The 53488-nt window shown below is 64.3% G+C and carries 63 protein-coding genes (1 of these 63 running past the window's edge); 32 read left to right on the forward strand and 31 right to left on the reverse strand.

Annotation, left to right across the window (positions count from 1 at the left end):
* Nucleotides 1-1138, forward strand: partial view of a DnaB-like helicase C-terminal domain-containing protein gene (locus AC1D02_RS15810; RefSeq protein WP_477318514.1) — the 3' portion only. It extends 284 nt beyond the left edge of the window; the window shows 1138 of its 1422 coding nt (coding positions 285-1422); the start codon falls outside the window, past its left edge; the stop codon is at nt 1136-1138.
* A gap of 533 nt (nt 1139-1671) precedes the next feature.
* Here AC1D02_RS15810 and AC1D02_RS15815 read toward each other — a convergent pair.
* Nucleotides 1672-2436, reverse strand: a complete 765-nt coding sequence (locus tag AC1D02_RS15815) for an MGMT family protein (protein WP_477318516.1) — start codon at nt 2434-2436, stop codon at nt 1672-1674.
* Between the two features lie 238 nt (nt 2437-2674).
* Here AC1D02_RS15815 and AC1D02_RS15820 point away from each other — a divergent pair, with 238 nt between their 5' ends.
* Nucleotides 2675-4510 (forward strand): hypothetical protein, encoded by a 1836-nt coding sequence (locus AC1D02_RS15820; RefSeq protein WP_477318518.1) that lies wholly within the window; start codon nt 2675-2677, stop codon nt 4508-4510.
* A 160-nt stretch (nt 4511-4670) separates the two neighbouring features.
* Nucleotides 4671-5309 (forward strand): hypothetical protein, encoded by a 639-nt coding sequence (locus AC1D02_RS15825; RefSeq protein ID WP_477318520.1) that lies wholly within the window; start codon nt 4671-4673, stop codon nt 5307-5309.
* Between the two features lie 20 nt (nt 5310-5329).
* Here AC1D02_RS15825 and AC1D02_RS15830 read toward each other — a convergent pair whose 3' ends face one another.
* Nucleotides 5330-5719: a hypothetical protein gene (locus AC1D02_RS15830; RefSeq protein ID WP_477318522.1), complete on the reverse strand. Its 390-nt coding sequence runs from the start codon at nt 5717-5719 to the stop codon at nt 5330-5332.
* Between the two features lie 513 nt (nt 5720-6232).
* On the opposite strand from AC1D02_RS15830, the gene AC1D02_RS15835 reads away from it, so the two are divergent.
* From AC1D02_RS15835 to AC1D02_RS15850, 4 genes are all read left to right on the forward strand, one after another.
* Nucleotides 6233-7312: a nidogen-like domain-containing protein gene (locus AC1D02_RS15835; protein ID WP_477318524.1), complete on the forward strand. Its 1080-nt coding sequence runs from the start codon at nt 6233-6235 to the stop codon at nt 7310-7312.
* Nucleotides 7313-7323: 11 nt separating this feature from the next.
* Nucleotides 7324-7911: an invasion associated locus B family protein gene (locus tag AC1D02_RS15840; protein WP_477318526.1), complete on the forward strand. Its 588-nt coding sequence runs from the start codon at nt 7324-7326 to the stop codon at nt 7909-7911.
* Between the two features lie 303 nt (nt 7912-8214).
* Complete coding sequence (locus AC1D02_RS15845) at nt 8215-9291, forward strand: porin (protein WP_477318528.1); 1077 nt, start codon at nt 8215-8217, stop codon at nt 9289-9291.
* A gap of 86 nt (nt 9292-9377) precedes the next feature.
* On the forward strand, nt 9378-9815 hold the full coding sequence (locus tag AC1D02_RS15850) for a hypothetical protein (RefSeq protein ID WP_477318530.1): 438 nt from the start codon (nt 9378-9380) through the stop codon (nt 9813-9815).
* Between the two features lie 71 nt (nt 9816-9886).
* Here the strand turns inward: AC1D02_RS15850 and AC1D02_RS15855 are convergent, their stop codons facing one another.
* Nucleotides 9887-10777, reverse strand: a complete 891-nt coding sequence (locus tag AC1D02_RS15855; protein ID WP_477318532.1) for a dienelactone hydrolase family protein — start codon at nt 10775-10777, stop codon at nt 9887-9889.
* Nucleotides 10778-10914: 137 nt separating this feature from the next.
* On the opposite strand from AC1D02_RS15855, the gene AC1D02_RS15860 reads away from it, so the two are divergent.
* Nucleotides 10915-11466, forward strand: a complete 552-nt coding sequence (locus AC1D02_RS15860; protein ID WP_477318534.1) for a hypothetical protein — start codon at nt 10915-10917, stop codon at nt 11464-11466.
* 70 nt (nt 11467-11536) lie between these two features.
* Here the strand turns inward: AC1D02_RS15860 and AC1D02_RS15865 are convergent, their stop codons facing one another.
* Together AC1D02_RS15865 and AC1D02_RS15870 are read right to left on the reverse strand one after the other, a co-directional pair.
* Nucleotides 11537-12544 carry a sulfate ABC transporter substrate-binding protein gene (locus AC1D02_RS15865; RefSeq protein WP_477318536.1) on the reverse strand — a complete coding sequence of 336 codons (1008 nt, stop codon included), beginning with the start codon at nt 12542-12544 and terminating at the stop codon, nt 11537-11539.
* 114 nt (nt 12545-12658) lie between these two features.
* Entirely contained in the window at nt 12659-12871 is a 213-nt protein-coding gene (locus AC1D02_RS15870; RefSeq protein ID WP_477318538.1) for a hypothetical protein, read from the reverse strand.
* A 127-nt stretch (nt 12872-12998) separates the two neighbouring features.
* Between AC1D02_RS15870 and AC1D02_RS15875 the strand changes: the two genes are divergently transcribed.
* Genes AC1D02_RS15875 through AC1D02_RS15885 form a run of 3 tightly spaced genes read left to right on the forward strand, consistent with a single transcriptional unit; the run spans nt 12999 to nt 15472 of the window.
* Complete coding sequence (locus AC1D02_RS15875) at nt 12999-13733, forward strand: phosphatase PAP2 family protein (RefSeq protein WP_477318540.1); 735 nt, start codon at nt 12999-13001, stop codon at nt 13731-13733.
* Complete coding sequence (locus AC1D02_RS15880) at nt 13730-14620, forward strand: diacylglycerol/lipid kinase family protein (protein ID WP_477318936.1); 891 nt, start codon at nt 13730-13732, stop codon at nt 14618-14620. Before AC1D02_RS15875 ends, AC1D02_RS15880 begins: the two co-directional genes overlap by 4 nt.
* A 15-nt stretch (nt 14621-14635) precedes the next feature.
* Nucleotides 14636-15472: a metallophosphoesterase family protein gene (locus AC1D02_RS15885; protein WP_477318542.1), complete on the forward strand. Its 837-nt coding sequence runs from the start codon at nt 14636-14638 to the stop codon at nt 15470-15472.
* Nucleotides 15473-15554: 82 nt separating this feature from the next.
* Here the strand turns inward: AC1D02_RS15885 and cls are convergent, their stop codons facing one another.
* The 3 genes from cls to AC1D02_RS15900 form a co-directional block, all read right to left on the reverse strand.
* A complete protein-coding gene (gene cls, locus AC1D02_RS15890) occupies nt 15555-16943 on the reverse strand; it encodes a cardiolipin synthase (protein WP_477318544.1) in 1389 nt (462 codons plus the stop codon).
* Entirely contained in the window at nt 16940-19030 is a 2091-nt protein-coding gene (locus tag AC1D02_RS15895) for a site-specific recombinase (protein ID WP_477318546.1), read from the reverse strand. Before AC1D02_RS15895 ends, cls begins: the two co-directional genes overlap by 4 nt.
* 177 nt (nt 19031-19207) lie before the next feature.
* The gene (locus AC1D02_RS15900) at nt 19208-19741 is read right to left on the reverse strand and encodes a DUF3617 domain-containing protein (protein ID WP_477318548.1); all 534 of its coding nucleotides are present in this window, start codon (nt 19739-19741) and stop codon (nt 19208-19210) included.
* Nucleotides 19742-19891: 150 nt separating this feature from the next.
* Here AC1D02_RS15900 and AC1D02_RS15905 point away from each other — a divergent pair, with 150 nt between their 5' ends.
* Both AC1D02_RS15905 and AC1D02_RS15910 read left to right on the forward strand, forming a co-directional pair.
* Complete coding sequence (locus AC1D02_RS15905) at nt 19892-21007, forward strand: sensor histidine kinase (protein ID WP_477318550.1); 1116 nt, start codon at nt 19892-19894, stop codon at nt 21005-21007.
* Entirely contained in the window at nt 21004-21609 is a 606-nt protein-coding gene (locus AC1D02_RS15910; protein WP_477318552.1) for a response regulator transcription factor, read from the forward strand. The genes AC1D02_RS15905 and AC1D02_RS15910 overlap by 4 nt, the downstream gene beginning before the upstream one ends.
* Before the next feature lie 37 nt (nt 21610-21646).
* Here the strand turns inward: AC1D02_RS15910 and AC1D02_RS15915 are convergent, their stop codons facing one another.
* From AC1D02_RS15915 to AC1D02_RS15930, 4 genes are all read right to left on the reverse strand, one after another.
* A complete protein-coding gene (locus tag AC1D02_RS15915; protein WP_477318554.1) occupies nt 21647-22315 on the reverse strand; it encodes a YiaD family glycine zipper/OmpA-like lipoprotein in 669 nt (222 codons plus the stop codon).
* A gap of 121 nt (nt 22316-22436) precedes the next feature.
* Nucleotides 22437-22583, reverse strand: coding sequence for a lmo0937 family membrane protein (locus AC1D02_RS15920; protein ID WP_305509619.1), 147 nt, complete (start codon nt 22581-22583; stop codon nt 22437-22439).
* Nucleotides 22584-22672: 89 nt separating this feature from the next.
* Nucleotides 22673-22888: a hypothetical protein gene (locus AC1D02_RS15925; RefSeq protein WP_477318556.1), complete on the reverse strand. Its 216-nt coding sequence runs from the start codon at nt 22886-22888 to the stop codon at nt 22673-22675.
* Between the two features lie 171 nt (nt 22889-23059).
* The gene (locus AC1D02_RS15930) at nt 23060-23806 is read right to left on the reverse strand and encodes a glycine zipper 2TM domain-containing protein (protein ID WP_477318558.1); all 747 of its coding nucleotides are present in this window, start codon (nt 23804-23806) and stop codon (nt 23060-23062) included.
* 227 nt (nt 23807-24033) lie between these two features.
* Between AC1D02_RS15930 and AC1D02_RS15935 the strand changes: the two genes are divergently transcribed.
* On the forward strand, nt 24034-24765 hold the full coding sequence (locus AC1D02_RS15935; protein WP_477318560.1) for a Crp/Fnr family transcriptional regulator: 732 nt from the start codon (nt 24034-24036) through the stop codon (nt 24763-24765).
* 204 nt (nt 24766-24969) lie between these two features.
* On the opposite strand, the gene AC1D02_RS15940 is transcribed toward AC1D02_RS15935, so the two are convergent.
* The 4 genes from AC1D02_RS15940 to AC1D02_RS15955 form a co-directional block, all read right to left on the reverse strand.
* Nucleotides 24970-25191 carry a glycine zipper 2TM domain-containing protein gene (locus tag AC1D02_RS15940; RefSeq protein WP_477318562.1) on the reverse strand — a complete coding sequence of 74 codons (222 nt, stop codon included), beginning with the start codon at nt 25189-25191 and terminating at the stop codon, nt 24970-24972.
* A 184-nt stretch (nt 25192-25375) separates the two neighbouring features.
* The gene (locus AC1D02_RS15945) at nt 25376-25597 is read right to left on the reverse strand and encodes a glycine zipper 2TM domain-containing protein (RefSeq protein WP_477318564.1); all 222 of its coding nucleotides are present in this window, start codon (nt 25595-25597) and stop codon (nt 25376-25378) included.
* A gap of 25 nt (nt 25598-25622) precedes the next feature.
* Nucleotides 25623-25940, reverse strand: a complete 318-nt coding sequence (locus AC1D02_RS15950; RefSeq protein ID WP_477318566.1) for a BON domain-containing protein — start codon at nt 25938-25940, stop codon at nt 25623-25625.
* A gap of 159 nt (nt 25941-26099) precedes the next feature.
* Entirely contained in the window at nt 26100-28175 is a 2076-nt protein-coding gene (locus AC1D02_RS15955; RefSeq protein ID WP_477318568.1) for an AsmA family protein, read from the reverse strand.
* 184 nt (nt 28176-28359) lie between these two features.
* Here AC1D02_RS15955 and AC1D02_RS15960 point away from each other — a divergent pair, with 184 nt between their 5' ends.
* From AC1D02_RS15960 to AC1D02_RS15990, 7 genes are all read left to right on the forward strand, one after another.
* Nucleotides 28360-28746 (forward strand): DUF4398 domain-containing protein, encoded by a 387-nt coding sequence (locus AC1D02_RS15960; protein WP_477318570.1) that lies wholly within the window; start codon nt 28360-28362, stop codon nt 28744-28746.
* An 88-nt stretch (nt 28747-28834) separates the two neighbouring features.
* The gene (locus AC1D02_RS15965; protein ID WP_477318572.1) at nt 28835-29749 is read left to right on the forward strand and encodes an OmpA family protein; all 915 of its coding nucleotides are present in this window, start codon (nt 28835-28837) and stop codon (nt 29747-29749) included.
* Nucleotides 29750-29775: 26 nt separating this feature from the next.
* Nucleotides 29776-30315, forward strand: a complete 540-nt coding sequence (locus AC1D02_RS15970) for a ferritin-like domain-containing protein (protein WP_477318574.1) — start codon at nt 29776-29778, stop codon at nt 30313-30315.
* A 51-nt stretch (nt 30316-30366) separates the two neighbouring features.
* Nucleotides 30367-30711, forward strand: a complete 345-nt coding sequence (locus AC1D02_RS15975; RefSeq protein ID WP_477318938.1) for an ElaB/YgaM/YqjD family protein — start codon at nt 30367-30369, stop codon at nt 30709-30711.
* Nucleotides 30712-30729: 18 nt separating this feature from the next.
* Nucleotides 30730-31116, forward strand: coding sequence for a phage holin family protein (locus AC1D02_RS15980; RefSeq protein WP_477318576.1), 387 nt, complete (start codon nt 30730-30732; stop codon nt 31114-31116).
* A gap of 24 nt (nt 31117-31140) precedes the next feature.
* Nucleotides 31141-31524, forward strand: coding sequence for a hypothetical protein (locus tag AC1D02_RS15985; protein WP_477318578.1), 384 nt, complete (start codon nt 31141-31143; stop codon nt 31522-31524).
* Between the two features lie 117 nt (nt 31525-31641).
* The gene (locus tag AC1D02_RS15990; protein WP_477318580.1) at nt 31642-32790 is read left to right on the forward strand and encodes a patatin-like phospholipase family protein; all 1149 of its coding nucleotides are present in this window, start codon (nt 31642-31644) and stop codon (nt 32788-32790) included.
* Between the two features lie 74 nt (nt 32791-32864).
* Here the strand turns inward: AC1D02_RS15990 and AC1D02_RS15995 are convergent, their stop codons facing one another.
* The 3 genes from AC1D02_RS15995 to AC1D02_RS16005 form a co-directional block, all read right to left on the reverse strand.
* Nucleotides 32865-33242: a hypothetical protein gene (locus tag AC1D02_RS15995; protein ID WP_477318582.1), complete on the reverse strand. Its 378-nt coding sequence runs from the start codon at nt 33240-33242 to the stop codon at nt 32865-32867.
* A gap of 70 nt (nt 33243-33312) precedes the next feature.
* Entirely contained in the window at nt 33313-33465 is a 153-nt protein-coding gene (locus AC1D02_RS16000; RefSeq protein ID WP_477318584.1) for a DUF3309 family protein, read from the reverse strand.
* Nucleotides 33466-33548: 83 nt separating this feature from the next.
* Complete coding sequence (locus AC1D02_RS16005) at nt 33549-34022, reverse strand: outer membrane lipoprotein (protein WP_477318586.1); 474 nt, start codon at nt 34020-34022, stop codon at nt 33549-33551.
* A 227-nt stretch (nt 34023-34249) separates the two neighbouring features.
* Here AC1D02_RS16005 and AC1D02_RS16010 point away from each other — a divergent pair, with 227 nt between their 5' ends.
* The 7 genes from AC1D02_RS16010 to AC1D02_RS16040 all read left to right on the forward strand — a co-directional run bounded on the left by AC1D02_RS16010 (nt 34250) and on the right by AC1D02_RS16040 (nt 39467).
* Nucleotides 34250-34801: a hypothetical protein gene (locus AC1D02_RS16010; RefSeq protein ID WP_477318588.1), complete on the forward strand. Its 552-nt coding sequence runs from the start codon at nt 34250-34252 to the stop codon at nt 34799-34801.
* Nucleotides 34802-34852: 51 nt separating this feature from the next.
* Nucleotides 34853-35167 (forward strand): BON domain-containing protein, encoded by a 315-nt coding sequence (locus AC1D02_RS16015; RefSeq protein ID WP_477318590.1) that lies wholly within the window; start codon nt 34853-34855, stop codon nt 35165-35167.
* Nucleotides 35168-35239: 72 nt separating this feature from the next.
* The gene (locus tag AC1D02_RS16020; protein ID WP_477318592.1) at nt 35240-36463 is read left to right on the forward strand and encodes an AI-2E family transporter; all 1224 of its coding nucleotides are present in this window, start codon (nt 35240-35242) and stop codon (nt 36461-36463) included.
* 241 nt (nt 36464-36704) lie between these two features.
* Nucleotides 36705-37235 carry a contractile injection system protein, VgrG/Pvc8 family gene (locus AC1D02_RS16025; RefSeq protein WP_477318594.1) on the forward strand — a complete coding sequence of 177 codons (531 nt, stop codon included), beginning with the start codon at nt 36705-36707 and terminating at the stop codon, nt 37233-37235.
* The gene (locus tag AC1D02_RS16030; protein WP_477318596.1) at nt 37186-37731 is read left to right on the forward strand and encodes an effector protein Tle3 domain-containing protein; all 546 of its coding nucleotides are present in this window, start codon (nt 37186-37188) and stop codon (nt 37729-37731) included. The genes AC1D02_RS16025 and AC1D02_RS16030 overlap by 50 nt, the downstream gene beginning before the upstream one ends.
* A gap of 10 nt (nt 37732-37741) precedes the next feature.
* Nucleotides 37742-39196, forward strand: coding sequence for a type VI lipase adapter Tla3 domain-containing protein (locus AC1D02_RS16035; RefSeq protein WP_477318598.1), 1455 nt, complete (start codon nt 37742-37744; stop codon nt 39194-39196).
* Nucleotides 39197-39200: 4 nt separating this feature from the next.
* Nucleotides 39201-39467, forward strand: coding sequence for a PAAR domain-containing protein (locus tag AC1D02_RS16040; RefSeq protein ID WP_477318940.1), 267 nt, complete (start codon nt 39201-39203; stop codon nt 39465-39467).
* 67 nt (nt 39468-39534) lie between these two features.
* Here the strand turns inward: AC1D02_RS16040 and AC1D02_RS16045 are convergent, their stop codons facing one another.
* The 4 genes from AC1D02_RS16045 to AC1D02_RS16060 form a co-directional block, all read right to left on the reverse strand.
* Complete coding sequence (locus AC1D02_RS16045) at nt 39535-40485, reverse strand: YihY/virulence factor BrkB family protein (protein ID WP_477318600.1); 951 nt, start codon at nt 40483-40485, stop codon at nt 39535-39537.
* A gap of 77 nt (nt 40486-40562) precedes the next feature.
* Entirely contained in the window at nt 40563-41567 is a 1005-nt protein-coding gene (locus AC1D02_RS16050; RefSeq protein ID WP_477318602.1) for an OmpA family protein, read from the reverse strand.
* A 152-nt stretch (nt 41568-41719) separates the two neighbouring features.
* Entirely contained in the window at nt 41720-43084 is a 1365-nt protein-coding gene (locus AC1D02_RS16055; RefSeq protein WP_477318604.1) for a MipA/OmpV family protein, read from the reverse strand.
* Nucleotides 43085-43194: 110 nt separating this feature from the next.
* Nucleotides 43195-43443 (reverse strand): hypothetical protein, encoded by a 249-nt coding sequence (locus AC1D02_RS16060; protein WP_477318606.1) that lies wholly within the window; start codon nt 43441-43443, stop codon nt 43195-43197.
* Nucleotides 43444-43746: 303 nt separating this feature from the next.
* On the opposite strand from AC1D02_RS16060, the gene AC1D02_RS16065 reads away from it, so the two are divergent.
* From AC1D02_RS16065 to phbB, 4 genes are all read left to right on the forward strand, one after another.
* Complete coding sequence (locus AC1D02_RS16065) at nt 43747-44355, forward strand: ArsR family transcriptional regulator (protein WP_477318608.1); 609 nt, start codon at nt 43747-43749, stop codon at nt 44353-44355.
* A gap of 216 nt (nt 44356-44571) precedes the next feature.
* Complete coding sequence (locus AC1D02_RS16070; RefSeq protein ID WP_477318610.1) at nt 44572-45435, forward strand: M90 family metallopeptidase; 864 nt, start codon at nt 44572-44574, stop codon at nt 45433-45435.
* A 70-nt stretch (nt 45436-45505) separates the two neighbouring features.
* On the forward strand, nt 45506-46060 hold the full coding sequence (locus AC1D02_RS16075) for a hypothetical protein (protein ID WP_477318612.1): 555 nt from the start codon (nt 45506-45508) through the stop codon (nt 46058-46060).
* A 131-nt stretch (nt 46061-46191) separates the two neighbouring features.
* Nucleotides 46192-46938 (forward strand): acetoacetyl-CoA reductase, encoded by a 747-nt coding sequence (gene phbB, locus AC1D02_RS16080; protein WP_477318614.1) that lies wholly within the window; start codon nt 46192-46194, stop codon nt 46936-46938.
* On the opposite strand, the gene AC1D02_RS16085 is transcribed toward phbB, so the two are convergent.
* The 8 genes from AC1D02_RS16085 to AC1D02_RS16120 all read right to left on the reverse strand — a co-directional run bounded on the left by AC1D02_RS16085 (nt 46935) and on the right by AC1D02_RS16120 (nt 53454).
* On the reverse strand, nt 46935-47294 hold the full coding sequence (locus AC1D02_RS16085; RefSeq protein ID WP_477318616.1) for a TraR/DksA family transcriptional regulator: 360 nt from the start codon (nt 47292-47294) through the stop codon (nt 46935-46937). The two genes, phbB and AC1D02_RS16085, sit on opposite strands and share 4 nt — an antisense overlap.
* A 163-nt stretch (nt 47295-47457) precedes the next feature.
* On the reverse strand, nt 47458-47925 hold the full coding sequence (locus AC1D02_RS16090; RefSeq protein ID WP_477318618.1) for a hypothetical protein: 468 nt from the start codon (nt 47923-47925) through the stop codon (nt 47458-47460).
* Nucleotides 47926-47938: 13 nt separating this feature from the next.
* The gene (locus tag AC1D02_RS16095) at nt 47939-48796 is read right to left on the reverse strand and encodes a hypothetical protein (protein ID WP_477318620.1); all 858 of its coding nucleotides are present in this window, start codon (nt 48794-48796) and stop codon (nt 47939-47941) included.
* An 86-nt stretch (nt 48797-48882) separates the two neighbouring features.
* Entirely contained in the window at nt 48883-49248 is a 366-nt protein-coding gene (locus tag AC1D02_RS16100; protein WP_477318622.1) for a VOC family protein, read from the reverse strand.
* Entirely contained in the window at nt 49245-50549 is a 1305-nt protein-coding gene (locus tag AC1D02_RS16105) for an MFS transporter (RefSeq protein ID WP_477318624.1), read from the reverse strand. Before AC1D02_RS16105 ends, AC1D02_RS16100 begins: the two co-directional genes overlap by 4 nt.
* Nucleotides 50546-51001 (reverse strand): MarR family winged helix-turn-helix transcriptional regulator, encoded by a 456-nt coding sequence (locus AC1D02_RS16110; RefSeq protein ID WP_477318626.1) that lies wholly within the window; start codon nt 50999-51001, stop codon nt 50546-50548. Before AC1D02_RS16110 ends, AC1D02_RS16105 begins: the two co-directional genes overlap by 4 nt.
* Before the next feature lie 135 nt (nt 51002-51136).
* The gene (locus AC1D02_RS16115; RefSeq protein WP_477318628.1) at nt 51137-52519 is read right to left on the reverse strand and encodes a DEAD/DEAH box helicase; all 1383 of its coding nucleotides are present in this window, start codon (nt 52517-52519) and stop codon (nt 51137-51139) included.
* Between the two features lie 155 nt (nt 52520-52674).
* On the reverse strand, nt 52675-53454 hold the full coding sequence (locus AC1D02_RS16120; RefSeq protein ID WP_477318942.1) for an inositol monophosphatase family protein: 780 nt from the start codon (nt 53452-53454) through the stop codon (nt 52675-52677).
* Between the last annotated feature and the right edge of the window lie 34 nt (nt 53455-53488).

Raw genomic sequence — 53488 nt, forward strand, 5'->3', positions numbered from 1 at the left:
GGTGATCCCGATGCTTCACAAGGATCCCTCATTATTGCCGCGAAAGCGGACCGATGCCAACGACATCGCATGGGAAAAGTTGACTTTATTTTGCCATCGCATTAGGGAGCAACATACATGCAGTTTTTGGGAGAATGCGTCCGAACTCCGAGCTTGTTCGATGGCGGGGCTTTTAGCAGCAACTCAACGCGCGAGCAGAGGTGGATGGGTAAGGGCGAACTCGCATGCGCCCGGACAGCCGGCACTAACGGTCGAAAAATCGTCGCGTCGAAGAGCGATGTCTGTGCAAGAGGCCATGACTAGGAATGTGGAAGCAATTGATCGACTATATGGCAGAGATTTCCCCGATGGAGTGCCAAGAACAGAAGGGATTTCAACGGGACTTACCCATTTAGACCAAATGATTGGCGGTCTCCGACCTGGGGAAGTGATTGCTTTCGCCGCACGACCATCCCTCGGAAAAACCACGCTTTCACTTTCTGTATTGTCCGCAGTTTCGAAGTTGGAAATTCCAACCCTAATTTTCAGTTTGAAACATTCAACCGAGGAGATCTCGAAGCGGCTTCTTACGCCTCATGGAGGGTTGAACGCTAGCAGAGTCTTCTCTGGAAATTTGCTAGATGATGAGTGGCCAAAGCTCACGCAGTCAATACAAGTGCTGAATGACGTGAACGTAGAAATTGATGATTCACCGTTTACCTCAGTGGCGCAAATCGAAGAATGTTGTCGCGAAGCGAAGGGCCGTTTTGGTGCAATTTCATTAGTGCTGATTGATTCGCCTCACTACTTGGACCCTCGCTTGGCGGGGAGCGGATCCATCGGGGCGGCGCTCAAGCGACTTGCTCGCGAGTTAAGTGCGGTGTTTTTGGTGACTTGCAATGTGAATGCGGAGGTCGAGAGGCGTCCGAATAAGCGGCCGGTGTTGCGCGATCTCCCCACAGAATTTGGTCTTGCGGAGGAAGCCGACGTGGTGATTTTTTTGTATGACGATCGGTTTTACAATTATGACAGCCCAGATGCCGGAACCGTCGAACTAATTATTGCAAAAAACGTTTTAGGTCCTCTTGGAACTGTTCGCGTCAAACAGTTTGGCCCTTATCACAATTATGGCAATTACTCACCTTCCGAATTTTTATAATAATTTAGGGAGTTGTATTGGACTGGCGCATGCAACCGCTTCGCGAAAATATCGATTAACAAACGCTTTGGCGAGAATTAATGGAATTGATTCGTGTGAGTTTGATCTCATTTGAATTGAAACAAAGGCAGTCGCGCGAGCTGGGGAATGGGATTTCATGCTTCTATCAAACATGGGTAGGAAAATGGGTGTGCATTCCTGACCGTCGATTTTTCATAGAGAAGTATTAAGGACACCGCTGCCACCAAATAGTGCCTAGCTCAGCCTCAGTCAGCATACAGACTGCGGCTGAGTTCAGTGTCAACGGTCAGTTCGGCCGCTGCTTTTTAGTGCTTACAAAAAGTTACAGCAGCCCAACCGTCAAGTAACATTGTGCTAAGTACAAACAGGCCGAGTTTTTGCACCCGAAGATGGCTGAATCATATGTTTGGCGTCTCACAGCGAAGGAGGCGCCCTTCTGGGTCTCCATCGGCAAGCGTTAATTTCGCGGTCCTTTGCGCAATGAACGCCTATATGCCAACCGGCGCTGGAGTTCATCCTCGCCAAAGATACCTGGCAAGATCCACCGTCGCGGTCGCGATCCGGACTCCTTCGGCGGCCAGCCTTTGCGCCTGCCCTGGAATGGATGCCAGCAACTCGCCCTTGGCATTGACGATCCGGTGCACGGGCGCGCCGCCATCCAAATTTCTTCGGATGTAGCCGGGCAGCGCACGCACAAAGCTGTCGGCCACCCCCATTCCGATGGCCACATCCGAATACCGGACGACATGCCCTGCCGGGATGGTCGAAACGAAGTCCAAAAATCGTTGCACCGGTGATTCAGGAAGCGGCGCATATTTGTTCGGAAGCAGTTGAACCGTATCGCCGAGGCGGATGGCGCCCCCAGTAACAATGGTGCCCAGGATTCCGCGGCGATGGATGATCCGGCGAAGGTCGGCGATCTGCGACAGGATGCGGGCGCAAGGTTCGCAGAACATCGTCAGCCGGATCTCGACACCGCTGCTCGTCACGATCGCCGCGCCGGGGCGAAAATGTTTTCGCGATGGAAGCGAAATCACCATGTTTTCGTGCAAGGCCCCGGGCGCCAGCGCGAACTCCTCCAAATCCGAGGCGAGCGTGATCAGGATCTGCCGCGGACTCAGGCGATTGGCGTGAACATCGCCGGCAATTCCCACGTCCTGAACGCACACCAATGTCGGACAGGGCGTTGCGTTCGCATCCTCGCCGTGAGCGGCCTTGACGCGCAGGTATTCGACGGTTCCATCGATGCAGTGAGCACCCTTCGCGGTAGAGTTCATGAGGCGTCGCTAGCTGAGTGAGGAGACGAATGGCACCGCCCGTGGGAATGACCGGTACGGGTAGCCGCCTTCGCGGGCACGACGGCCATCACCGTCCGACGCCATTCTACTGGCGAAAATCGTTGTCTCCGCGCCACTATGCATTTCGCATAATTTTCTGACAAATAACTATAATGGTTCTTCGGGGCGAACTCGGCAGTCCCGATCGAACGGAGGCTCAGCGATGGCGCGGTTCCGAATGCCCTCTACGCTTTGGCGTTGGTTCATCTGCTGCGCGGCGCTGCTGTCGGCCATCCTTCTGGTCATCGATTTCAGCCATGCGGTCAGCCCGCTGTTGATCGACGGCGAACAGGGCAGCATTGGCGTCAAACTGGTCGATCAAATCGGCGGCGACAACCTCGGGCAGGGCACCTACCGATTGCGCATCGCGTCCATCGCGCCCGATTCAGCCCTTCTAGCGGCCGGCGCGGCGCCCGGCGATTACCTGCGCTTCGATCATTATGTCGATCGCTGGCGCAAGCCGGCCATCGGCGCGCCGGTCGGGCTGACACTCTACCGTGGCACGCTTGCCACCCACCTTGCGCCGACGGCGCGGCCGGAGAAAATCCCGTTCGCCGATTACGTCGATTACTTCGGCCGCTTGTTGATCGCCTTGCCCGCGCTTCTGTTCGGCCTGATGATCGGCTTCAAGCAAAGCGAAAGCCGCCCCTACCGCGCTTTGTCGCTGGCGTTTATTTTGCTCAGCTTCATGTATTTCTACAACTTCAGCTACGCGCCGGACGGCGCGGCGCTGAAACTCGGCAAGTTTCTGTGCATTACTGCCTATTGTGTCGTGTGGTACTGCTGCGCCATCTTCGCGTTGAGCTACCAGCCTTACCCGAGCCCGCTGCGCGAGGTGCTCGGGCGGCTGATGCCGCTGTATCGCGCGTTGGCGCTGACCACCGCGGCCTATGCCGTCGGCTTCGGGCTGGGGGAGGAGACGCCATGGCTATGGGCCGGCTCGCTGCTCGGCGGCATGTTCGGGCTGGCGCTGGTGCTCATCAGCCTGCTCGACGGCTGGCGCCAGAGCGTCGGCGAAATGCGCCAGCGCCATCTGTGGCTGCTGCTGGCGCTGGCGCTCGGCGCCGTGCCCGCCGTGCTGACGCGCATTCCTGCGCTCGATGCGCAGATCGCCGGCGTGCGGGTCACCTTGCTGATGTATTTTTGCGGCCAGCTGATGATGTACTGTGGCCTGGCCTACGCGGTGCTCAAGTATCGCGTGTTCAACTTCGATTTCGCGATCAGCCGCGCATTGGTGTTCAGCGTGGTCAGCGTGCTGTTGCTGTGCTCGTTCGGCATCATCGAATGGATCTACGCGTCCGTCATGCATGGCGGCGCGGCGCCGGGCTACGGCAGCGGCCATAAAAGCCTGCTGGTCGATGCCGGCCTGGCGCTGGCCGCTTACCTGGTATTCCACAAGATTCATGGCACGCTGGAACGCTGGGTCGAGCGCTTCCTGTTCGAAAAATGGCACACCAACGAACGCCGGCTACGTGCGTACGTCCGCCAGGCGGCGCATTTCACCACCGTCGACAGCTTGCTCGACTCGTTTTGCGCCGCGTTGCAGCGTTTCAGCGGCGAGGCGGGCTGCGCGATCTACCAGCGTCTGGAAAACGGCGACTATCGACGGGTGGCCGGCGACCTCGCCGGGGCGCAAAACATCTTCAGCGCAAACGACATCACGGTAGTGGGCTTGCGCACTGACCTGGCGCCGGTGCCGGTGACCCATCCCCATGCCGACCTGGCGCTGCCGATGACGCATCGCGGTGTGCTGGACGGCTTCGTGCTGATGGGACGCAAGCACCGCGGCGACAGCTACCGCCCCGACGAGATGGAGGCGCTGGGATTTGCCGCCGCCCACGTCGGCCTGGACCTGCACGCCTTGCGGGTCGATGAACTGCAGCGGGAAGTGGACGAGCTGGCGCGTAAAGCCAACCGGCAAAGCGAGGAGCTGGAGCTGATGGCGGGGCGCCGGCGCAGTCCCCGCGTCATCATGCATCCTGCGGACCTCGGCGATGGCGTGGTCAGCTGGTGAATTGCGGCGGCGACGTCGCGCCGGGTATTTTCCGCGGCAGCGGAGGATACGCCCATCAAGCGAACTGAAGATTGACGCGGTGGCGGTGCGCGACCAAAATGGATTGGAGGCGCCGCGCATTGCGATCGTGCCTTTTGCGTGTTGAGCTCAACGAAGTGTGTTGCCGTACGTCGAAAGGCCCGAACTGACCGCATGCATTGATGCGGGCAAGGCGATGCGCGGCGACGATATGGCCGAGCCACCACACGTTTGCAGAGGCAACCCCATGAGCATCCCGAGCACAGCCCGCGCCCGCATCGACCTCGCGTCGCTGACGGCGGCGGCGGAGGGCGCTGCCCCCGGTCTGGGGCAAGTCCAGGAATTCGATCCCGCGGCCGAGAGTGCGCCGCGCCTTTTCCTCACGCGTCCGGATCAGTCCGGAATACGCGTGGCGATCGAATGCAGTTATGAAGGGCGCAAAGCGGTCATCGGCGGGCCGGACTGGCAGATGCTGGAACGGCGTTGCGCCGAGAACGGGAACTTCGTCGCGACCCTCAATCCCGCCGTTATTCACGCGTTGATCGCCGAGCTCGAGTTGGCCAGGCAGGACGACGACCTGGCCGTGGCCCAGGTGCGCCATTACGATTATCCGGGCCTGGTGAAAAATGATGTGCACCAGGAGATCGTGTGCGAATCGAACCTGCCGGATGGGACTAAGCTATTTCTCCGGCCCGATCCCGAACTGGCCGCGCTGCGCAGCAGGATCAATCAGCTGGAGCAGCGCAATCGCGAGCTGGAATCGCAGCTGCGGGCGAAATGATGGCGTGATTGCCGCGGCGTTCAGTCGAACATTTCGCCGGTGGTTTTGGCAAACGTCTTGGCGAACAGGTTGAACAGTTCGACGCCCGGGTTCGATTCCAGGTATCTGTGCGCGCGCTGCGCCAGCAGCGTCAGGGTTTCCCCATCGCTCAGGAACTCTTCCCAGTGATCGGCGCGCATCTGGCCTTCCAGCCAGCCGACCGCCGCCGACATCGTTTCCTTGATGACGTGCTCGAGCAACTGCGCGGCCTTGTCGTTGCTGACCGGGCGGCGCATCTGCAGGGCGGCCACGAAGGCGGCCAGTTCGCTGTTGCCTTCATCGCGCACGGTGTCCTTCGCCTCGCCCTTGGTCAGGTGGGCTTTGTCGTCGTCCGGGCTGGCGGCGTCGATCGTGGACGGGTCGGTTGTCATTGCTGGTTTCTCCATTGGGGTTTATGCACACAGCATGGCGCCGCGCGCCGCCCCAGTCTGTGCGGCAGCTAACGCGAAGTCGTCGCCCTGGCCCTCCGCTTATCGAGTTGAATCGGTTTATCAATCCCAATCGGCTTAATAATTTTGTTACTAATGATCGATGTGGCGCATATAAAGTAGGTACTCCACGATGCATATATTTTCTCGCTAGCCGCCATTATGTCGGATATTTTTACAGTCGATTTTCACGGCAAACGTAAACACCTGATTTTATTGAAATCATATTATTGGCACGGTTTTTGCAATGTTTGCGCCCTGTAGTTAATGATGATATGTCCAAACAGGGAGAAAATAATGAAAAAATCGATGTCAATAGGAATTGGCCTGCTGCTCGGGGCACTGTCGCTGAGCGCAGCGAGCGCGGCGCCTCTGCGCACGGGCTTTGGTGGACCGGAAGGGTATGGCGCCCTTAGCCAGGGACCGAATGACGATGGCACGTCCGGGTAGTTGAGCTTGCCCTTCAGTGTTAACTTCTACGGCAATACATTTAATAATTTTTACGTTAATAATAACGGTAACATCTCATTCGGACAGGGTTCGGGCAGCTTTACGCCAGTTCATTTCCCGAGTTCCAATTTGCCGATCATTGCGCCGTTCTGGGCCGATGTGGATACGCGACGCCAGCCGGGCGGCGGTGCGGTCTACGTGGCGGCGCCGAATGCCAACTCGGTGGTCGTCACCTGGCACGACGTCGGCTATTACAGCCAGCACAATAACCTGCTGAACGATTTCCAGCTGACGCTGCTGAACCGTGCCGACACCGGCGCCGGCAACTTCGATATCGAGTTCCGCTATAACCAGTTGCAATGGACGACCGGCGACGCCAGCGGCGGCTCCGGCGGGATGGGCGGTACTCCTGCACAGGCCGGCTACGATGCGGGCAACCATCAGAATTTCTTTGTGCTGCCTGGTTCGTTCTCGAGCGGCATCCTGAACCTGGCGAACACTTCCAACGTCAGCCAGGATACCCCGGGCGTGTGGACCATGGCGATCCGCGGCGGCACGACCTCCGACGGCGCCACTCCCGGCGCGCCGCTGCTGCCGACGATCGTCGACGACTCCGGCTTCCACTTCACTTTCAGCGCGAACCTCGGACAGACCGTCTACATCGATCCTGAAGTGGCCACCGGCTACGAGTACCAGGTTCTGTCGGGCCCGAACATTCTCAGCGCGATTTTCCCGATCATCGCCGGCGACGCCGACGGTTACGATATCTTCTCGCTGACCGGCGACCTGCTCGGCTCGGTTCTGCCGGGCGGCACCTTCAATTTCGGCGGTGGCGGCGTCAACGGCTTCCGCCTGGGCGGCATCGATATCGGGGCCAACCTGGATCCGGCCAACACCCAAGCCTTCGTCACCGGGCTGACGTTTGCCGCCGCCGGCCAGTTCGACATCGCCCAGTTGCCGATCACGGTGACTCTCGGCGGCACGGTGCCCGAGCCCTCGTCGGCGCTGCTGCTGCTGCTCGGCGCCCTGGCCATCGGCGCGAGCCGCTCCGTGCGCCAGCGTCGCGCCACCGGGTTGCGCGCTTGACCGCCAGCGCGATGGGATCGCGTTTGCAGGCGGCGCGCTCGTGCGCGGTTGCGCTGCTGGCCGCCTGCGCGGCCGGCGCGGCTTCAGCGCAAGGCGGCGACGCGCCGCGCGTCGTCAAGGAGCAGCGCTTCGCTTCCTGGGGCTATTCCTGTGCCGTGGCCGGCAACGGCAAGGGCGCCGAGGTTGAACGCTGCATGATCTCGCAAATGGTGGCGACCAATCCGCGCGAGCGCAAGGTGGTGCTGGGCCTGACCGTCGACTTCGAGGACTCGCGCACCGTGCCGACCTTGCGCGCGCGCTTTTCGGCCGACGCCAAGCGCGAGGCGGGCATCGGCATCAAGATCGACGAGAAGCCGGAAATGCGGCTCGCCATCGGCGATTGCAACACCCAGCGCTGCGAGTCGTTGGGACGCATGTCGACGCCGGTGCTGAAGGCGTGGAGCTCGGGCAAGATCGGCAAGTTCGCCTTCCTGCGGCAGAGCGGCAAGCAGGTGTTGCTGCCGATTTCGCTCGACGGCTTCGACCAGGCGCTGGCGGCGTTGCGCCAGCATCCGGGCGGCTCCGTGGCGCCGCCGGCGAAGACGCCGGCGCGGACCTGACGGCGCCTGCGGCGATCTTTAAGTCCCGGGGCGCGGCATTCGCCTCCTCGCCGGGGCCGGGCAGCGCGAGTTGTCCGGCCCCGCTTGTTTCCGGCTGGGATTTCGACGTTCAACGGAACATTGCAGTGCAGACGCGTTTCTTCGAAAGGGGAAACGTTTGCGTGGGGCAATGGATGTCGGACAAGGACGACATCTTTACAGGAAACCTTGAGGCCGCTATGTGGCTTGGGCGACAGATGGGAGGACAATAAAAGCGGATATTACGAGCGTACAGGCAACTTTGTCTGGTTTTGGAGTTCACGCATGAAACAATCCGCCCTCGTCATCGCTCTGCTCGGCGCAAGCCTCGGTAGCGCCTGGGCGCAAAATTCGGCCCCGACCGTGTACGGCGTCATCGACGCCGGCGTGGTGAGCGAGCGCGGCTGCGCGAATGGCTGCGCCACGCGCATCGACGGCGGCATCGCGTCGGAATCGCGGGTCGGCATTCGCGGCAGCGAGCAGCTCGGCGACGGCCTGTCGGCGATCTATACCCTGGAGGCGGGCCTGCAGCCCGACACCGGCCGCTCGGGCACGGACGGCCGCTTGCTGCGCCAGGCCTTCGTCGGCCTGAAGGGCAAGGCGGGCACGGTCACGGTCGGGCGCCAGGACAACCTGGAATATGTGGCGCTGACCGACGTCGGCGACCCGTTCAAGGGCGGCACCGCCGGCAGCGCGTCCAACCTGATCGGCACTTCCGGGCGGCGCGACGACAACAGCATTCATTACTACAGCAACGAGGTGCATGGCCTGTCGGCGGCGGCCTCCTATGGCGTCGGCGAGGTGGTAGGCGATCCGTCCGGCAACCGCGCATGGGGCGTTTCGGTCGGCTTCGCCAACGGACCGCTGACCTTGCGCGCGGCGCACCAGAACCGCTACATGGTGAAGATCGCGCCCGCTACCGCGATGGGCAACAACCTGGAAGCGAAGAATTCGGTGCTCGCGGCCAACCTGCGGGTCGGCGTCGCCACCGCCTACGCGGCGTACAGCGTCAGCCGCGGCGCCGCCAGTTCGCCGCTGTGGAATCCCGACAATCCGTACAGCGCGGCGATCGCCTCGGTGCCGTCGACCGACAGCCGCGACGTACTGGTCGGGCTGGCGGTGCCGGTCGGCCCCACCACTTTGCTCGCGTCGTTCATTCGCAAGAACGACCGCGACCGGGCCAATCTCGACGCCAACCAGCTGGCCTTCGGCGCCAGCTATGCGATGTCGCGCCGCACCGATTTCTACGCGGCGTATTCGCGCATCACCAACCGCAACGGCGCCAACTATACGGTCGGCAACGCGTCCGCGCGCGGCAGTGGATCGTCGGCGCTGAACGTCGGCATGCGCCACGCGTTTTGAGCGCGGCGTGGCGCATGGAGCGCGCCGCCGCAACGGAAATTTCGTTAAGCTCCCAACATGATTCATCTAACCTTTCGGGAGTTCCTATGAGTGGCAGCAGCACATTAGATCCGGACAATTTTCCGGAAGCGCCGGACCGCAGTCTGGGCAAGGGGCATGGCACCGACGCGCTCGGGCCGAGCGACAACTCCGATTCCGGCAGCGACGTGGTCGGCGGACCGGGCTTTGCATTGGGCGTCGATGACGACCAGTTGCCGGACCTGGACCGCGGCACCAGCGAAGACAGCGAACGCGGCCACGGCACCGACAGCGCCGGCCCGGACATGGGCGACGCCAACCTCGACAGCGACAGCGATTCGGGCGGCACCGGCGAGCGCGCCAGCGCAGGGCGCGATTCGTCGACGCGCGATGGCGCCGACATCGATACCGATTCGATCCAGTCGTTCGACGATGTTCCGCTGAGCGACGAGGACATCGACTTCATGCAGAGCAGCCCGCCGGACAAGGCGCCGCGCGGCAAATGAAGAAACGGGGTCAGGTGCGACGGACCTGACCCCGGGTTTGTCTCCGCCGCGTGGCGCAGCGTTCAGTGCATCTAGCCGGCCAGCCTGGCCTTGAAGAAATCGACGGTGCGCTGCCACGCCAGTTTAGCGGCGGCTTCGTCGTAACGCGGCGTGGTGTCGTTGTTGAAGCCGTGTTCCGTCCCTGGGTACACGAAGTACTGGTAATTCACTCCCGCCGCTTTCAGCGCAGCCTCGTAGGCCGGCCATCCCGCACGAATCCGCTCGTCCTTCTCCGCATCGTGGATCATCAGCGCCGCCTTCATTTTCGGCACTTCCGAAGCAGGCGCCTGCTGGCCATAGAACGCCACCGCCGCCGCCAGTTCCGGCACCACGGTGGGCAGGTAATTGGCAATGCCGCCGCCATAGCAGAATCCGACGACGCCCACTTTGCCGCTGCTGTTCGGCAGCGACTTGGCCAGGTGCGCAGCTTCGACAAAGTCGGCGCGGGTCTTGGTCTGGTCGAGCTTGGCGAACAGCGCGCGCGCCTTGTCTTCGTCGCCCGGATAGCCGCCCAGCGGGAACAACGCGTCCGGCGCGAAGGCGATGAAGCCGTCGAGCGCGAGGCGGCGCGCGATGTCTTCGATGTGCGGGTTGAGGCCGCGATTCTCATGCACCACCAGCACCACCGGCAACTTGCCTTTGACGTGGGCCGGCTGCACCAGGTAGCCGCGCAGCTTGCCGTAGCCGTTGGGCGACGGGTATTCGGCGTAGACCGCCTTGATGCGCGGATCGGCCGGCGCGACCATCTGCGCGGCGAAGGTCGGCGACAGTGCCGACAGCAGGCTGGCCGCAGTGGCGCCGCCGACAGCGTAGCGGCCAGCCTGCGACAGGAATCCGCGGCGGTCGAGCTGGCCATGCACATACTGGTCGAACAGTTTCAGAACTTCAGGGTCAAAGTCTTTGGCGGTCAGGCGTTTGGTCATTGCGTCGGCTCCTGGGATTGTTTGTATTGACGGCGTCGGGCGCGCCAACCAAGGCGCGGTGGCAAGATGATAACCCGGTTGCGGATGAGGTGAATTCTTGAGACGTGCTCTTGTTTCGATGACGAAAAAGGGATGATATGCAAGATCGGATCGCAGTGCTGGAGCGCGATGTTGCCACCATCAAGGTCGAGCTCGAGGTGATCAGGCGCGAGTGCATCGACGCGGCGGATCTCTCGACGCGAACGTCGCACATGGAGTCGGATATCGTCGTTTTGAAGGGGGACGTTTCCCAACTGCAGAAGGATGTTGCGCAGTTGAGGATCGACGTCAGTCAATTGCAGAAGGATGTTGCGCAACTGCTGGAGGATGTCGGGCCAGTGTTGAAGCAGGAGTTCGGACTCTTAATGTTCGCGGTAGCGGCTCTTCAAAGTGACGTGACAAAACTGAAGGAAGAGTTTTCGCTCTTTGGCAAGGAAATGACCCGGATGAGCACTGAGCTGGCGCATTGCGCGACGAAGGAAGATTTGAAGGAGCTGAAGGCAGACCTGAGGGGCTGGATGATGGTGATCGCGATTGCGCTTTTGAGTGCGCAAGTTGCGATGTTTTCTTACATGCAGTCGATTTTGCCAGCACATGCAAGCGGGCAGCATAACGCGGCAGTCACTCTGAACTCGGCGGAGGCGAAATAGCGTTGGCGATGCAAAATGGAGACTTGACGTCCCCGTCCGACCGCAGGACCAGACGCCAACGCATGAAGGATTATTTGCGGCCGGGCGCGTAGACCTGGTCGAATACGCCGCCATCGGCGAAGTGCGCCTTCTGCGCCTTGGTCCAGCCGCCCGCTACTTCGTCAATCGTGAACAGTTTGAGCTTTGGGAACTTGGCCGCATGCTTCTTGGCGAACTTGTCGACCGCCGGACGGTAGTAGTGCTTGGCGGCGATCTCCTGGCCTTCATCGCTGTACAGATATTCGAGGTAGGCTTGCGCGACCTTGCGCGTGCCGCGCTTGTCGGCCACCTTGTCGACCACGGACACCGGCGGCTCTGCAAGGATGCTGACCGACGGTGCCACGATCTCGACCTTGTCGGGGCCGAGTTCCTTGATGGCGAGGAAGGCTTCGTTTTCCCACGCGATCAGGACGTCGCCGATGCCGCGCTCGACAAACGTCGTCGTGGCACCGCGCGCGCCGGAGTCCAGCACAGGGACGTTGCGGTACAGCTTGCCGATAAAGTCGCGCGCGGTGGCTTCGGAGCCGCCCGGCTGGCGCAGTGCGTATCCCCACGCGGCCAGGTGGTTCCAACGCGCCCCGCCCGAGGTCTTCGGGTTGGGCGTGATGACGGCGACGCCAGGCTTGACCAGGTCGCCCCAGTCCTTGATGCCTTTGGGGTTGCCCTTGCGGACCAGGAAGACGATGGTCGAGGTGTACGGCGCGGCGTTGTGCGGCAGGCGCTTTTGCCAGTCGTGCGCGAGCAGGCCACGTTCGCTGATAGCATCGAGGTCGCTGGCGAGCGCGAGCGTGACGACGTCCGCTTCGAGTCCGTCGATCACCGAGCGCGCCTGCTTGCCCGAGCCGCCGTGCGATTGCTTGACGGTGACGCTGTCGCCCGTCCTGGCTTTCCACTGGCGCGCAAACGCCGCATTAAAATCCTGGTACAGCTCGCGAGTCGGGTCGTAGGACACGTTGAGCAGGGTGACGTCGGCGGCCGATGCGGCCTGCGCCAACAGCACGAGCGCGACCAGTGCCTGGCTTATTTTTTTGAGCAACATCTGATTTCTCTTTCGATGGGGAGGAAGCTCTAGCGTAAAACTACCCCATCGGAAAGGGAACGAACGAAATCAGTTGTCGATATGCGATTTTTAAAGAACGGTGCAATCAGGCGCTTAGTGCGCCTTGGACAGGATCAGCAACCAGCGGCGCATCAGCAGCACTTCGAGATGACCAGGCTCGACGCCGGTGTCGCATTCGATGACCGGGTTGACCGCGTAGAAGCGCTTGCGGAAGTCGCGGGTGACCAGCAGTTCGCGGCGGCCGAGGCGCAGCATGAAAGGGGTGGGTGCGTATTCCATGCCGAAAGAGCTGTTCAAGGTGGTCATGACGATTTTCCTTTGTTTGTTGTTTGGTCCAGAGATTCCAGAATAGCATAACTACTGTATAAATCCACAGCTACTGTACGAAATCACAGTATTTTTTCAAAGTGTGGTTTTTTCGCCAAGGGGCCCGATGCCGACGTTTTCCTTTCTCCGCCTGCGGCGTTTTGTCGCGGCCCGCCTGTCTCCCGAAGGGCAGACCGGCCTGCACCTGACCGTCGGCGTGATGCTGATGGTTGGCGCCGCCTGGCTGTTCGGCGATATCGCGGAAGACGTGGTCAACAACGAGGCGATCACTGTGCTCGACCTGCGCCTGGCGCACTGGTTTCACGCCAACGCGACCGCGGCGATGACCGGCTTCATGCTGTTCGTCACGCACTGGCACGGCATGGTGGGCGCCGCGCTGATGGCGGCGGGGCTGGCGGCTTATTTTTACCGGCGGCGCGAGCAATACTGGGCGCTTGCGGTGGTCGCCGTCGTGCCGGGCGGCATGTTGCTAAATGTGCTGCTAAAGTATGTTTTTCATCGCGCGCGGCCGAGTTTCGACGATCCGCTGCTGAGCCTGACGACCTACAGTTTTCCGAGCGGGCATACCGCGAACGCTGCCTTGCTGTACGGGCTGCTGGCGAGCTGGCTGTGGGTGCGCCACCGTCGCATCGGCGCGCGCGTGGCGATTGTCGCCGGCGCCTGCGCGATGGTGGCGCTGGTCGGCATCAGCCGCATGTATTTGGGCGTACATTATTTGAGCGACGTGCTTGCCGCATCGGCCGAAGGCTGCGCGTGGCTGGCCGTGTGCATCACCGCGATCTCGACCCTGCGCCGGCGCCGGCAGGGAAGGTCGCTGAACCAAGCCGGGAGAACCACCTGAAGCGCATCGCAGTCATCATCAACGGCGGGGCCGGCAGCGGCCACGACGACCAGGCCGCCAGCGACCTGCGCAGCAAGTTCGCGGCCCACGGCTGCGAGGCGCAGGTGACGCTGGCGAAAAGCGGCGAGGAGATGATCGCCGCCGCGCGCAAGGCGATCGAGCAGGGCGTCGACGCGGTGGTGGCCGGCGGCGGCGACGGCACCATCAACGCGGTCGCCTCGGTGCTGGCCGATAGCGGCGTGGCGTTCGGGGTGCTGCCGATGGGCACGCTGAACCACTTCGCCAAGGATGTCGGAGTGCCGCTCGACATCGACGAGGCGGTGCGCAACGTGGCCGAGGGCAAGCGCCTGCAGGTCGACGTGGGCGAGGTGAACGGCCGGATTTTCCTGAACAATTCCAGCCTCGGCCTGTACCCGGACATCGTGCGCGACCGCGAAAAGCAGCAGCACCGGCTGGGCCGCGGCAAGTGGCCGGCGGCGCTGTGGGCCACCGTGGCGGCGTTGCGCCGCTATCCCTTCCTGCACGTGAACCTGTGCGTGGACGGCAAGGAGCTGGCGCGCAGCACGCCGTTCGTCTTCATCGGCAACAACGAGTACAGCATGCAGGGCCTGTCGATCGGCGCGCGCGCCAGCCTGGCCGACGGCAAGCTCAGCCTGTACGTGGCGCAGCGTCCGGGCCGCCTCGGCCTGCTCCGCTTCGCCTGGCGCGCGCTGTTCGGGCGGCTGGCGCAGGAGCGCGATTTCGACGCGATGCTGTCCGAGCAGTTCGACATCGAGACGCGCCACCAGCGCATGCGCGTGGCCACCGACGGCGAAGTCAACATCATGGCGACACCGCTGCGTTACCGGATCCGTCCGGGCGCGCTGACGGTGATCGTTCCCCAATAAACAAGAGGAGACATCATGCGCACATTGGTACATTTATCGGACCTGCATTTCGGCCGCGTCGACGAGGCCTTGCTGGCGCCGCTGCGCGAGACCATCGAGCGCATCGCGCCGGACGTGGTGGTGGTGTCGGGCGACCTGACCCAGCGCGCCAAGAGCGAGCAGTTCGAGCAGGCGCGCGCCTGGCTCGACACCTTGCCGGGGCCGCAGATCATCGTGCCGGGCAACCACGACATTTCGCTGTACAACGTGTTCCGGCGCTTCGTCAAGCCGCTCGAGCGCTACCAGCGCTACATCACCGACGACCTCGATCCGATCCACGTCGACGCGGAGATCGCGGTGCTGGGCATTAACACGGCGCGCTCGCTGACGTGGAAGGACGGGCGGATCAACGAGGAGCAGCTGGCCAAGATGAAGGAGGAGTTCGCCGGGCTTGGGCCGGAGGTCACGCGCATCGTCGTCACGCACCATCCGTTCGACTTGCCGCAAAGCGCGGACGAGGACGACCTGGTCGACCGCGCGCCGATGGCGATGAAGGCGTTCGCCGAAGTGGGCGTGGACCTGCTGCTGGCGGGGCACCTGCACACCAGCCACGCCGACACCACCGAGGAGCGCTACGGGATCTCTGAGTATGCGGCGCTGGTGGTGCAGGCCGGCACGGCGACGTCCACGCGCGGGCGCGGCGAGGTCAACTCGTTCAACGTGCTGCGGGTGGAGCACGACAGGATCGAGGTCGACCGCTATGGCTGGGATGTGATCAGTTCGGCGTTTTCGCTGATGACGACGGAAGCGTTCATGCGCAGCGGGGATGTGTGGGCGGCGCACAACGACGGTATGCTGGCCGCGGGTATTTGAAAGGTCACGCGGCGTCGACAACCCCGGGGTCAGGTCCGCCGGACCTGACCCCAGCCCTTGGTCCGCGCCGCGTGCCCTCCGTTCAGATCCAGTACTCGGTCAGGCGCGACGCCCATTCCTTGACGCGGTCGGTGAACGGCCGGCGCTTCCACTCTTCGCGCGTCACTTCCTTCGAGTCGCGCAAATCCTCATTGAACGCGTTCTCCATGTCCTGCCCGAACGCCGGATCGAGCACGATCACGTTCAGCTCATAGTTGTGGATGAAGCTGCGGCGGTCGATGTTGGCCGAGCCGATGGTCGACCAGGTGCCGTCGATCACCGCGGTCTTGGCGTGCAGCACCGCCACCTGCAGGTGGAAGATTTTGACGCCGCCCGCCAGCAGCTGGTCGTAGAACGCGCGCCCGGCATGCAGCACCAGGCCGTGGTCGGTCACGCCGGGCAGCACCAGGCGCACGTCGACGCCCCGCTTGGCGGCGGCGATCAGCGCGTCGACGATCTGCGGATCGGGCACGAAGTAGGCCGAGGTGATGTGGATGCTCTTTTTCGATTCCTGGATCGCCAGCACCAGCGACTTGTAGATCTCGAAGCCCTTGTCCGGATCGCTGGCGAGCACGCGCACGACCTTGTCGCCGGCTGGCGCCAGCGGCGGGAAATAGTTGGCCTCGGGCAGCTCGCCCGCTTCCTGGCGCACCCAGTTGTTGACGAAGGAGTACTGCAGCGCGGACACCGCCGGCCCCTCGATCTTGACGTGGGTGTCGCGCCAGCCGACCTTCTTCTTGTCGGCCGGGTTCGGCTTGCGGCGCGAGCCGAAGAAGGAGCTGTTGGCGTAGTCGCTGCTGATGTTGATGCCGCCGGTGAAGGCGACCTTGCCGTCGACCACCATCAGCTTGCGGTGGTCGCGGTTGTTGACTTCCCACTTGCCGGTGGCCTTGGCCGGATTGACCGGGTTGAACGCGACCAGCGCGATCCCGGCCTCCTTCATGTGGTCGAAGAATGCCTGCGGCGTGCCGAGGGTGCCGACGCTATCGTACAGCACGTTGACGATCACGCCCTGCTTGCGTTTTTCGATCAGCAGCTCGGCGAACTGCATGCCGACCGGGTCCTGGTCGAAGATGTAGGTCTCCAGGTTGATGGTCGATTTCGCCTCGCGCACCGCGGCGATCATTTCCTTCATGGTGGCCGGGCCGTCGAACAGCAGGGTCACCTTGTTGCCCGCGATCAGGGGCACGCCGGTCGCCGCTTCCTCCTGCACCGCCAGCGCCTTCATGTCCGGCGTCGCGCGCGCCCAGCGCCTGGCCAGCAGGGCCTGCGCCTGCTTCGATTGCAGCATGCCGTTCTGGGTGGCGACGGCCGGCGTGGTCCTGGCGACGGCCTGGCCGCCGGCGCCGACGTCGGGCAGGGTGGCGCACGAGGCCACCGCCAGGGACAGCATCATCGGGACCCACCACTTGCCGCTGCGCGTTCTGCTCATGTCATTCCTTTAGGTAGTTCAACGGTGGGCTGGTCGGACGACAGATCCTTGGGCCCGATAAAAAAATCGATCGGGGCGGCGAGGAAGCGCCGTCCCAGTGCGCGCAGCAAACGGATGCCGTGCTCGAAGCGAATCTGGCGCGCCCGCAGCGCCACCCACAGCGCCAGCGAGAAGCTCACCAGCAGGTTCACCGCGCCGATCAGCAGGAACCCGGCTATGGATGTGGCCGCCAGTTCCCAGCTTACCCGATGATCGAGGGCGACCAGCGCCGTGGAGAAATTGGCCGCGGAAAAGGTCACGTGGCGGATGTCGAGCGGAAGGCCCAGCAGGTAGCCGAGCGTGCCCATGGTGCCCAGCAGGATGCCGAAGTAGAAATTGCCCATCAGGCCGCCCAGGTTGTTTTCCAGGTAGACCGACAGGCGCGCCAGGCGTTCCTGGCCGAGCCAGCGGCCCAGGCCGCGCAGCTGGCGCACGCGCTGCGCCATGCGGGTGTAGAGCGCCTTGTTGTCGTAGTAGCCGGAGATCAGGCCGGCGACGAACAGGCAGACGCCGGCGATCGCCGCGTACATCAGCGCCAGGCTATGGAACGGGTCGATGTCGTGCAGCAGGTGCATGGCCTTGGCCGGATCGACCAGGTGCTTGCCGGCGACGTTCTTCCACACCATCGCGATGCCCCACGCGGTCGGCAGCACGGTGGCCAGGTTGCCCAGCACGGCGACGCACTGGGTGCGGAACACCTTGTTGACCAGCTCGGCCATGTTGTCGAGGTCGATGTGGCGTCCGTCCTGCGACGACAGGCCGGCGGCGATGCGCGCGGCCGTCATCGCCGGCTGCTTGGTGGCGACGGTGAAGTGCAGCAGGTGGATCAGCATGAAGCCGAGCGAGTAGTTCATGCTGAACAGGAAGGCTTCGACCAGCGGCGCGCTGCGCAGCCAGGCCAGCAGGATCTTGATCATGGCCATGAAGCCGACGATCACGCCGGCGCCGGCCGAGGACAGGAACATGCCGCGCAGCCCGGCGCGCGTCTCGGCGATGTAGTGCTCGCCGGTGCGGCTGGCGTTTTCCGTCACGTTGCGCGCCAGCAGGTCGACGTTGTCGGCCACCAGCCCGCCCAGCTCGTACTTGGCGTTGTGGGCTTCGATCAGTTCTTCGGCCAGCGCGATGGCGCCGGCGCGGCGCAGGCTGGTCGGCGGCTCGGCCGGCGGCGTGGCGGCGTTGGCCACCGCTTCCAGGTCCACGGTCGGCGCGCTCGGCAGCTCGCCGCTGACGTCGACCAGGAACAGCAGCTTGCGCAGGCGGTCGATGCTTTGCGCCAGCGCCACCAGCAGGTAGGTCAGGGCGACGCTGGTGCCTTGCGCGGCGGCGTTCTTGCGGATCTTGCCGAGCGCGGCCTCGCACTGGTCGAGCATCACCAGCAGGTGCTTGGCGTCTTCCGGCGCGGCCGCGCCGTCGGCGAGCATGCGCGCGTAGCCGTCGAGGTAGTCGTTGACCTCGATGTTCTGCATCAGGAAGGGCGAATCGAAAGTCTCGATGTCGGGATTGCTTCGGATTAGCCGGGGCTCGAGGCCCAGCGCGCAGACACGGCACGACAGGGTGCGGATCGCATCGAGCATCCCGAGCAAGGTGGTGCGCTGGGCGGCGGCCGCGTGCTCGCGCGGGGTGGCGGAGGCGATCGCATCGAACAGGGCCAGCCAGTCGGAGTTGGGCACTGCGTTGATCCAGCGCCAGTCGGTTTGCAGGTACAGCACCTCGTCGATGGCGTCGGCCAGGTAGGTGTCGTCCAGCGCCGGCGGCAGGAAGCGGTAGGCAATGCGGCGCTTCAGTTCAACCACGAAGCCATCGTTCGACAGGATGCCGATGTCGGTGTACAGGCTGGTGTGGCGGCGCTGTTGGAGCAGGGTGCACAGCGCGGCGCCCAGACGGGCGGCCTGGTCGGGGTGGGCGTGGAGCAGGCGGGTCAGCGCGCGCACGTTGGCCGCGGCGATCTCGCCCTGGCTCGGATGGGGCGGGCGCAACTTGTCGACCAGCTCGACGAGCAGGTCGATCCGTCCGGTGTCGGGAGCGATGCGCTCTAGCGTGGGAAGCATGGAAACTTTGGTGCTGGTACAAAAGGACAGTGTACCGTTCACACTTCAATTGCTTTGTACGCCAGCGTACGAATACCCCGCTTGTCGTACCGGCGCAGGCTGGTACCCATGCTGAGCGTGCTTTAGCTGCGACCCATGATCAGTATAGGTTTCCTGCCTTCGCAGGAACGACAAGCGTTATTGCGGCGGACGGACCGCGCCGCAGTCGGCCGCCAGCCAGCGCCCGGTCGATTCGACGCCGACGGTTTCGCTGCCGCCTGTCGCGGTGGTCGTCACCCGCGTGCTGGACGTGTAGGAAGTCGGACTGTTGAAGGTCGCGCTGCCTTCGCCCCGTCCGTCGGGATCGGTGCAGGTGAACGAGTAGTGCATGGTCTTGCCGCTCATCGGCGCATTCTGGAAGCTGCAGTTGCCGCGCTGCTGCACCGGCAGTTGCTGCTTCCTGGCCATCTCCGGCGTGATGCACACCTTGGCCAGCACGCCGTCGTTGCTCAGCACCACGCCCTGGCGCGCCATCATGCCTTCTATCTTGGCGCGCTGCTCCGGATTCATGCTGGCCAGCTGCTGCTGCGCCATGGCCATCGCATCCTTGAGCTTGCCGCTGCCGGAATTAATTTTGTTGTTGGTCTCCCACAAGCCGGGCTTGATGGTTTCGGCGGCCTGGGCGCAGATCGCGAGGGCGGCAAAGGGCAGGGCCAGGTAGTGTAATTTCATGGTCGCTCCGGGAATTGGTGGTTTCGAGCAAAAGCATAGCCCAAAACCGCCTTGCCCAACCGTTCCGCAGAAGTGACGATTGTCACTGGCGCCCGGCGCCGAGCGCATGGTAGCGTTCGGGGTGCGACCCTTTCAACATCAGAAAACACTATGTCCATCAAATCCCTGATCACGCTGGCGCGCGGCCCGTGGGTGCCGCCGCGGCGCGGGAAAGCGCCTTACCTGTGGCTCTTTATGCTTTCCTTCCTGTTCTGGAAATACATGGTGGTGGGGCCGGGCTGGATCGAGATCGCCCTGCTGGTGGCGACGGCGCTGCTGTTCGTGCCGCTGTATTTCGCCAGCTACTGGTGCCGCGGGCGCGCCCAGGCGCTGGTCATCATGCTGACCTGCCTGTTCGGCGTCGTCTGGGCGCCGTTCAATTTCGGCGCCAGCACCTTCTTCATTTTTGCCTGCGCGATGACGGGAGGGATCGCGGCGCCGCGCCGGGCCTACGCCAGCGTGGCGGCGATTATCCTGCTGGCCATTGCAACCGCCTGGGGCATTCCCGGCGCCGGCTTCAATTTTCTGGTGCCGGTGCTGATCGTCGGCACCACGCTGGGCCTGTCCGGCGTGATGGAGGCGCAACTGCGGCGCTCGCGCGACCAGCTGCTGCGCAAGCAGGAGGAGGTCGAGCAGATGGCCACCATCGCCGAACGCGAACGCATCTCGCGCGACCTGCATGACCTGCTGGGGCATACGCTGTCGCTGATCACGCTGAAGGCCGAACTGGCCGGCAAGCTGTTCGATCGGGATCCGCAGGCGTGCCGGCGCGAGATCGGAGACATCGAGCACAGCGCGCGGGCGGCGCTGTCGGAAGTGCGCAGCGCGGTCAGCGGCTATCGGCAGACCGGCTTCGCGCACGAGCTGACCGGCGCGCGCGCCAGCCTGGCCGCGGCCGGCATCGCGCTGCGCGCCGAGGTGCAGGCCTTCGCGCTGCCGCCGGCGTGCGAGAACGTGATGTCGCTGGCGTTGCGCGAGGCGGTCACCAACATCGTGCGCCACGCCGGCGCCACCGAATGCGCGCTCAGCCTCGCGCTGGAGGACGGCATGATCGTGCTGCGGGTGGCCGACAACGGCGCGGGCCTGGCCGACGGCGCGACGGTCATGCGCGGCAACGGCCTGACCGGCATGCAGGAGCGCATCGCGGCGCTGGGCGGCCAGCTGGCGCTGCGGGTCGAGCGCGGGCTGGCGCTGGAGCTGCGCGTGCCGGCCGGAGCGGCGGCATGATCCGCGTGCTGATCGCCGAAGACCAGGCGCTGGTGCTCGGCGCGCTGGCGGCGCTGCTGCGGCTCGAGGCGGACCTCGACGTGGTGGGCTGCGCACGCAACGGGCGCGAAGCGCTGGAGATGTGCGCCGCGCTGGCGCCGGACATCGTGCTGACCGATATCGAGATGCCGCAGATGACGGGGCTGGAGCTGGCCGCGGCGCTGGCGGCGCAGAAGCTGGCGTGCAAGGTGATCATCGTCACCACGTTCGCGCGCTCGGGGTATTTGCGGCGCGCGCTCGACGCCGGCGTGCGCGGCTATCTGCTGAAGGACGCGCCGGCCGACGCGCTGGCGGCGGCGATCCGCAGCGTGTACGCGGGCGGACGCGCGGTGGCGCCGGAGCTGGCGCTGGAAGACTGGCGCGGACGCGCCGATCCGCTGACCGAGCGCGAACGGCAGGTGCTGCGGCTGGCGGGGGAGGGCAAGAGTTCGGCGGAGATCGCGAAGACGATTCACCTGTCGGAAGGGACGGTGCGCAATTACCTGTCCGAGGCGATCAGCAAGTGCGATGCGGTGAACCGGACCGATGCATTCCGGCTGGCGCGCGACGCGGGGTGGCTGTAGTCTGTCGTACCTGCCTGCGCAGGTACGACGGGCGGTGTTAGCCGCGCGGACCGCGCTCGGCCACGTAGATCTCGACGCGGCGGTTGCGCGCGCGCCCCGACGGATCGTCGTTCGACGCAATCGGCTCGCGCTCGCCGCGCCCGTCGATGGCGATGCGCTCGGGCGACACGCCGCGCATGGTCAGGTAATCGCGGGTGTGCGCCGCGCGGTCGACCGACAGCGGCTGGTTGACCGCATCGGTGCCGGTGCTGTCGGTATGCCCGATGATGGTCACGGTGGTTCCCGGATTCTCATTGAGCGTGCCGGCAAAGCGCTCCAGCACGGGACGGAAATTCGACTTGATGTCGGAGCGCCCGGTGTCGAACGACACGTCGCTCGGGATCTCGAGCTTGAGGCGGTTGTCCTGGGTCTGGCTGACCTGCACGCCGGTGCCGCGCGTGGCCTGCTCCATCTGCTGCTTCTGCTGCTCCATGCGCTTGGACCAGACGTTGCCGATCAGCGCGCCGGCGGCGCCGCCGATGACTGCGCCCTTGGCAGCGCGGTCGCCGCCGCCGCCGCCGGTGCTGGCGCCGAGGATCGCGCCCAGGCCCGCGCCGATGCCGGCGCCCTGCGCCGTGCCGCGCTGGGTCGGGTTCATGTCGGCGCAACCGGTGACGGCCAGCGAAACGATCGCGGCGCCAATCAGCGCGCGGGTGAGTTTGTTCATGTTCTGCATTGTGGGTCTCCTAAAAAGAAAAATCCGTTTCGTAGTCGCATCCGTCGAGACGGGAGCGACCGCGAAACGGATCGGGCATCAAAGCCGCCGATGTCCGCATGCGGGTGGCCTACTAAATACCTCGACCGCTGATCAGCTTGACCAGGATCATGATGACGGCGACGACCAGCAGGATGTGGATGAAGCCGCCAACGGTGTAGGAAGTGACCAGGCCGAGCACCCACAGGATCAGGAGAATAATTGCGATGGTATAGAGCATGATGTGTCCTCATTTAGTTGTGTAGCGACAGGTTCGTCGTAAGTTCAGTATCGCTAATTGACCGCACTCGATCCGTACGGTGCCGTACATTAAGAATAACTTTTTTGCTCAGTTCGCAATCCCGGGACCCAGCCCGCAAACCCCATCAGCCCGACCAGGCCGATCAGGCAGGTGACCATGCCGCCCGCGATCAGGAACATCACATCCTGCGGCGGTGCGGACTCGCCGGCGCCTGCTCCGGTTAGACCGCAGCCGGCGACAAAAAGTCCCCAAACGATGATGCCGATCCAGTGCAGGGTTTTCATGTTGATTCTCCTTGTAGGCTGCGATAGGCCCGACGCCGGGCATGGCCCCATTCTGTGTTGAGCTCAGCAGTAACTCTGTTCGCTGGCGCACGTTGCACAAAAGAAAAACGCCAGGCGGTGGGAGCCGGCATGGCGTTTTGTTTTCGCTGCAGCGGGCAAGCCCGCCCGGGATCAGCGCACCGAGCGCAGCCCGCCGTTGACCACGCGCACGCGGTCGCCCTGATGCCAGCCCGGCGAGGACTGGTGGAAGGTGCGGTATTTGCCGTTGTCCATGCGCACGCGGATCTCGTAGCTGTGGTTGGCCTTCATGTTGCCTTCGACCTGGTTGCCGACCACGGCGCCGCCGACGGCGCCGGCGACGGTCGCCAGCTGGCGGCCATGGCCGCTGCCGACCTGGTTGCCCAGCAGGCCGCCGAGGATCGCGCCGCCGGCCGCGCCGACGCCGCTGCCCTGGGCGCGGGTGGTGATTTCGCGCACCGACTCGACGTTACCGCAGTTGTCGCACCAGTTCTTGGCGGGGGTCGCCGCGGCGACCTGCACCGGACGGTAGTTCGCTTCGCGCATCGACGGCGCCGGCGCCGGTTCAACATAGCGCGGCGCCGGTTCGCGCAGCTGGCGCACCGGCTGCTGCACAAACTGCTGCTGCACCGGCTGGTTCAGCGGCGCTGTCGCGTACGGCTGCTGCACTGGCTGGTTCGCCGCCAGCAGGTTCTGGTTCGGCGCGTCCATCTTCATCGCCAGTGCGGCGCGGTCGGCTTCGGTCAGGTCGCCGCGGCCGGCGGCGCTGTTGCCGCCGATCGAAGACGGCAGCCAGCCCATGATGGCGGCGGTGCCGGCCAGGCAGAACAGGATGATGGCGATCGCCGCGATGATCATCATCGGGTGATGGCTCGTCTTGTGGGTGAGGGGCGTGTTCATGGTGATTCCTTGTGGTTGTTTTGGGTGATGCTTGATGTGACTCATTCTGTCCGGGAACATGTCGGCCTTCCGTGCGTCACCGTACATACTTTCAGTTTTAGAGCCGTTAGGCTGATCTAAATTGTTTGCAAATGTAAGCGCGCACCATTTAACAAATGGCCTCTCACCATGAACGCCACCAGACGAGAAATATGTTTCAACACACGCCACCGAGCCGAGAGGGGCCGATGAGTTTCGCGGCCGTCCAAGAGGCGGCGGTAACGAACAGTAACTTGTTGCTGGCCGCATTGCCGGATGCCGACCTGGCGCAACTCGCGCCGCTGCTCCAACCGGTCCACGTCGACGTCGGCGATGTCCTGTTCGAGCCGGGCGAGCGCATCCGCCAGATCTATTTCCCCAACGACTGCCTGGTGTCCCTGCTGGGCGTGGCCGAGGGCCGCATGACGCTCGAGGTGGGCCTGGTCGGCCGCGAAGGCATGCTGGGCGCGACGGTCGCGCTCGGACACGAGCTCGCGCAGGTGCGCGCGGTGGTCCAGCGCGCCGGCAGCGCCAGCCGCATCGACAGCGCGCTGTTTCGCGCCGAGTTCGCGCGCAACGCGGCGCTGCAGCGGGTGCTGTACCGCTACACCGACACCTTGCTGGCGCAGGCGATCCAGATCGCCGTGTGCAGCCGCTTCCACGTGCTCGAGGCGCGCCTGGCGCGCTCGCTGTTGATCACGCGCGACCGCCTGCAATCGGACAAGTTCCATCTCACCCACGAATTCCTCGCGCATGCCCTGGGCGTGCGGCGGGTCGGCGTGACCAAGGCGGCCAGCGCGCTGCAGCAACAGGGGCTGATCAACTACAGCCGCGGCAATATCGAGATCATCGACCTGCCGGGCCTGGTGGCGGCGTCGTGCAAGTGTTACGAGATCGTCAAGGAAGCAGGGGAGGCGGCGTTGGCGACGGCGTTCGTCTGACCTTGCCGTCCGGCTGCCGCGCCGACAAATCCGGGGTTTCGTCCGGATTCCAGGGCGTCGACTTCTTTCGAAACATCGCCAGGGCGAATCAACATGGGGTCAGGTCCGGCGGACCTGACCCCGGACTTTGGTCGGCGCCTCGATTGGTGGAGCAGACGTAAAAACGCCCCGACCAGCGGGGCGATTCGTCGAGCGACCTGCGAATTACTTGGTGGTCTTGACCTGGTTGCCGATCACGCCGCCGACAGCTGCGCCGCCCACGGCGCCGACTGGCGAGCCGCCGGTCAGGACGCTACCAGCCACGGCACCGACGCCAGCGCCGATTGCGGTGTTCTTGTCCTGGTTCGACATGCCGGCGCAGCCGGTCAGGCCCAAAGCGACGGTTGCCAGCGAAGCGGTGACGATCAGTTGTTTCATGGTTTTCATAGTTGTATTTTCCTTAGGTAGGGTGGATTACTTCGGGGGCCGATCGTTGTGACCGACTGGGAAGCCATTGACGCGACGAGCCACCGCCGATGCGGTCGCAATGTGCGTCGGGACCGAGTGGAAGGGGCCGTGGCGCCGTCAAAACGCCCCCTGCCCGCGGGGCGTCTCTCGGACGTGCTGCGAATTACTTGGTGGTCTTGACCTGGTTGCCGATCACGCCGCCGACAGCTGCGCCGCCAACGGTGCCGACGGTCGAGCCGCCGGTCAGGACGCTACCAGCCACTGCGCCGACGCCGGCGCCGACTGCGGTGTTCTTGTCTTGTGCCGACATGCCGGCGCAGCCGGTCAGGCCCAGTGCAACAGTTGCCAGCGAAGCGGTGACGATCAGTTGTTTGATGGTTTTCATGGTTGTATCTCCTAAAGTGGGTGGGTTACTTGAGGCGCAGGTCGTTCTTGACCGATTTCACGCCATTCACGGAACGCGCCACCGACGATGCGGTCGCGATGTTTTCGGCGGAGCTCACGAAGCCGCTCAGCTGCACAACGCCCTTGTAGGTCTCGACGTTGATTTCCGAAACTTTGAGCGTCGGCGCATTCAGAATTGCCGCCTTGACGCCGGTGGTGATGGCCGCATCGTCAATGTACTGGCCTGGGGTTTCATGCTTGGCGCTCGTGGTCGATGCGCAACCGACGACGGTCGTCAGCATCAGTGCAGCCAGCAGGGTCGATACGATTTTCAGGTTCTTCATGTTGTTGTCCTCAGTGGTGGGCGGATTATTCTTGTTAAGCCGCGGCGAAGCGTCATTGCCTCACCGATAAGGCATACAGTACGGTGCGCGCCGAGACTGGTCTGTTCGGCAACGCACACATTGTTGCGAGGAATACATTTCCTTACAACTTCCCGCGGATCATCGTTTCGCATGGGCCGGCGGCGGCGGCGCCACCGGCTTGACGCGCGCGGCCGCCAGCAGCTGGCCGCAAGCGCTGTTCTCGCCCGGCCCCGCATTGACCAGCGGCACCAATGCGGCGATCGGCGCCGCGATGGTCGCCAGCGCGATGGCGCCGCCGGCCTTCAGCGCCACCACGCCCTTGTCGATGCCGACCTTGGGCGCGTTGAACGGGCCGGTGACGTGCAGCGGCGCGCGCAGCGAAAAGATGCGCAGGCTCTTGGTCTCGGGACGCAAGGTCAGGTTCAGCTGCTCGTCGGACAGGTTGATGGTGCCGTCGGCGGTGATCACCGCTTCGTCGGTGTCGACCACGAAGGTGCGCGTCTGCATCAGGCCGTTCGTCACCGCGAAGTCGGTGGCCATGCAGTTGAGCCTGACGGGCTTGTCGCCGAACAGCTTGGTCAGGATGATGTTGCCGACGTTCAGGCCCATCTCTTCGAGCAGCAGCTTGCTGACCGAGCCCTGGTTGATCAGCGTCTTGATCTCGCCGTTCGAACTGGCCAGCAGGGTGGCGACCGAGCTGCCGGTGGCCGACAGCTGGGCGTCGCCGTTGACCTCGCCGACGGTGGCCTGCATCTTCTCGATGGTCGGGAACAGCTGCTTGATCTGCAGGTGGCGCGCGGTGACCTTGGCGGTGGCCTTGATCGCGTCCTTGCCTTCGCGCCCGCTGCCATCGAGCTTGATGTTCGACACCATGTTGCCGCCGGCGACAGAGAAATTCAGCGGATTGAGCGTCAGCACGCCGGCCTTCATCACCAGGTGGGTCGACAGTTTGGTGATCGGCAGCTCCTTGTCGCGGATGATCTGCTCGGCCGAGTACTTGACGTCGGCGTCGACGGTCTTCCAGCGGTCGGTGCGGAATTTTTCGACCGGCAGCACCTTGCCTGGTGGCTGCACCGGCGCCACGCCGCGCGCCGCCTTGCTGGCGTTCGAATCGGCGCCGATCACCGGCCCCAGGTCGGAGAAGCGCAGCACGCGCGACACCACGTTGCCGCTGAGCATGCCGCGCGGCTTGCCGGTCTGGAATTCCAGGTGACCGGCGATGTCGCTGCCGCCAACCTTGCCCTTGAACTTGTCGTAGGTCCAGCGGCTGCTCTTGTCGTCGAGCGTGCCGATCAGGCGGCCTTCGGTGGTGAAGGCCGGCGTTTCCGGCAGCAGCACGCCGGTGAAGTTGTACAGCCGCGCCATGCTCGGCGCGCCCAGCTTGAGCTTCAGGTCGACCGCGGCCAGCCGGGCCGGCTTGGTGACCGTGCCCTCGGCGCTGACGTGGGTGGCGCCGGAATGGAATTCGGCCTTGATCGGAAACGGCGTGTCCTGGTTCTTCAGCGACAGCACGGCGCCGGCCTTGCCGCCGCCGGTCACCGGCGCGTCCTTGAAGGTGCCGCGCAGTTTCCAGCTGACGCCGTAGGTCGGATCATTGTCGAGGGTGTCGATGTCGGCCGTGACGTCGGCTTTTTCCAGCGCGTCGGCCAGGTGCACCACGCCCTTGGTAAACACGATCCGTTCGAGGTCGAGCGTCCAGGGCGACGGTTTTTCCTTGTGATGGAAGGTCCAGTTGTTCGAGCCGTCCGGCTTGCGCAGCAGGTCGACCGCGGGCGATTTGAATTGCAGCACCGGCACCTGGATGGTGTGGTGCAGCAGCGCGAACGGGTTGAGCGAGAACGACAGCGCCTCGACGCTGGCCGTGTCGCGCGCCGGCATGCCTTCGGGATTGCTGACGTGGACGTCCCTGGCCACCAGGTGCGGCCAGGGGATGTGGTCGCGCCAGGTCGCCGCCTTGCCGGTGACCTGTTTCTCCCAGGTCAGCGAGAGGTCGCCGTTGATCGAGAAGGGGCGGCCGATCGCGTCGCTGGTGCGCGCGTTGAGCCAGGGGCGCGCCTTGTTCCAGTCGTAATTAAGCAGGATCACGAGTGCGATCGCCGGGATCGCGATCAGCAGGCCGACCACCCACAGCACAATTTTGGTGGTGCGCGCGGTACGGCGCGGCGTGGAGGGCGGTGAGGGCGGGGCGCTGCGTTGCGCTTGGCTGTCGGGCATGGCCGATCCTTCTTATCATATTAAGTTGCGCCCAGCGTAGCGCAAATGGCAATGCTTCGATGTGCGCTGCCGCACCCAGCGCAGGCCGCTGCGGTGGCCGCGTATGTGCGTCAGCGTACCGATCTTGCCAAAGAATCAGCATATAACGTTAATAACATCATTTATCACCGAACGGAGAGAGCACATGAGCACGGTAAACAAATCCCATCAGCCGATCAAAGTGGCTTGCGCTGCAGCCTTGCTGTCCCTGCTGGCCGCTTGCGGCACGTCGCAGAAAGCCCCCGCAACCGCTGACGTGGCCGTGTCCCGCAATGCTGTCGAAAACGCCGTCAGCGCCGGCGCCGCCGACCTGGCCCCCGCCGAGATCACCGCGGCGCGCTCCAAGATGATGCGCGCCAACGAAGCGCTGGCCGCCAAGGATTACGTGCTGGCCCGCCAGCTGGCTACCGAAGCCCAGGCCGACGCCAAGCTCGCGCAGAGCAAGGCCAACTCGGCGAAGGCTAACGCCGCCGCCAATGCGCTCGACGCCGACCTGCGCGTGCTGCGCCAGGAAGTCGACCGCGCCCGTTGATCCGCACGGCCGGGTGCGCCCGGCCGCCAATCACAAGCCGAATACGATCTCCGCGCGCCATTGCGCGCCACAAGAAAAAGGATAGACCATGAACACCAAACTGTTACGGACCGCCGTCCTCGCCAGCGCCGTCCTGCTGGCCGCCTGCAGCACCACGCCGACCACCACCTCGATGCTTGACCAGGCGCGCGGCGACTTCATCGCCGCCAACAACACGCCGGCGGTGTCGTCCTATGCGCCGCTCGAATTCAAGCAGGCCAGCGACGCGCTCGACGCGGCCAACGCCGCCGCCGCCAAGCGCGAAAGCCTCGACACCATCGACCGCCTGGCCTACATCGCCAAGCAGAAGATCGCCACCGCGCGCCAGGTCGCCAGCCAGAAGGCGGCCGAGGCCGACATCGCCAACTCGGGCCGCCAGCGCGACAAGCTGCAGCTCGAGGCGCGCACCATCGAAGCCGACCGTGCCCGCGATGCGGCGGACCGCGCCAAGGCCGACGCCCAGGCCGCCCAGGCCCAGGCCGAAGATGCCCAGCGCAAGGCGATGAACGCCGAAGCGCAGACCCGCGAAGCGCAGGCCCGCGCCGCCCAGCTGGAAGCCCAGATGGCCGACCTGCAAGCGAAGAAAACCGAGCGCGGCATGATCATCACGATCGGCGACGTGCTGTTCGACACCGACCAGGCGCGCCTGAAGGCGGACGGCATCGCCACCGTGCAGAAGCTGGCCGACGTATTGAATCAGAACCCGCGCCGCACCGTGCTGGTCGAAGGGTTTACCGACAGTACCGGTTCGGCCGCGCACAACCAGGAATTGTCCGAGCGCCGCGCCGCCGCCGTGGCGAGCGCGCTGACTGGCATGGGCATCGGGCGCGACCGCGTGGCGATGCGCGGCTACGGCCAATCCTACCCGGTGGCCGGCAACGATACGGCCAGCAACCGCCAGCTGAATCGCCGCGTCGAAATCGTGCTGTCGAATGAAGGCGTTGCAATTCCGCCGCGCCGCTAATACCGCTTTAGAACAAGGAAATCACCATGGAACAGAATCAACAGGATTTGGCGCATGGCTTCGACAAGGAAGCAATTCGCAAGGCTGCCGCCAACCTCGACGACGGCGCCGTCACCGACGGCTACCAGGCCGACCGGCAGGCAGTGATCCGCATGCTCAACGACGCGCTGGCGACCGAGCTGGTGTGCGTGCTGCGCTACAAGCGCCATTACTTCACCGTCAGCGGTCCGGGCACCGGCCAGGTCAAGGCCGAATTCCTCGAGCACGCGACGCAGGAACAGGACCACGCCGACTGGCTGGCCGAGCGCATCGTCCAGCTCAATGGCGAGCCGGATTTCAACCCCGCATCGCTGGTGGCGCGCAGCCATGCCGAATACGACGACTCGGACGACGTCAACGCGATGATCAAAGCCAACCTGATCGCCGAGCGGGTGGCGATCGAGTCGTACCGCCAGATGATCGCCGCGATCGGCGACAAGGATCCGACCACGCGCAACCTGCTGATCGAAATCATGGCCGTCGAAGAAGAGCACGCCGACGACATGCGCGACCTGCTGCCGAAGTAACCGAAATAATTTAACTAATCCACCCCACCCACCACAAGGAGATTCATCATGATGGACAACACCACCCGCAACGCCGCCAACAACGCCGCCTCGAGCCTGAGCACCACGCTGTCGGACGCCCAGACCGACGTCAAGACGCTGGTCAAGGATGCGCAATCGCTGCTGACCGCGGCTGCCGCGCTGACCGGCGAAAAGGCCGACGACCTGCGCAAGCGCGGCATGGAAATGCTCGACGTGGCGATGAAGAAAGCCGGCGAAGTGCAGGGCCAGGCGCTGGTCAAGGGCAAGGAACTGGCCAAGACCGCCGACACCTACGTGCAGGACAACCCATGGCGCACCGTTGCCGCCGCCGCGGGCGTCGGCCTGCTGGTGGGCGTGATCCTGGGCCGCAAATAATCCACGCCGGGAGCAGCCATGGAAAAAGTTGAAACTATCGTTCATGGCCCCGGCCTATTGGGCGGCGTGACCGGCCTGGCGAAGAACCTGTTCGGCCTGGTCGTGTCGCGCGTCGAACTGGCCGCGCTCGAGCTGTCCGAAGTGCGCAACCACGTGATCGAACTGGTTGCCATCTTCGCCGGCGCCGTGCTGGCCATCTGGTTCGCGCTCGCCTACGGCACCGCCACCATCGTGGCGCTGGCGTGGGAGACCATGGGATGGAAGATCCTGTTGATCATGTTCGGCGTGTTCGCGCTGATCACCGCGATCCTGGTCTGGAAGGGATTGTCGATGCTCAAGCAGGGCAAACTGGCGTTCCCGGAAACGATGAACGAACTGAAGAACGACCGCGAAATGCTGCTGTAAGCGGCAGCGACACGAGGAGCTGGCATGGAATCACAAATCGTAGAAGTCAAGGACGAGCGCAGCGTGCAGGAACGCAAGGACGAGCTGGTGCGGCAGGGCGAGTTCTATCGCATCGGTGTGGTGCAGTCCAAGGCGCAGGTCATCCAGGCCGCGCGGCCCGAGGCGCTGTTCCACTCGGCCATCGACCACGCGACCTGGTCGCTGCGCGCCAAGTTCGACAGCCTGCTCAAGCCGTCGGGCGCCAGCGTGGCGACGATGCTGCCGTTCGCGCTGAAGATTTTCAACTTCGTGCGGCACCGTCATATCGGCACGGCCGGCAAGGCGGCGCTCGGCGTGACGGCGCTGCTGGGCGCGGCGGGGGCTTACCTGCAATACCGCCGCACGCATCCGCACACGACGGAGTACTGATCGCAGAACGACGCCGGCGCAAGCCGCAGAAAAAGGTAATATGGTGGGGCTTGAGCGGCGTCGTGATCATGATCGGCGCCGCTTTTTTTTGTGTGCGCCGCCACCTCCGGACAATCAATGAAAACAAATCCCCTCAATCCCGACAAGCTGCGCATCGTGCTGGTGCTGCAGGGCGGGGGCGCGCTGGGCGCCTACCAGGCCGGCGTCTACCAGGCGCTGCACGAGCACGACCTGGCGCCGGACTGGATCGTGGGCACTTCGATCGGCGCGATCAACGCGGCGCTGATCGCGGGCAACCGGCAGGCCGACCGGCTGCAGCGGGTGAAGGCGTTCTGGGACCGGGTGGCCCATCCCGACCGGATCGACATGGCGCGGGTCGGCGACGAGCAGCGCCGCACCAACATCTGGATGAACACCTTCGACACCGTGATGCGCGGCGCGCCGGGCTTTTTTGCGCCGCGCTACTTCAGCGGCTTCGCGGCCGGCCTGCCGGTGGCGCCGGACGACGCCTCCTACTACGACACCACACCGCTGCGCGACACGCTGGCGGAGCTGGTCGACTTCGATTACCTGAACGAGCCGGGCGGCATTCGCCTGACCGTCAACGCGGTCAAGGTCTGCACGGGCGAACTGGTGCACTTCGACAGCCTGAATGGGGAACTGTCGGCCGACCACGTGCGCGCCAGCGGCAGCCTGCCGCCGGCGTTCCCGGCGGTGCGGATCGACGGCGACCTGTACTGGGACGGCGGCCTGTACTCGAACACGCCGCTCGAATCGGTGCTGGCCGAGCTGCCCGAAGGCGACACGCTGTGCTTCCTGGTCGACCTGTGGAGCGCGCACGGCGCCGAGCCGGCGACAATGGACGAAGTGGCGACGCGCCAGAAGGACGTGACCTACGCCTCGCGCACCCAGCGCCACATCGACGATTATGTCGGCACCTACAAGATGCAGCAGAAACTGCGCGAGCTGTACACGCGCCTGCCGGAAGGAGACCGCAGCGCGGCCGACCGCCAGGAGCTGGCCGCGCTGGGCGTCGATGCGACGCTGCACATCGTGCGCCTGGCGTACGCCGGCACCGACTGGCACATGGCGGCCAAGGACGTGAATTTTTCGAAGGGGTCGATCGAGTGGCGCTGGGACCAGGGGTATCGCGACGCGCTGCGGGCGCTGAAACACGCGGGCTGGCTGGGCAAGTACAGCGAAGACACGGCGGTGGTGGTGCATGAATTGCCGACGCACGACCAGGGTAGCCGCCAGGCGGATTGAATGCAAGCGGCGCCGACAAAACCGGGGTCAGGTCCGGCGGACCTGACCCCAGCCGTTGGGCCGCGGCGCGTGAATTACTGCTGGTACTCGGCCATCACCTGCGCGCGGGCGCCGGCCATGTCGGACTGGTAGGTCGCGCGCGCTTCGCGCATGCAGGCGCCGCGTTCGGCGGCCGGCATTTTGCGGCAGGCGCCCTGCGACTCTTGCAGCGCGGCGCCGATTTCTTTTTGCAGGTTGCGCAGGCGCGCACCCATGCTCGGATTCTGGCGGAACCAGCGGGCCGGATCGCCCTGGGCGATTTCGCGCGCCTGCTTGGCGGCGGTCGCCGGCGGCACGTTCGAATCGGTGGACGTCGGTTCCTGGGTCGTTTGCGCGTGTGCGGCGCCGATCGCGGCGAGCAGGGCGCAGGCGCCGGCCAGGGCGCGCAAGGAAATCAGGTGAGGCTGTGTCATGGCAGCTCCTTATTGTTCTTGGTTGCAGAAACGAAAAAGGCCGGCGCAAGGCCGGCCTCGTCAAACTAGCTTACAAGCGCCCGGTGACGAGCATGAAGATCAGCACCAGTACCAGCAGGCCGGTGATGCTCACTGGAGCGTAGCCCCAGTTGCGGCTGTGGTTCCAGGTTGGCAGCACGCCGATCAGCGCGAGTACGAGAATGATTAGCAGAATGGTTCCCATGGGAGGCTCCTAAAGTGGTGAATGTATTTTTATAAGTAGTGGGAACATGTGCGAGGCCGGGCTGTCACCCGGCCCCGTTTCGATCAGTAACGATAGACGCGGCCGTCGACCAGGCGCACGCGGTTGCCCACGCGCAGGTCATAGACGCTGTCCTGGGTGACGCTGCGCCATTCGCCGTTGTCCATGCGGATGTTGATCTGATACATGTCCACGCCCGTGGCGTTGCGGTTCGCTTCGACGCTGTTGCCAATCGCCGCGCCGGCGACGCCGCCTGCGACGGTCGCTGCGGTACGGCCGCCACCGCTGCCGACCTGGTTACCGACCAGTGCGCCGACCAGGCCGCCCACGACGGCGCCCGAACCGGTGGTGCCGGCCTGGCCACGCACGACCTGGATCGAATCGATCGTGCCGTAGCCCGACGAGACGTTGCTGGTGTAGCCCGAGTTGTAGCCGGCGTTGTTGTTGTAGCCGTACGGAGTGGAGGTGGTGCTGGCGCAACCGCTCAAGACGGCGGTGCTGGCGACGATCAGTGCGGCAATGGTGTGAGTCGATTTCATATTGTTCTCCTGGCAAAAAGTGTAGGGTCAGAATAGTCGGCAGGAATTTCTCGGTCTGTGCGGTGCCGCACCCTAAACATGATGATTTGACATTCTTCGTTGGACAGGTTTTGTTGTAAAAGCGACAGCGCGGAGCGAATCCGGATGGCAGTGTTCGGTAGCGAACAGAAGGGCGGGGGCTTCTGACGTAAAACAGTATGAAACGTCACTTACGGAGCTCACCAAAAATGAAAAAAATCCATCAACACGCCATCGCCCTGGTTGTCGCCGCACTGTGCGGCGCCGGCGCCCACGCCGCCACCACGCCGGAAGCGAAGGCCGCCTACAACCAGGCCAAGGACAATGCCGCGGTCGCCTACAAGGCGGCGCGCGCCCAGTGCGACGCCATCACCGGCAATCCGAAGGACGTCTGCGTCGAGGAAGCGAAAGCGGCGCGCGTGCGCACCGAGCAGGAAGCCGAAGCGTATTACAAGAACACGCTGAAGGCCTACACGGCGTCGCGCCTGAAGATCGCCTCGGCCAATTACGACCTGGATCGCGCCAGGTGCGGCGCCTTGGCCGGCAACGACAAGGACGTCTGCGTCAGCCAGGCCAAGGCGGCGCTGGTCGCGGCCCAGGCCGACGCCAAGGCCGACAAGCGCGCGATCGAAGCGCGCAACGATGCGCGCGAAGACAAGCGCACCGCGGAGTACAAGGTCGCGCGTGAGAAATGCGACGCGTTCGCCGGCGCGGCCAAAGACAGCTGCGTGTCCGCCGCCAAGACCCAGTTCGGCAAGTAAGCCTCACCGATTCATCGATTTTTGTCCACCACCACCACCAGGAGTTCCATCATGCACATCGCACGCCGCTTCGCCACCATGCTGTTCGCCGCTTCGCTCGTCGCCACCCTGGCCGGTTGCGCCTCCACCCCGACCAAGGAAAGCGCCGGTGAATACGTCGACGACGCCGTCATCACCACCAAGGTGAAGGCATCGATCGTCAACGAGCCGACCCTGAAGGCGACCGAAATCAACGTCGAGACCTTCAAGGGCACCGTGCAGCTGTCGGGCTTCGTGGCCCAGCCGGGCGACGCCCAGAAAGCCGCCGATCTCGCCCGCGGCGTCAAGGGTGTAGTATCTGTGAAGAACGACATCCGCGTTAAATAAGCCCGGCTGTCCGAGCCGGTCCCTGCAAGGGGCCGGCATTGCGGGCGGCATTTTTTTTTTGTAAAGTGTCCGATGAAGCTTGCAGATCCAACCTTGCCGCCTGTCCCCGAACCTGTTTTGCCCGCCGAGGCTGCAACCGCGCCCGCGCATGCCGCCGACGACGAACTCGTCGCCCCCGGCCACTCCTTCAAATTTCCCCTGCACGTCAATGCGCGCGGCACCGCGATCGGCATCGTCGCGACCGTCGCCTTCGTGTGGGCGCTGCAGTGGTCGGAAAAATTCCTGGTGCCGCTGCTGCTGGGCGTGTTCATCGCCTATACCCTGAGCCCGGTGGTGCAATGGCTCGAGCGCTGGCACATCAAGCGCGCCATCGGCGCCACCCTCGTCACGGTACTGATCCTGGCCGCGCTGGCGGGCGTGATGTACCGGGTGCAGGACGAGTTCGTCAACATCATCGACGAGCTGCCGACAATCACGCACAAGGTGACCAAGCTGCTGTCGGATAACAAGACCGGGCAGCCGAGCACGATCCAGCAGGTGCAGGCGGCGGCCAGCGAAATCGAACGCGCCGCGTCGTCTGGCGGGGCCGACGCGGCGCGCGCCGCGGCCAAGCGCGCCGCGCCGGCCGCAGCCGCCGCCGGCAGCACCTTCAAGGTGATGGACTGGGTGCTGGCCGGATCGATGGGCCTGGCCACGTTCGTCAGCCAGGCCACGATGGTGGTGTTCCTGGTGTTCTTCCTGCTGCTGGCCGGCGACACCTTCAAGCGCAAGCTGGTCAAGCTGACCGGGCCCTCGCTGACGCGCAAGAAAGTCACGGTGCACATCCTGGAAGACATCAACACCTCGATCCAGGCCTACATGTTCATGCTGCTGGTGACCAACGGATTGCTGGCGCTGCTGATGTGGATGGCGCTGTCGGCGATCGGGCTGGAGAACGCCGGCGCGTGGGCGATCTTCGCCGGGCTGATGCACATCATGCCGTACTTCGGGCCGCTCTTAATTACCATCGCGACCGGCGGGGTCGCGTTCATGCAGTTCGAATCGTTGCGCATGGTGCTGCTGGTGTCGGGCGCCTCGCTGGCGATCGCCACGCTGGTCGGCACGGTGGTGGCGACCTGGATGACCGGGCGCATCGCGCGCATGAATCCGGCGGCGGTGTTCGTCAGCCTGCTGTTCTGGGGCTGGCTGTGGGGCGTGTGGGGCTTGCTGCTGGGCGTGCCGGTGGTGGTGATCGTCAAGGTCGTGGCCGAGCGCATCGAAGGGATGGAAGTGGTGGCCGAACTGCTGGGAGAGTAGCGCGGTTGCAGCAGGTCCGTTGGCGCGACGGGACGCCAGGTCACGGCAGTTGACCCGGCTTCGGCGGCGCCGCGGCGTAGAAAATGTCGGCTGCAAAACCGGGGTCAGGTCCCATGGACCTGACCCCCTTTTTGTTTCTGGGCGCGGGTTGATCGTCATCATGGCGGCGACGTTTTTGCATTGTCTTGTGATTTACCGGAGACAACAATAACGGTTTTTGGTTTCAGCCGCCGGAGCACCCATGTCCCGCACGATCGAGTTGCACACGTCGCTTGGCAGCGACCAGATCCGCTTCGCCTCGCTGCGCGGCGTCGAAGCGATTTCCCACGTCGGCGAATTCGAGTTCCAGGCCCTTTCGCCCGCACCGGACCTCGACCCCGACCACCTGCTCGGCACCGCGGTCGCCATCGAGATCGAGGCCTTCGGCGGCGGCACGCGCTATTTCCAGGCGCTGGTCAGCGAGTTTGCCTATATGGGCCCCGACAGCAGCGCCGAGCTGCAGCACCGCTACCGGGCCAGCCTGCGCAGCTGGCTGATGGTGGCGGACCAGAATGCCGATTACAAGATATTCCAGCACAAGATTGGCCGTCAGCCCGATCGATGCGGCGATTGCCACTGCTGCTGGCAAAGATGCGATCGCCACCACCAGTTGGGCCGTTCGCGAATTTCGCGGGGGCGTGCGGTGTGGAAAGCTGCCGCTCACACCGGAAGAGATCCGTCAATTGGAAAACAGCCTGCCTGGCCAACGAACCGGAGCGAAGACGGACGATGATCGTTTGCGATTGGTGAGCGTGGATTTCGCGGACGCAGACGCAATGAAGGGCACATACAGCATCGAAACGGCGAATGAGGCGCGGGCGCGCTGGCAAGCGAAAACGGACGCGAACTCTTACCATTCGGCCGTCCCGACCAATCCGGCCCATGCCGCCGGGGTGACGGCCTACGACCTGTCGCTGGGCGCGCCGTTTCCCGTTTCGGAAGACGACAAGGCGTATCTGAAGTATTTATGCGCAGTGGCCGACTGGCGGACTGATTGGAAGGATATGAAGATGAAAGAAGACAATCCGGATGCAAAAGTTGTTCTCGAATATGTCGCGAAGGAGCAGACGCCAGGCGCAGTCGCTCTAATAACAGCGACATTTTCGTACTTTGCTAGTGGAGTTCTGCCTGCCGACATTGCGGTGGACGAAATCGCTAAATTGATCCCACCCAATTTGATCGTCAATCATACCGTGGCCCAGCGGATGTTCGGCAAACCACTGAGCTAGGAAAGAAACCATGAAGGTATCCCAATTTGTGATCGGCTTCATCGCCTCGCTTACAGCATCTACGGCACTCGCGGTAGAGCCTGCGAACGCATTCAGCAACGCAACCCTTCCACCTTTCAATTACGTGGGCACCACCATGAACGATCCGAACACCAGTATGACACCCCCCCTCGCATCTCTCGATATATTGGGTGTCGGATTGTCCGTAGAAATGTTTCGGCAGGCGCATTCATGGGTCGAAATGCAAAAAAATCCGCAAAAATCAATCTTGCCGGATGATCTAAAAGTTTACGAGACTAACCACACAATGAGGGACTTGATCTCGGGGAAACGTAGCGCAGATGTACTGGAACACGGAGCGAGTCGTTTCGTTGAGCAGTGGCCGATTCCCAGTATTAGCATTTGGGCGCACATGCACAAGAAGGAAAGGCAGGATTCCAGTTTTGGCGGCAAGACGAATTTTGATTTCGTAAATGATCGTACTAATGATCTAAGAATGCCTGCGGGCATGCACCATCATCAAATCGCTTCGCTAGGCGCCATCTTTCTGAACGAGCCGGAAGAAATTCTCGAGCGCGCTTTTCAGTTCTTCGAACAAAATCCGGATGTGCCTGCCTTACTTCTTTATGCGTCCGATGGAGACATGACTCGGCAGTACACCGGCGATGTGAGCCGTCGGCCATTCTGGGAGGAGGGCCCACGTCGTGCGGGCAGCATGACGGAGTCGATGGTGGCGTTGGTGTTAGCGCGCCGCGATCGAGTCGACGCACTGCGCGTGTTTGTGCCGAATGCCGATGGTGACCGCAATGCCCAATATTTCGCAGAACGTGACCGGCAACTGAACGCTGCGCGCGCCGCCGCACGCGCTGCCGGCAAGCCGGAGCCGACTAAGCTGGAATTCAAACCCAGCCGGTATCTGCCGAAGCCTTGGACTGCCGAACAACTTTACCAATTCGATCGGCTACCGACCATCGCGGTACTGCACCGGCCCGTCCGTGTTACGTACCGCAAGGACAAACAGGGCAAGCCGACTTTTGATCCGGCGCAAAAGGCGAGCCTGATGCACGAGCAGGAGCAGCAGTCCGCTTTCAAAATCGGCCTCGATGCAGCACTACGCGCGGTCCCCGGCGGCAAACCGGCGCGGGTGTTTTATGACACCGCCGGACCTGCGACAGGCCGGCATGTCGTGCCTTTCACAGTAGCGGCATTTCAGAGCATGCCTGGCTTCGACCTGTTCAAGCCGGAACAGGGCTACGACATCTATGCCCGCATCGGCAATACCGGCGCGGCGAGTCTGTTCGTGCAGTGGGCGCTGGCGGCCATCGCGGGCTATCAGAAGCACGACACCAGCATGACAATGAACCTGCGGCAAAGCGATGAGGCCACGATTACGGTGGTCACGCCCAGCCCTCCGAGCGGAATGCGCAAGGATGCTTTTGTATTCGATTTCAATCCTGCCCGGTAATCCGATGCCCGCGCCAATACGACAAGGCGATGCGACTAGCCACGGCGGCGAGGTGACGTCGGCCGCGGAACAGACGAACGTCATGGGAAAACCGCTGGCACGGATGGGCGATTCGTGCAGCTGTCCTGTCGCGGGGCACGCGAACTGCGTGATTATTGAGGGTGATCCCAATTGGACAATCGAGGGCAGAGCGGTGGCGCTGCATGGGCATAAGACCAGTTGTGGCGCGACGCTTATTTCGGCGTTGGAAAACGTTATGAGGGACGGCTAACTTCATTGAGGTCGATGCATTTTCGACGATGGGGTCGGGTCCGCAGGACCAGACCCCTCCTTGCTGCTTATTTCTCGATGGGGTAGGCGGTGCGCGCGGCGCGCCCGACGCTCTTGCTCTTGGCCTCGACGCCGGTTTCCTGGTCGGTCTTGTGGCGCAGGCTGCCCAGCTGCACCGCGTACTGGCGCGCGAATTCGGCGCCAAGGAAGAAGATCTGCGCGGAGTAGTAGATCCACAGCAGGATCGCAATCGTCGAGCCGGCCGCGCCGAAGCTGTCTGCCACACCGCTGTTGCCGATGTAGAGGCCGATGATGTATTTGCCCAGCTCGAACATGGCCGCCGTGCCGAGCGCGCCGACAAACACGTCGCGCCACGCCAGCTTGATGCGCGGCAGCAGCTTGTAGATCACGCCGAACAGCACCGCGATCACGCCGAAGCTGATGGCCTTGGCCACCCAGCTCAGCACCACCGTCGCTTCCTTCCACAAGCCGCCGACATAGTTTTCCAGCACCGCCAGCGCGGCGCTCACCGCCAGCGAGACGATCAGCAGGAAGGCCAGCACGAGAATCAAACCGAACGAGAACAGGCGCGTCTGGATCACTTGCCACCAGGTCGAGCCGGTGGCCTTGGGCGAGCCCCAGATCTCGTCGAGGCTGTCCTTGAGCTCGGCGAACACCGAGGTGGCGCCCACCAGCAACAGCAGCGAAGCGACCAGGGTGGCCTTCAGGCCGCTGTCGTGGCTGCGCGCGCCGGCCAGCAGCAGCTGGATCGCGGCGGCGCCTTTGTCGCCCAGCAGCCCCCTGAGCTGGCCGAACAGCTGGCCCTGCGCCGCCTCGGCGCCGAAGAAGGCGCCCGCCACCGCCAGCACCAGCACCAGGATCGGCGCCATCGAAAAAAGGGTATAGAACGCCAGCGCCGCGCCCTTGCTGCTGCAACGGTCGTCGAGCCAGTCGCTGACCGCGCAGCGCATCACGGACCACAGCTCGCGCAGATTCGGCATCCATTCTTTCTTGTTCATCCTGCCTCCAAAAATTGCAAAAAAATGGGCCCCGCGGGGCCCATCAGGTCAGATCGCTACCGTCGCTGCGCAGCGTTTCACTGCACGCGGCGTTCGATGCTGATCTGCTCGACTTCCACGCGGCGGTTCGGCTCGAGACACTTGATCAAGTCGGCGCGCTTCTTGTTGCTGCAGGTGACGACCGGCATGGTTTCACCCTTGCCGTAGGCTTTCAGGCGGCTGCCGTCGATGCCTTTCGATACCAGGTAGTCGCGCACCGCATTCGCGCGCGCGGTCGACAGCTTCATGTTGTACGCGGCCGATCCGATGCGGTCGGCGTGGCCGGTGATGTCGACGTCGGTGATGCCCGGATCGGCGGCCAGCGCGGCGGCGATGTCGTCCAGCCTGGGCTGCGGCATGCTCAGCCTGGCGCTGTTGAACTCGAACAGTTCGGTGGCCGACATCGTCACTTTCTCGAAGCGCGCCGGCGGCGGCGGCGGCGGTGGCGGCGGGGCGACCGGCACCGGCGCCGGCTGCTCGACCGCTTGCGGCGGCGGCATCGGCGCAGGCGGCGGCGCCGGCTTGCTGAACGCGTAGTTCAGGCCAACCGTCAGGTATTTGTTGTTACTGTTCCTGAAGCCAAAGTCGTCCTGGTCGAGGCGGCCGCGCACGGTCGACAGGTCGGCCTGCATCGCCAGCTGCTCGGTAAAGCCGAGCTGGAAGCCGACGCCGGCCTTGGCGTACGGCGCCGTCGCGCTGTTGCGGCGCAGCGGGTTGGACACCTTGTCGCGCTGTGCGCCCACGCCGACCAGCACGAAGGGGCGGAAGTTTTTGCGCGAGAGCATCCACAGCGCGTCCGCGCCCAGCAGGGTCTGGTGGTAATTGAAGGGGCCGTCTTCGACGCGCACATGGCTGGCGCCGACCTGCAGGTCCCACATCGGCGCGATCGCCTTGCCGAACTTGAGTCCGCCGCCGGCCTTGCGCTTGTCGGTGCCGAAATCCCGGTCGGGCTGGACGCCAACCACGTTAGGCTGGATGTACCAGGATGGATTGACTTGCTGCGCCAGGCTGGTCCCGGCGCAACAGAAGACTGCAATCGCCATGGCGATTTTTTTTATATTGTTCACAGAGGCTCCCGTAGGTGGATCGATTGTCAAAAGTCTATCGAGCCTGTTGGACGAAGATTAAGCTCAGGAGTTCCGTGGGTCGGTACGCTGCCGCACCAAAATTTGTCCCGTGTCGCCTCTGCGCCACACTACAGGGTGGTCTCGACGTAGCCGTATAAATAGTTCGAGCCGCCGTTGATGTTGCCGAGAATTTGCGAGGCACCGAAGATGCCGGAGCGGTGCGACACGCCGACGCCGGCCCAGGTCTTGCTCAGGCGCGTGGCGCCGAACAGGTCGCCGACGTTCACGTCGATCGACGGGTCGAGATAATTCAGGAAGCGCGACACATCGCGGCCGCGCCGGGACTGGTCTTCCAGCTCCACCAGCGGCACCCGCTGCGCCATCGAGAAGCCGGCGCCGAAGCCGACCCGGGTGCGCACCCGGTCGCGCCACGGGAAGCCGTAATAATAGGCCTTGATGTGGGCGTTCATCTGCAGCCCGTCCTGGGCGCGGCCGCGCTCGTCGTGCGCCTGCACGCCGATCCAGGCGACGAAGTCGAGCGGCCAGCCGTTGACCTTTTCGATCAGCGGGCGGCCGAAGTCGACGCCCCAGATGCGCGTGTCGTCCGGGGTGCGGGTCGAGCCGCAGCGGAACGTCGCCGCCGGCAGGAAATTGCATTCGGTGGCGCGCCCGCCGTACAGCTTCATGTGCAGCGGCAGGCCGGGCTCGGAATACGGCTTGTGGCTGCCGAAATCGTAGGCCGCGCCCACCATTGCGTTGGGCTGCCACTTGTCGTCGACGACCGGACTGTTGCGCACGCCGGCGTCGAGCAGCGTCACGCCGACGCCGCCCAGCAGGCGCCAGCGCTCGGTCACCTCGTAGTAACCGAACAGGCCCAGCGTGAGGTCGACGCCGGCATTCGGCAGGTAGGCCGGGCGGCCCGGGCGCGCCTCGCTCGGGCGCACGCCGTAGTAGTAATTGTTCAGGCTGGAATTGCGGTAAGCCAGCGCCACGCTGGGGCGCAGGTGCAGGCGCCGCGACGTCACGTCGATGCTGTAGCCAAGGCGCATCTCGGTGCCGTGGCTCAGGTTGTTGGCGTCGTGCAGGATCTCGGCGTCGAGATTGCCCCACGGCTCGCGCTTGCGGTAGGCGATGCCGGCGTCGATGCCCGAGCCGCGCCGCGCCATGCCGGCCAGCACCGCCGGGGTCTGCTCCGCCGGATAGCCTTCGAAGCGGTAGTCGAGGAAGACCTCGAGGTCATGGTCGCGCCGCTCGCTCAGCTTCATGCCGACCCGGGTCGCGTGCAGGTAGAACTGCTTGCCCTCGTACATGTACAGCGGCACCAGGTCCTGGCTGACGGTGGACCCGCGGTAGGGGCTGTAGGCCAGGCGCTGGATCGCGCCCAGTCCGGCGCTGCCGGGGATGGCCAGCAAGTCGACCAGGACGTCGGAACCGGCGGGGCCGGCCAAAGCGCTGAGCGGCAGCAGGAGGGCGGGGAGCAGAAATCGGCGCATCAAGTTATTGGAGGCAAAAATCAAATAGGCAATTTTATCAGCCGCAAAAAAAAATCGCGCCGCAACGGACGCGAGGTCCGGTGCGGCGCGATCGGGCTTCTCAGGGCTGCTTAGTGCTTTTCTGGCACCACGATCACGGCGTCGCCGGTCTTGCCTGGCTCACCTTTTTCGCCTTTTTCGCCAGGCGCGCCGGCTGGGCCTGGAACAGGCACTGGCACAGGAACGGCTGGACCTGGAACGGCAACTTGCTTCTCGACGGTCGGCTGGACGACGGTCGTCGCAGGTGGGTTGACGGTGGTTTTTTCGCAAGCGGTCAGGCCGATTACGGCAAGCATTGCTACGAGCAGGGTGGTTTTCATGGTGTGGTTTCCTTAATGTAAGTTTTCGATGGTGAAGCGGACGCAATCTCACGCGAACGGCCCCAGCTTAATCAAGTCGGTACATGCAATCTGTACGCCAACGCACACAGGTGCGCCGAGGACTTCTCTTGTGGCGAGATAAGTAATTTTGGGAAATGTTCGATGGCGCACAGACCATTGTCCTTGACACAGGCAATCTGGCAGCAAGCTAAGGGGAACCGCAAAGTTGTTGTAGTGGTCAAACAGACAAACGACGAAACGACGCGATCCGGACCAATGACATCTCATTCATGGAGTACCAACATGCATGCACCGACCAAGCACAACGCAACGCAAAGCGACCTGGGCGTAATGCACTCTTCCGGCAATTCGGCACTGATCGAGCGCGTAGCGCCACAGCCGGCCGAACGCGCACCCATTTCGATGGCCCCGATCGAGCGCGTGCGTTCGACCTCGGCCACCCAGCGCCGCATCGAAAACATGCAGAAACTGATCGGCGAACTGTCGACCCACGAAATGCTGGCCGACGAAATCGCCTGGTTCCTGAAGTTTTCGCCTTCCGGCGCGCGTAAATACATCCGCGACCTGCGCGAAGCGGGCGTGATCGAACTGGCGCGCTACATCGAGGGCACCGCCACCTACCTTGGCAAGGCGGTGTACCAGATTTCGCCGGATCCGGACCGCGTGAAAGCCTTCCTGGCCGCGATCGTGCAGCCGAAGCGCGAAGGCGCCGCTCCGCGCAAAGAGCGTCCAGGCCTGCGCGAGCAGAGCATGGCCGGCACGGGGCGTCACTTCCACATCCTCGCTGACGACACGCATTATGCAATCCGGGTAAATCGCAGCCCGGTGGCGCGCGATCCGCTGGTGGCGGCGCTGTTTGGCGCGGCGCCGTCGGCCAAAGAGCACGCGTAATCGGCTCGATCACGCGGCGGCGACAAAATCGGAGTCAGGTCCGCCGGACCTGACCCCAGCCCTTGGTCCGCGCCGCGTGGATATGTGCGGCAAGTCGTTCGGCCCGGCCTCATCTTTCTGTTTTGCATCCCCAATTGAAAACCAAATAACTATCCCCACCTTCGGGACAGTGCGCGATCGCGCGCGTTTCAATTGCCGACAGAAAGGTCTCACCCGATGCAAGCCTGGATCTGGAGCACCGCGATCACCACCCTGATCGCCGCTGCCATGCTGTACCCCGGCTGGCGCCTGCGTCGCGCGCTCAAGCAGCCGATGCCGCTCGAATTCCGCGCCATCCTGCGCCGCAACATCCCCATCTACCTGCGCATGGCGCCGCCATTGCAGCAGCAACTCCACAAGCTGGTCCAGCAGTTTCTCCATCAGAAGAAGTTCGTCGGCTGCGAAGGGCAGGAGATCGACGACGAGGTGCGCGTCACCATCGCCGGCCTGGCCTGCCTGCTCCTGCTCAACCGAAAAACCAAAGTCTACCCGGGCCTGCACGCCGTGCTGGTGTATCCGACCGCCTTCCTGGTGCCGCGCAAGAACGTCGACGCGGCCGGCGTCGTCACCGAATCGCGCCAGGACCTGCTGGGCGAATCCTGGGGCGACGGCCGGGTGGTGCTGTCATGGGACCACGTGCGGCGCGGCGCCGACGACTGGACCGATGGCCAGAACGTGGTGCTGCACGAATTCGCCCACCAGCTCGACAGCGAGTCGGGCAGCAACAACGGCGCGCCCTACCTGGGCAGCCAGGAAAGCTACCGCAGCTGGTCGCAGGTGCTGTCGCGCCACTTCGAGGATTTACGCTCCGATGCGATGTTCCATCAGCAAAGTGTCCTGGACCATTACGGCGCGCAAAGCCCGGCGGAGTTCTTCGCGGTCGCCACCGAGACGTTTTTCGAGAAGCCGTGGCAGCTTTCGGAGCGCCATCCGGCCCTGTTCGAAGAATTCGCCAAATACTATCGGGTCGATCCGCGCGAGTGGCAGGATGCGCCGGCGCCGATCCCGTACCAGGAGCCCGGCTACGGCCAATGGCGCTAGGTACGCTGGCGTACAGAACTTGGCCCGGCCGCGGCGCATGATTGTGATACCAACAACGAGGAGCGCAGCCATGTCGACGATTATTGCAGGCCACTTTCAACTCCAGGACGAGATCGACCGCGCGAGGGAAGAACTGATCGGCGCCGGCTTTCCGGAACATTCCATCAGCGCCTTCTTCGTCAACCAGCCGGGCCAGCACGACATGACGCTGATCGGCGGCGATAATCTGCAGTCGCCGGGCGCCAAGGAAACGCCGCTCGGCGTGCTCGAAGGCACCGCGGCCGGCGGCGTGGTCGGCGTGGCGATCGGCGCGGCCACCTCGGTCGTCACCGGCCCGGTCGGACCGATCGTCGGCGGCCTGGTCGGCGCCCACGTCGGCTCGCTGTTCAGCTTCTCGAAGATGAAGGAGGGCGGCGAGTCGGAACAGGGCGGCGAAAACGCGGCCGAGCCGCGCAAGCCGGGCATGCTGGTGGCGGTGGCCATTGCCGACGCGGCGCAGGAAGCGCGCGCGCTGGAAGTGCTGCGCGACCTGGGCGCCCACCACATCGAGCGCGGCGAGGGCAGCATCGTCGACGGCGACTGGGTCGACTTCGATCCGCTCAGCGTGCCGGTGCTGATTCCCTGAACCTAGCAACTATTTTCTTGCTGTCATCGGCTTTGATATTGCTCAACATCGCGCGTTGTTAGCCTCCTAGACTTGTTCTTCACGCCCGGAAAGCGGTGTGCAACGGACAACTATCTTGGGGGAAGCGCGCGATGGAAAAGGTCAGGGTGGCATTGGTGACGGGAGGCATGGGCGGGCTGGGCACCGCGCTGTGCCGGCAGCTGGACGCGGCCGGGTTTCGGGTGGCGACGACGTATTCGCCGTATAACACCAGCCCCGACGGCTGGCTGGCCGCCCAGCGCGACGAGGGCTGCCGCTGCCAGGCCTACAAGGTCGACGTCGGCGACTATGCCGACGTCGAGTGGATGATGCAGAAGCTGCTGTCCGAGATGGGACGGCTCGACGTGCTGATCAATAACGCCGGCATCACGCGCGACCGCAGCCTGCGCAAGATGGCGCCCGACGACTGGTCCGGCGTACTGCGCACCAACCTCGACAGCGTGTTCAACATGAGCAAGCAGGCGCTCGAGCCGATGCTCGAACAGCGCTGGGGCCGCATCGTCAATATTTCATCGGTCAATGCCCAAAAGGGCGCGTTCGGCCAGGTCAATTACGCCGCGGCCAAGGCCGGCATGCACGGCTTTTCGAAGTCGCTGGCGCTGGAGGTCGCGCGTCACGGGATTACCGTCAACACGGTGTCGCCGGGCTACCTCGATACCAAGATGGTGGCGCAGGTGCCGGACGAGATCCTGCAGTCGACGATCCTGCCGCAGATACCTGCCGGCAGGCTGGGGCGGCCGGAGGAGGTGGCCGCTCTAGTGGCGTTCCTGGCGTCGGACGCGGCCGGTTATATTACCGGCGCCAACATCGCCATCAATGGCGGGCAGCACATGTGCTAACGCTTCTCGGCGCGCGTCTGGCAGGCGATGCACAGGCGCGCTTCGGGCCGGGCCTGCAGGCGCGAAAAGCCGATCGGGTTGCCGCATTCCTCGCATTCGCCGTAGCTGCCGTCGTCGATTTTGGCCAGCGCATGGCGCACGATCGCCATTTGCGCGACGTTGTGGTCGGCCGCTTCCTGGGCCAGATCGTTGAGCAGGCGCACCGTGGCCTTGTCGGCAGGCGAGGTTTCCACTTCATCGACCGCCAGGTCGTGCACGCCCGGATGGCCGGGGTCGACGAGGCCCGTCAGCGCGTCGCGGCGCTGTTCGAGCATCGATTGCAGGAGCGCAAGTTGCTCCTGGTCTAGGCCGTTCATCGGGAGACCTTTCGGGCGCAGTGGGAGTGGCGAGATTGTGACTGGGCTGTCACCAGTGTAGCGCGATCGGGGGCGGATGAATACGGGCGCACGGTTGGCGTGGCTGATCATGCCGCGGCGACAACACCGGGGTCAGGTCCGCTGGACCTCACCCCATTTTTGCTTAGGCCGCGGGCTTCTTCGGCATGTCGGCCTGCACGGCCTTGATCTGCTTGCCGATTTTTTCGAGCGCGACCAGGATCGGCGCCGCCTGGCCCGTCGCCGCGGCGCCCGCCAGCGACAGCAGTCCGCCCACCAGGCCGACCACGTCGCCGATCAGCGCGATCTTGCGGATTTTTTCCGCGGCGTCCGCCGTCAGCTGCATCACGTGCTGCTGCGGCTGGCCCAGCGTCTTGACCACGTAAGTCGCCGCGTCCGCGTACAGGCTGTTGGCGCGCTGGCGCAGCAGCAGTTCGTCATCCAGCAGCGCGCGCGCGGTGGCCTGCTCGGCATCGTTGAAGTCGCCCTGGTGCGACTTGATCGACTTCATCACGCGCGCATGCAGTTCGTCGGCGCATGCCGACAACTGGTCGGCCAGCGCTTCGACCTGCGGCACCGTGGCCAGTCCGTTCATTTCATTGGGAGCATTCATCGCGAGCCTCCGTTCAGTTTTGGCCGGTCAGCCCGGTGCGAATCATCTGCAGGTCGCGCACGTAGCTCATCAACAAGGTGCGAATGTCGCTGCCGTGCAGTTCGTTGAGATGCTCGCGCAGCTTCTGGTGCCCCTGCGACACCTTGGTCAGGCCCTGGATCGCCAGGTCGTAACGCTTGTCGAGGATCTTGTATTCCGAGGACTTGCTCAGGTAGTGCACCTTGGCCAGCGTGACCAGCATCCGGTCCTGCGGCTTGTTGGCCATCGGGATCTCGACGTCGAAGATGCCGAGGATGGTTTTCTTTTCGTTGTCGTGGGTCTTGGCGTACAGGCGCGTCAGCGTCAGCATCGCGTCGAGCAGGGTCTGGAGGTCGCGGTCGCCGTCGCGCACCATGGTGGCGACGCTGCGTCCCTGGTAGCCGGAGGCAATCACCCGCGTCAGCAGGCGCGTCATGCCGGTCCAGGCGACCGCGTGGCGCTGCTCCAGCCCGGAATCGGTGTTGGCCTTGATGCCGTTGCCGAGGTCGTCGAGCTTGTCGCCGAGGTCGTAGCGGCCGTCGCCGGCCAGCATGCTCAAGGTCTGCATGTACAGCACCACGGCCTTCTGCGCGCTGACGAAGTCGTCGTAGACGGCGCGTCGCCTGGCGTCGGTTTCCTTGCCGACCTTGGCCGCGGCTGGCGGCAGGTACAGCTGTTCGCGCGCATAGGTGTCGCGGAAACGGGTCGACAGCTCGGCGTACGCGCCCAGCTTGGCCGACTGGTCGGCGAAGTCGCGCACTTCCTGCAGGCTGACGTTGCCGGTGGCGCAGCCGGACAGTAGCAGGGAAAACAGCAGGACGAACAAGGCGAACAAGGGGCGGCGGGCGGTCATGAGGTCCTTTCAGGCCGCGCGTGAGGGCGTGCCGGAAGGAAGTATTCTGCGCCGCTATCCCAGTGTCGTCTTGCTCGAAGTCAAGTTCAGCCGACCTTCGCCTTGTCGAAGTGCGGATTGAAGATCAGGCCGAACTGGTTGCCGTACGGGTCCTTGATGGCCGCCACCACGATGCCGCCGCCGACCTCGGTGGGCGGCGAGTGGATGGTGCCGCCGAGGCCGACGATGCGGTCGGTTTCGGCGTTGATGTCGGCCGTGCCCCAGTACGCGGTGGCGCCATCCGGGCCGGGCGTGCCGTCCGGGATCAGGCCCAGTTCGAAGCCACCGACTTCGAAGCCGACGTAGTACGGCTCGTTGAAGTAGGGCGCGCGCTCGAGCACGGCCTGGTACCAGGCGGTCGCGGCGGCGATGTCGGTGACGGGATAGACGACGGTGCGCAGGCCTTCGATCATGATGGTTCTCCGGTTGGTTGTTGGGTAGCTATCGTAGCCGATTGTGGATCGTTGATCCGGCGCATCGGCGTCAGCGCGAAGGCCAGCGTGGCGCCGATCACGAGGAACAGGCCGGCGCCAAAAAACAGCTGGGCCAGGCTCACGACTTGCATCAGCAGGCCGGTCAGCGAAGCGGCCAGCGGCGCCAGGCCCATCAGGATGAACATGAAGATGCTCATCGTGCGCCCCAGCATGTCGCGCGGCACGCGGCGCTGGATCCAGGTGAACACGGCGACCTGCATGAAGCCGGCCAGCGCGCCCAGCGCGAGCATCAGCGTCGCGCCTTGCCAGGCGGCGTGGATGGTCCCCATGAACAGCAGCAGGACGCCGGCCAGCGCGTCGACCACGAGCAGCGTCGAGCCCAGCGTGCCGATGCGGAAGTTCGGCCTGAGCGAGGACATGGCCATGCCGAGCAGGGTGCCGGCGCCGTGCGCGCCCATCACCAGGCCGAGCGACGCGGCGCCGCCCAGGCGGGTGCTGGCCAGCACCGGCAGCGCGACCTGCATGGTGCCGCCGACCACCAGGGAAATGATGCCCCAGTACAGGAAAGCGCTGCGCATCTCGGCGTCGCGCCAGACCATCGCCAGGCCGCTGCCGACCGCGGCCAGCACGCCCTGTGGCGCCGCGCGCACGGCGCCGGCGTGCATGCGGACGCGCTGCAAGGTGAAAATGGTCACGGCGAAAGTGAGGGCGTCGAAGGCGAACGCGATGCCCAGGCCGCGCGCGTCGGCGACCGTGCCGCCGGTGTTGCCGGAGAACGCGATCAGCACGCCGGCCAGCAGCGGTCCCGCCAACGAGGTCAGCACGCGCATGCCCATCATCATGCCGTTGGCGATCTGCAGGTGCTCGGGTGCGACCACGTTGGGCAGCATCGACGAGCCGGCCGGAAAGCTGAAGGCCGACGCCAGGCCGATGCCGAGCGCGATCGCGTACAGCAGCGGCATGGTGACCTGCCCGGTCAGCACCAGCGCCGCCAGCAGGCCGAGCAGCGCCGCGTTGGCGTACTTGGTCAGCATCAGCACGGTCTTGGGCGAGTAGCGGTCGGTCAGCGCGCCGCCGATCAGGATGAAGACGGCGCGCGGAATGCCCATCACGGCCAGCACCAGGGCGAGCGTCAGGGCGTCGCGGGTTAGCTGCAGCACCAGCCAGGGCAAGGCGATCAGGGTGAACTGGTCGCCCAGCATCGAGAGAAAGCCGCCGGACATCATCCAGCGGAAGTTGGAGTCGCGCAGCAGCGCGGCCTTGGCGGGCGGGGCGGTCATGGCGCGGGCGGGACGGGGGCGCCGGGCAGTTGTCCGAGCAGGTCGGTCATGCCGGCCAGCTGGTCGGGGTCGATCGCCTTGAGCAGCTCGGCGCTGACCTGGTCGGCGGTGACGCTCGCGTTGAGCAGCAGTTCCTCGCCGGCGGGCGTGACGGCGGCGAAGCCGACGCGGGCATCGCGCGGGTCGGTCTCGCGCGTGACCAGGCCGATCTTTTCCAGCGGCAGCAAGGTGCGCGTGACGCCGGACGCGGTCAGGCCGAGGCGCTCGGCCAGGTCGACCCGGCGCAGCCGGCCGCCGGGAGCGCGCGCCAGGTGGTTGAGCACCTGGTAGTCGCCGAAGCTGATGCCGTGATGGCTGCCGAGGGCGCTGTCGAAGCGGCGGATCAGCAGCGCGTGGGCGCGTGCCAGATGCAGGCAGAAATCGGTCGGGACCGAGGGCGGGATGGTAATCATGGCGGCTCCAAAAAAAATGCTTGACGACGCAAGTATATTCTAGATACTTGCGTAGTCAAGCATTTTTCTCGCCGATCAGCAGACGTCGGCGTCAAGCCCGGGGTCAGGTCCGGCGGACCTGACCCCATGGTTCTGTTAGCGGCCGCGGCCACCGGAGCGGTGCGGCGCCGCAGGACGCGCACCGCGCGCGCCGCCGCCGCCACCGCCGCCAGGACCGGCGCTGCGCGGCTTGGCCGTGCCGCGTCCGCCGCCGCCGACCTTGACCACCTGTCCGCCACCGCCACCGCCGCCGCCCGAGCGTCCGCCGCGGCCGCCATGGCCAGGCGCGCCGCTGCGCAGCTGGATCGCCTGCGCACGCGCGTTCGGATCCGGCTCGAAGCCCGGAATCACTTCACGCGGCAGGCTCTGCTTGATCAGCTTCTCGATGTCTTTCAACATCTCGTGCTCGTCCACGCACACCAGCGACACCGCTTCGCCGGTTGCGCCGGCGCGGCCGGTTCGGCCGATCCGGTGCACATAGTCTTCCGGAATGTTCGGCAGGTCGTAGTTGACCACGTGCGGCAGCTGGTCGATGTCGATGCCGCGCGCGGCGATATCAGTCGCCACCAGCACTTGCAGCTGGCCGTCCTTGAACTCGGCCAGCGCCTTGGTGCGCGCCGACTGGCTCTTGTTGCCGTGGATCGCCATCGCGCCGATGCCGTCGGCGTTCAGCTGCTCGACCAGCTTGTTGGCGCCGTGCTTGGTGCGCATGAACACGAGCACCTGGGTCCACTTGTTCGACTTGATCAGGTGGGCCAGCATCGGGTGCTTCTTGTCGCGGTCGACCGGATGGATCTTCTGCGCGATCACTTCGACGGCCGAATTGCGGCGCGCCACTTCGATCATCGCCGGCTTGTTCAGCAAGCCGTCGGCCAGCGCCTTGATCTCGTCCGAGAACGTGGCCGAGAACAGCAGGTTCTGGCGCTTCGGCGGCAGCACCGCCAGCACTTTCTTGATGTCGCGGATGAAGCCCATGTCGAGCATGCGGTCGGCTTCGTCCAGGATCAGGATCTCGACCTTCGACAGGTCGACGGTGCGCTGCTCCATGTGATCGAGCAGGCGGCCCGGCGTGGCGACCAGGATGTCGACGCCATGCTTGAGCTGCTTGATCTGCGGGTTGATGCCGACGCCGCCGAAGATCACGGCCGAATTCAGGTTGGTGTACTTGCCGTACACGCGCACGCTTTCCTCGACCTGGGCCGCCAGTTCGCGGGTCGGGGTCAGGATCAGGCAGCGCACCGCGCGGGTCGAGCTCTTGCCGGTGAGGGCGGCCCCGACCTTGTCGGTCGACAGGCGGTTCAGGATCGGCAGGGTGAAGCCGGCGGTCTTGCCGGTGCCGGTCTGGGCGCCCGCGAGCAGGTCGCCGCCGGCCAGCACGGCGGGAATCGCCTGGGTCTGGATCGGGGTCGGGACAGTGTAGCCGTGTTCGGTAACGGCACGAACGATGGCATCGGACAAGCCGAGTTGAGCAAATGACATGGTAACTTTATGGTGAGATCGGCCCGTCGCCGCAATGAGGGCGCCAGTGGCAGGCAATCGGATTAGAAAATCAAGGCGGCAATCACACTGGATAAGGTGCCGCTCGATATTGCCGGCGGGGCGCGATGGCCCCGCACAGGTGCAAGCGGGCTATTTTACGCGAAAGGCGACAACAGCGTGACCATCTGGCCAAACACCTTCGGGCTGGCGGCGATGATGTCGCCCTTGTTCAGGTACGCGGACTCGCCGCTGAACTCGCCGCAGATGCCGCCCGCCTCGGTGACCAGCAGCGAACCGGCCGCGATGTCCCAGGTCTTCAGGCCTTTTTCGTAGAAGCCGTCGATGCGGCCGGCGGCCACGTTGGCCAGTTCCAGCGCGGCCGAACCGGAGCTGCGCACGGCCTGGCAGCGCTCGGCCATGATGGCGTACATGCGCATGTACTCGTCCAGCGCGCGCGGGCCGGCGGCGTGGCCCGAACCGATCATCGTGTTGGCAATGCGGTCGTGCTTGGTCACGCGGATGCGTTTTTCGTTGAGGAAGGCGCCGGCGCCCTTGGTGGCGGTGTACAGGTCGTTGCGCACCGGGTCGTAGATGACGGCCTGGGTGATGATGCCGCGCTGCTGCAGCGCGATCGAGACGCAATAGTTGGGGTAGCCGTGCATGAAGTTGGTGGTGCCATCGATCGGGTCGATGATCCACGCGAATTCACTCTCGTCGTTCATGTTGGCGGAAGCGCCCGACTCTTCGGCCAGGATCGCGTGGTCCGGGTAGGCCTTGAGCAGCGTCTCGACGATCGCCTGTTCGGCTGCCTGGTCGACGTCGGTGACGAAGTCCTTGTGTTGTTTTTCTGTAACAACGATGCGGTCGACGTCGAAGGCGGCGCGGTTGATCACGGTGGCGGCGCGGCGGGCGGCCTTGATCGCCGTGTTGAGCATTGGGTGCATAGGGTGCTTTCCGATATGAGAACGC

This window comes from Massilia sp. P1_C10, assembly GCF_056406475.1.

Bases quoted from the DNA above. Each gene is read 5' to 3' on its own strand.
- AC1D02_RS15815 (WP_477318516.1), bottom strand. From the start codon at position 2,436: ATGAACTCTACCGCGAAGGGTGCTCACTGCATCGATGGAACCGTCGAA.
- AC1D02_RS15820 (WP_477318518.1), top strand. From the start codon at position 2,675: ATGCCCTCTACGCTTTGGCGTTGGTTCATCTGCTGCGCGGCGCTGCTG.
- AC1D02_RS15830 (WP_477318522.1), bottom strand. From the start codon at position 5,719: ATGACAACCGACCCGTCCACGATCGACGCCGCCAGCCCGGACGACGAC.
- AC1D02_RS15840 (WP_477318526.1), top strand. From the start codon at position 7,324: ATGGGATCGCGTTTGCAGGCGGCGCGCTCGTGCGCGGTTGCGCTGCTG.
- AC1D02_RS15845 (WP_477318528.1), top strand. From the start codon at position 8,215: ATGAAACAATCCGCCCTCGTCATCGCTCTGCTCGGCGCAAGCCTCGGT.
- AC1D02_RS15850 (WP_477318530.1), top strand. From the start codon at position 9,378: ATGAGTGGCAGCAGCACATTAGATCCGGACAATTTTCCGGAAGCGCCG.
- AC1D02_RS15855 (WP_477318532.1), bottom strand. From the start codon at position 10,777: ATGACCAAACGCCTGACCGCCAAAGACTTTGACCCTGAAGTTCTGAAA.
- AC1D02_RS15860 (WP_477318534.1), top strand. From the start codon at position 10,915: ATGCAAGATCGGATCGCAGTGCTGGAGCGCGATGTTGCCACCATCAAG.
- AC1D02_RS15865 (WP_477318536.1), bottom strand. From the start codon at position 12,544: ATGTTGCTCAAAAAAATAAGCCAGGCACTGGTCGCGCTCGTGCTGTTG.
- AC1D02_RS15870 (WP_477318538.1), bottom strand. From the start codon at position 12,871: ATGACCACCTTGAACAGCTCTTTCGGCATGGAATACGCACCCACCCCT.
- AC1D02_RS15875 (WP_477318540.1), top strand. From the start codon at position 12,999: ATGCCGACGTTTTCCTTTCTCCGCCTGCGGCGTTTTGTCGCGGCCCGC.
- AC1D02_RS15885 (WP_477318542.1), top strand. From the start codon at position 14,636: ATGCGCACATTGGTACATTTATCGGACCTGCATTTCGGCCGCGTCGAC.
- cls (WP_477318544.1), bottom strand. From the start codon at position 16,943: ATGAGCAGAACGCGCAGCGGCAAGTGGTGGGTCCCGATGATGCTGTCC.
- AC1D02_RS15895 (WP_477318546.1), bottom strand. From the start codon at position 19,030: ATGCTTCCCACGCTAGAGCGCATCGCTCCCGACACCGGACGGATCGAC.
- AC1D02_RS15900 (WP_477318548.1), bottom strand. From the start codon at position 19,741: ATGAAATTACACTACCTGGCCCTGCCCTTTGCCGCCCTCGCGATCTGC.
- AC1D02_RS15905 (WP_477318550.1), top strand. From the start codon at position 19,892: ATGTCCATCAAATCCCTGATCACGCTGGCGCGCGGCCCGTGGGTGCCG.
- AC1D02_RS15910 (WP_477318552.1), top strand. From the start codon at position 21,004: ATGATCCGCGTGCTGATCGCCGAAGACCAGGCGCTGGTGCTCGGCGCG.
- AC1D02_RS15915 (WP_477318554.1), bottom strand. From the start codon at position 22,315: ATGAACAAACTCACCCGCGCGCTGATTGGCGCCGCGATCGTTTCGCTG.
- AC1D02_RS15920 (WP_305509619.1), bottom strand. From the start codon at position 22,583: ATGCTCTATACCATCGCAATTATTCTCCTGATCCTGTGGGTGCTCGGC.
- AC1D02_RS15925 (WP_477318556.1), bottom strand. From the start codon at position 22,888: ATGAAAACCCTGCACTGGATCGGCATCATCGTTTGGGGACTTTTTGTC.
- AC1D02_RS15930 (WP_477318558.1), bottom strand. From the start codon at position 23,806: ATGAACACGCCCCTCACCCACAAGACGAGCCATCACCCGATGATGATC.
- AC1D02_RS15935 (WP_477318560.1), top strand. From the start codon at position 24,034: ATGAGTTTCGCGGCCGTCCAAGAGGCGGCGGTAACGAACAGTAACTTG.
- AC1D02_RS15940 (WP_477318562.1), bottom strand. From the start codon at position 25,191: ATGAAAACCATGAAACAACTGATCGTCACCGCTTCGCTGGCAACCGTC.
- AC1D02_RS15945 (WP_477318564.1), bottom strand. From the start codon at position 25,597: ATGAAAACCATCAAACAACTGATCGTCACCGCTTCGCTGGCAACTGTT.
- AC1D02_RS15950 (WP_477318566.1), bottom strand. From the start codon at position 25,940: ATGAAGAACCTGAAAATCGTATCGACCCTGCTGGCTGCACTGATGCTG.
- AC1D02_RS15955 (WP_477318568.1), bottom strand. From the start codon at position 28,175: ATGCCCGACAGCCAAGCGCAACGCAGCGCCCCGCCCTCACCGCCCTCC.
- AC1D02_RS15960 (WP_477318570.1), top strand. From the start codon at position 28,360: ATGAGCACGGTAAACAAATCCCATCAGCCGATCAAAGTGGCTTGCGCT.
- AC1D02_RS15965 (WP_477318572.1), top strand. From the start codon at position 28,835: ATGAACACCAAACTGTTACGGACCGCCGTCCTCGCCAGCGCCGTCCTG.
- AC1D02_RS15970 (WP_477318574.1), top strand. From the start codon at position 29,776: ATGGAACAGAATCAACAGGATTTGGCGCATGGCTTCGACAAGGAAGCA.
- AC1D02_RS15975 (WP_477318938.1), top strand. From the start codon at position 30,367: ATGGACAACACCACCCGCAACGCCGCCAACAACGCCGCCTCGAGCCTG.
- AC1D02_RS15980 (WP_477318576.1), top strand. From the start codon at position 30,730: ATGGAAAAAGTTGAAACTATCGTTCATGGCCCCGGCCTATTGGGCGGC.
- AC1D02_RS15985 (WP_477318578.1), top strand. From the start codon at position 31,141: ATGGAATCACAAATCGTAGAAGTCAAGGACGAGCGCAGCGTGCAGGAA.
- AC1D02_RS15990 (WP_477318580.1), top strand. From the start codon at position 31,642: ATGAAAACAAATCCCCTCAATCCCGACAAGCTGCGCATCGTGCTGGTG.
- AC1D02_RS15995 (WP_477318582.1), bottom strand. From the start codon at position 33,242: ATGACACAGCCTCACCTGATTTCCTTGCGCGCCCTGGCCGGCGCCTGC.
- AC1D02_RS16000 (WP_477318584.1), bottom strand. From the start codon at position 33,465: ATGGGAACCATTCTGCTAATCATTCTCGTACTCGCGCTGATCGGCGTG.
- AC1D02_RS16005 (WP_477318586.1), bottom strand. From the start codon at position 34,022: ATGAAATCGACTCACACCATTGCCGCACTGATCGTCGCCAGCACCGCC.
- AC1D02_RS16010 (WP_477318588.1), top strand. From the start codon at position 34,250: ATGAAAAAAATCCATCAACACGCCATCGCCCTGGTTGTCGCCGCACTG.
- AC1D02_RS16015 (WP_477318590.1), top strand. From the start codon at position 34,853: ATGCACATCGCACGCCGCTTCGCCACCATGCTGTTCGCCGCTTCGCTC.
- AC1D02_RS16020 (WP_477318592.1), top strand. From the start codon at position 35,240: ATGAAGCTTGCAGATCCAACCTTGCCGCCTGTCCCCGAACCTGTTTTG.
- AC1D02_RS16025 (WP_477318594.1), top strand. From the start codon at position 36,705: ATGTCCCGCACGATCGAGTTGCACACGTCGCTTGGCAGCGACCAGATC.
- AC1D02_RS16035 (WP_477318598.1), top strand. From the start codon at position 37,742: ATGAAGGTATCCCAATTTGTGATCGGCTTCATCGCCTCGCTTACAGCA.
- AC1D02_RS16040 (WP_477318940.1), top strand. From the start codon at position 39,201: ATGCCCGCGCCAATACGACAAGGCGATGCGACTAGCCACGGCGGCGAG.
- AC1D02_RS16045 (WP_477318600.1), bottom strand. From the start codon at position 40,485: ATGAACAAGAAAGAATGGATGCCGAATCTGCGCGAGCTGTGGTCCGTG.
- AC1D02_RS16050 (WP_477318602.1), bottom strand. From the start codon at position 41,567: ATGGCGATTGCAGTCTTCTGTTGCGCCGGGACCAGCCTGGCGCAGCAA.
- AC1D02_RS16055 (WP_477318604.1), bottom strand. From the start codon at position 43,084: ATGCGCCGATTTCTGCTCCCCGCCCTCCTGCTGCCGCTCAGCGCTTTG.
- AC1D02_RS16060 (WP_477318606.1), bottom strand. From the start codon at position 43,443: ATGAAAACCACCCTGCTCGTAGCAATGCTTGCCGTAATCGGCCTGACC.
- AC1D02_RS16065 (WP_477318608.1), top strand. From the start codon at position 43,747: ATGCATGCACCGACCAAGCACAACGCAACGCAAAGCGACCTGGGCGTA.
- AC1D02_RS16070 (WP_477318610.1), top strand. From the start codon at position 44,572: ATGCAAGCCTGGATCTGGAGCACCGCGATCACCACCCTGATCGCCGCT.
- AC1D02_RS16075 (WP_477318612.1), top strand. From the start codon at position 45,506: ATGTCGACGATTATTGCAGGCCACTTTCAACTCCAGGACGAGATCGAC.
- phbB (WP_477318614.1), top strand. From the start codon at position 46,192: ATGGAAAAGGTCAGGGTGGCATTGGTGACGGGAGGCATGGGCGGGCTG.
- AC1D02_RS16085 (WP_477318616.1), bottom strand. From the start codon at position 47,294: ATGAACGGCCTAGACCAGGAGCAACTTGCGCTCCTGCAATCGATGCTC.
- AC1D02_RS16090 (WP_477318618.1), bottom strand. From the start codon at position 47,925: ATGAATGCTCCCAATGAAATGAACGGACTGGCCACGGTGCCGCAGGTC.
- AC1D02_RS16095 (WP_477318620.1), bottom strand. From the start codon at position 48,796: ATGACCGCCCGCCGCCCCTTGTTCGCCTTGTTCGTCCTGCTGTTTTCC.
- AC1D02_RS16100 (WP_477318622.1), bottom strand. From the start codon at position 49,248: ATGATCGAAGGCCTGCGCACCGTCGTCTATCCCGTCACCGACATCGCC.
- AC1D02_RS16105 (WP_477318624.1), bottom strand. From the start codon at position 50,549: ATGACCGCCCCGCCCGCCAAGGCCGCGCTGCTGCGCGACTCCAACTTC.
- AC1D02_RS16110 (WP_477318626.1), bottom strand. From the start codon at position 51,001: ATGATTACCATCCCGCCCTCGGTCCCGACCGATTTCTGCCTGCATCTG.
- AC1D02_RS16115 (WP_477318628.1), bottom strand. From the start codon at position 52,519: ATGTCATTTGCTCAACTCGGCTTGTCCGATGCCATCGTTCGTGCCGTT.
- AC1D02_RS16120 (WP_477318942.1), bottom strand. From the start codon at position 53,454: ATGCTCAACACGGCGATCAAGGCCGCCCGCCGCGCCGCCACCGTGATC.